Origin of the sequence: Extibacter sp. GGCC_0201, from assembly GCF_017566055.1 — a bacterium.
Lineage (GTDB): Bacteria > Bacillota > Clostridia > Lachnospirales > Lachnospiraceae > Extibacter.
On record NZ_JABFCH010000003.1, the window covers coordinates 57,672 to 115,342 of the forward strand.

The 57,671-nt window shown below is 49.1% G+C and carries 58 protein-coding genes (2 of these 58 cut by a window edge); 7 read left to right on the forward strand and 51 right to left on the reverse strand.

Translation table 11 applies throughout. The features are described from left to right. From HJV72_RS02795 to HJV72_RS02805, 3 genes are all read right to left on the reverse strand, one after another. Window positions 1-1,239: the 5' portion of an RsmF rRNA methyltransferase first C-terminal domain-containing protein gene (locus HJV72_RS02795; protein WP_208068491.1), read on the reverse strand. It extends 144 nt beyond the left edge of the window; only the first 1,239 of its 1,383 coding nucleotides appear in the window; it begins with the start codon at window positions 1,237-1,239; its stop codon lies off the left edge, out of view. A gap of 81 nt (window positions 1,240-1,320) precedes the next feature. Next, window positions 1,321-2,034, reverse strand: coding sequence for a M23 family metallopeptidase (locus HJV72_RS02800; RefSeq protein WP_208068492.1), 714 nt, complete (start codon window positions 2,032-2,034; stop codon window positions 1,321-1,323). A gap of 86 nt (window positions 2,035-2,120) precedes the next feature. Further along, window positions 2,121-3,569, reverse strand: a complete 1,449-nt coding sequence (locus HJV72_RS02805) for an aminoacyl-histidine dipeptidase (RefSeq protein ID WP_208068493.1) — start codon at window positions 3,567-3,569, stop codon at window positions 2,121-2,123. 121 nt (window positions 3,570-3,690) lie between these two features. Between HJV72_RS02805 and HJV72_RS02810 the strand changes: the two genes are divergently transcribed. Further along, window positions 3,691-4,620: a transporter gene (locus HJV72_RS02810; RefSeq protein ID WP_208068494.1), complete on the forward strand. Its 930-nt coding sequence runs from the start codon at window positions 3,691-3,693 to the stop codon at window positions 4,618-4,620. Here the strand turns inward: HJV72_RS02810 and HJV72_RS02815 are convergent. The 23 genes from HJV72_RS02815 to HJV72_RS02925 form a co-directional block, all read right to left on the reverse strand. Continuing rightward, window positions 4,612-5,244: an ATPase gene (locus HJV72_RS02815; protein ID WP_208068495.1), complete on the reverse strand. Its 633-nt coding sequence runs from the start codon at window positions 5,242-5,244 to the stop codon at window positions 4,612-4,614. The genes HJV72_RS02810 and HJV72_RS02815 overlap by 9 nt on opposite strands. A gap of 3 nt (window positions 5,245-5,247) precedes the next feature. Beyond that, the gene (coaD, locus tag HJV72_RS02820; protein ID WP_208068496.1) at window positions 5,248-5,736 is read right to left on the reverse strand and encodes a pantetheine-phosphate adenylyltransferase; all 489 of its coding nucleotides are present in this window, start codon (window positions 5,734-5,736) and stop codon (window positions 5,248-5,250) included. Beyond that, complete coding sequence (gene rsmD, locus HJV72_RS02825; RefSeq protein WP_208068497.1) at window positions 5,730-6,299, reverse strand: 16S rRNA (guanine(966)-N(2))-methyltransferase RsmD; 570 nt, start codon at window positions 6,297-6,299, stop codon at window positions 5,730-5,732. Before rsmD ends, coaD begins: the two co-directional genes overlap by 7 nt. Before the next feature lie 216 nt (window positions 6,300-6,515). Then, window positions 6,516-6,722, reverse strand: a complete 207-nt coding sequence (locus HJV72_RS02830) for an alpha/beta-type small acid-soluble spore protein (protein ID WP_040434586.1) — start codon at window positions 6,720-6,722, stop codon at window positions 6,516-6,518. Between the two features lie 99 nt (window positions 6,723-6,821). Continuing rightward, complete coding sequence (gene recG / locus HJV72_RS02835) at window positions 6,822-8,852, reverse strand: ATP-dependent DNA helicase RecG (protein WP_208068498.1); 2,031 nt, start codon at window positions 8,850-8,852, stop codon at window positions 6,822-6,824. An 82-nt stretch (window positions 8,853-8,934) separates the two neighbouring features. Continuing rightward, window positions 8,935-10,605: a DAK2 domain-containing protein gene (locus HJV72_RS02840; RefSeq protein WP_208068500.1), complete on the reverse strand. Its 1,671-nt coding sequence runs from the start codon at window positions 10,603-10,605 to the stop codon at window positions 8,935-8,937. A gap of 19 nt (window positions 10,606-10,624) precedes the next feature. Continuing rightward, window positions 10,625-10,984, reverse strand: coding sequence for an Asp23/Gls24 family envelope stress response protein (locus HJV72_RS02845; protein WP_208068501.1), 360 nt, complete (start codon window positions 10,982-10,984; stop codon window positions 10,625-10,627). A gap of 129 nt (window positions 10,985-11,113) precedes the next feature. Next, entirely contained in the window at window positions 11,114-11,302 is a 189-nt protein-coding gene (gene rpmB, locus HJV72_RS02850; protein WP_082912795.1) for a 50S ribosomal protein L28, read from the reverse strand. A 108-nt stretch (window positions 11,303-11,410) separates the two neighbouring features. Beyond that, window positions 11,411-12,670: a DUF4234 domain-containing protein gene (locus HJV72_RS02855; RefSeq protein WP_208068502.1), complete on the reverse strand. Its 1,260-nt coding sequence runs from the start codon at window positions 12,668-12,670 to the stop codon at window positions 11,411-11,413. Between the two features lie 5 nt (window positions 12,671-12,675). After that, window positions 12,676-13,083: a DUF2752 domain-containing protein gene (locus HJV72_RS02860; RefSeq protein ID WP_208068503.1), complete on the reverse strand. Its 408-nt coding sequence runs from the start codon at window positions 13,081-13,083 to the stop codon at window positions 12,676-12,678. A 2-nt stretch (window positions 13,084-13,085) separates the two neighbouring features. Next, the gene (locus tag HJV72_RS02865; RefSeq protein WP_208068504.1) at window positions 13,086-13,502 is read right to left on the reverse strand and encodes a zinc-ribbon domain-containing protein; all 417 of its coding nucleotides are present in this window, start codon (window positions 13,500-13,502) and stop codon (window positions 13,086-13,088) included. A gap of 90 nt (window positions 13,503-13,592) precedes the next feature. Continuing rightward, window positions 13,593-13,736 carry a hypothetical protein gene (locus HJV72_RS02870; protein ID WP_167482128.1) on the reverse strand — a complete coding sequence of 48 codons (144 nt, stop codon included), beginning with the start codon at window positions 13,734-13,736 and terminating at the stop codon, window positions 13,593-13,595. A gap of 60 nt (window positions 13,737-13,796) precedes the next feature. Continuing rightward, entirely contained in the window at window positions 13,797-14,204 is a 408-nt protein-coding gene (locus tag HJV72_RS02875) for a GerW family sporulation protein (protein ID WP_208068505.1), read from the reverse strand. A gap of 22 nt (window positions 14,205-14,226) precedes the next feature. Beyond that, window positions 14,227-15,189, reverse strand: a complete 963-nt coding sequence (locus HJV72_RS02880; protein ID WP_208068506.1) for a DUF2953 domain-containing protein — start codon at window positions 15,187-15,189, stop codon at window positions 14,227-14,229. Between the two features lies 1 nt (window position 15,190). Then, window positions 15,191-15,514: a hypothetical protein gene (locus HJV72_RS02885; protein ID WP_208068507.1), complete on the reverse strand. Its 324-nt coding sequence runs from the start codon at window positions 15,512-15,514 to the stop codon at window positions 15,191-15,193. Window positions 15,515-15,561: 47 nt separating this feature from the next. Continuing rightward, window positions 15,562-16,893 (reverse strand): peptidoglycan D,D-transpeptidase FtsI family protein, encoded by a 1,332-nt coding sequence (locus HJV72_RS02890; protein WP_208068698.1) that lies wholly within the window; start codon window positions 16,891-16,893, stop codon window positions 15,562-15,564. A 37-nt stretch (window positions 16,894-16,930) separates the two neighbouring features. Next, window positions 16,931-18,403 carry an FtsW/RodA/SpoVE family cell cycle protein gene (locus HJV72_RS02895; protein ID WP_208068508.1) on the reverse strand — a complete coding sequence of 491 codons (1,473 nt, stop codon included), beginning with the start codon at window positions 18,401-18,403 and terminating at the stop codon, window positions 16,931-16,933. Between the two features lie 8 nt (window positions 18,404-18,411). Continuing rightward, a complete protein-coding gene (locus HJV72_RS02900; protein ID WP_208068510.1) occupies window positions 18,412-20,562 on the reverse strand; it encodes a peptidase U32 family protein in 2,151 nt (716 codons plus the stop codon). A gap of 38 nt (window positions 20,563-20,600) precedes the next feature. Further along, window positions 20,601-21,014: a cell division protein ZapA gene (gene zapA / locus HJV72_RS02905; protein WP_006441481.1), complete on the reverse strand. Its 414-nt coding sequence runs from the start codon at window positions 21,012-21,014 to the stop codon at window positions 20,601-20,603. A 66-nt stretch (window positions 21,015-21,080) separates the two neighbouring features. Further along, on the reverse strand, window positions 21,081-22,088 hold the full coding sequence (gene ruvB, locus HJV72_RS02910; RefSeq protein ID WP_208068512.1) for a Holliday junction branch migration DNA helicase RuvB: 1,008 nt from the start codon (window positions 22,086-22,088) through the stop codon (window positions 21,081-21,083). Window positions 22,089-22,103: 15 nt separating this feature from the next. Next, window positions 22,104-22,721, reverse strand: coding sequence for a Holliday junction branch migration protein RuvA (gene ruvA, locus HJV72_RS02915; protein WP_208068514.1), 618 nt, complete (start codon window positions 22,719-22,721; stop codon window positions 22,104-22,106). Between the two features lie 8 nt (window positions 22,722-22,729). Further along, on the reverse strand, window positions 22,730-23,221 hold the full coding sequence (locus HJV72_RS02920) for a Gx transporter family protein (RefSeq protein ID WP_208068516.1): 492 nt from the start codon (window positions 23,219-23,221) through the stop codon (window positions 22,730-22,732). Window positions 23,222-23,233: 12 nt separating this feature from the next. After that, window positions 23,234-23,599 carry a NusG domain II-containing protein gene (locus HJV72_RS02925; protein WP_208068518.1) on the reverse strand — a complete coding sequence of 122 codons (366 nt, stop codon included), beginning with the start codon at window positions 23,597-23,599 and terminating at the stop codon, window positions 23,234-23,236. 200 nt (window positions 23,600-23,799) lie between these two features. Here HJV72_RS02925 and HJV72_RS02930 point away from each other — a divergent pair, with 200 nt between their 5' ends. Continuing rightward, window positions 23,800-24,783, forward strand: a complete 984-nt coding sequence (locus tag HJV72_RS02930; RefSeq protein WP_208068520.1) for an FAD:protein FMN transferase — start codon at window positions 23,800-23,802, stop codon at window positions 24,781-24,783. Between the two features lie 127 nt (window positions 24,784-24,910). Here the strand turns inward: HJV72_RS02930 and HJV72_RS02935 are convergent, their stop codons facing one another. The 10 genes from HJV72_RS02935 to cmk form a co-directional block, all read right to left on the reverse strand. Further along, window positions 24,911-25,381, reverse strand: coding sequence for a hypothetical protein (locus tag HJV72_RS02935; RefSeq protein WP_243765496.1), 471 nt, complete (start codon window positions 25,379-25,381; stop codon window positions 24,911-24,913). 156 nt (window positions 25,382-25,537) lie between these two features. Beyond that, window positions 25,538-26,329: an RnfABCDGE type electron transport complex subunit B gene (locus HJV72_RS02940; protein WP_208068522.1), complete on the reverse strand. Its 792-nt coding sequence runs from the start codon at window positions 26,327-26,329 to the stop codon at window positions 25,538-25,540. Between the two features lie 13 nt (window positions 26,330-26,342). After that, window positions 26,343-26,933, reverse strand: a complete 591-nt coding sequence (locus HJV72_RS02945) for an electron transport complex protein RnfA (RefSeq protein WP_208068524.1) — start codon at window positions 26,931-26,933, stop codon at window positions 26,343-26,345. 16 nt (window positions 26,934-26,949) lie between these two features. After that, complete coding sequence (gene rsxE, locus HJV72_RS02950; protein ID WP_208068526.1) at window positions 26,950-27,678, reverse strand: electron transport complex subunit RsxE; 729 nt, start codon at window positions 27,676-27,678, stop codon at window positions 26,950-26,952. 14 nt (window positions 27,679-27,692) lie between these two features. Beyond that, window positions 27,693-28,277: an RnfABCDGE type electron transport complex subunit G gene (locus tag HJV72_RS02955; protein WP_208068528.1), complete on the reverse strand. Its 585-nt coding sequence runs from the start codon at window positions 28,275-28,277 to the stop codon at window positions 27,693-27,695. Further along, a complete protein-coding gene (locus tag HJV72_RS02960; protein ID WP_208068699.1) occupies window positions 28,277-29,206 on the reverse strand; it encodes an RnfABCDGE type electron transport complex subunit D in 930 nt (309 codons plus the stop codon). The genes HJV72_RS02955 and HJV72_RS02960 overlap by 1 nt, the downstream gene beginning before the upstream one ends. Before the next feature lie 48 nt (window positions 29,207-29,254). Beyond that, complete coding sequence (gene rsxC / locus HJV72_RS02965) at window positions 29,255-30,574, reverse strand: electron transport complex subunit RsxC (RefSeq protein ID WP_066576506.1); 1,320 nt, start codon at window positions 30,572-30,574, stop codon at window positions 29,255-29,257. Between the two features lie 181 nt (window positions 30,575-30,755). Next, window positions 30,756-31,886, reverse strand: a complete 1,131-nt coding sequence (gene rpsA, locus HJV72_RS02970) for a 30S ribosomal protein S1 (RefSeq protein WP_208068530.1) — start codon at window positions 31,884-31,886, stop codon at window positions 30,756-30,758. Continuing rightward, the gene (ispH, locus tag HJV72_RS02975) at window positions 31,867-32,724 is read right to left on the reverse strand and encodes a 4-hydroxy-3-methylbut-2-enyl diphosphate reductase (protein ID WP_208068532.1); all 858 of its coding nucleotides are present in this window, start codon (window positions 32,722-32,724) and stop codon (window positions 31,867-31,869) included. Before ispH ends, rpsA begins: the two co-directional genes overlap by 20 nt. Window positions 32,725-32,742: 18 nt before the next feature. Further along, window positions 32,743-33,399 carry a (d)CMP kinase gene (cmk, locus tag HJV72_RS02980; RefSeq protein ID WP_208068533.1) on the reverse strand — a complete coding sequence of 219 codons (657 nt, stop codon included), beginning with the start codon at window positions 33,397-33,399 and terminating at the stop codon, window positions 32,743-32,745. A 237-nt stretch (window positions 33,400-33,636) separates the two neighbouring features. Here cmk and HJV72_RS02985 point away from each other — a divergent pair, with 237 nt between their 5' ends. Beyond that, window positions 33,637-34,344, forward strand: coding sequence for a DUF305 domain-containing protein (locus HJV72_RS02985; protein ID WP_208068535.1), 708 nt, complete (start codon window positions 33,637-33,639; stop codon window positions 34,342-34,344). Between the two features lie 11 nt (window positions 34,345-34,355). Here HJV72_RS02985 and HJV72_RS02990 read toward each other — a convergent pair whose 3' ends face one another. The 3 genes from HJV72_RS02990 to HJV72_RS03000 all read right to left on the reverse strand — a co-directional run bounded on the left by HJV72_RS02990 (window position 34,356) and on the right by HJV72_RS03000 (window position 37,247). After that, complete coding sequence (locus tag HJV72_RS02990) at window positions 34,356-35,588, reverse strand: NAD(P)/FAD-dependent oxidoreductase (RefSeq protein WP_208068537.1); 1,233 nt, start codon at window positions 35,586-35,588, stop codon at window positions 34,356-34,358. Then, a complete protein-coding gene (locus HJV72_RS02995; protein WP_208068539.1) occupies window positions 35,585-36,514 on the reverse strand; it encodes a MurR/RpiR family transcriptional regulator in 930 nt (309 codons plus the stop codon). The genes HJV72_RS02990 and HJV72_RS02995 overlap by 4 nt, the downstream gene beginning before the upstream one ends. Before the next feature lie 109 nt (window positions 36,515-36,623). After that, window positions 36,624-37,247: a VanZ family protein gene (locus HJV72_RS03000; protein ID WP_208068540.1), complete on the reverse strand. Its 624-nt coding sequence runs from the start codon at window positions 37,245-37,247 to the stop codon at window positions 36,624-36,626. 128 nt (window positions 37,248-37,375) lie between these two features. On the opposite strand from HJV72_RS03000, the gene HJV72_RS03005 reads away from it, so the two are divergent. After that, entirely contained in the window at window positions 37,376-37,648 is a 273-nt protein-coding gene (locus HJV72_RS03005; protein WP_208068541.1) for a hypothetical protein, read from the forward strand. A gap of 497 nt (window positions 37,649-38,145) precedes the next feature. Here the strand turns inward: HJV72_RS03005 and HJV72_RS03010 are convergent, their stop codons facing one another. From HJV72_RS03010 to HJV72_RS03060, 11 genes are all read right to left on the reverse strand, one after another. Then, a complete protein-coding gene (locus tag HJV72_RS03010; RefSeq protein ID WP_208068542.1) occupies window positions 38,146-39,561 on the reverse strand; it encodes an oxaloacetate decarboxylase subunit alpha in 1,416 nt (471 codons plus the stop codon). Between the two features lie 39 nt (window positions 39,562-39,600). Further along, the gene (locus tag HJV72_RS03015; RefSeq protein ID WP_208068543.1) at window positions 39,601-40,752 is read right to left on the reverse strand and encodes a sodium ion-translocating decarboxylase subunit beta; all 1,152 of its coding nucleotides are present in this window, start codon (window positions 40,750-40,752) and stop codon (window positions 39,601-39,603) included. A 49-nt stretch (window positions 40,753-40,801) separates the two neighbouring features. After that, the gene (locus tag HJV72_RS03020; protein ID WP_208068544.1) at window positions 40,802-41,179 is read right to left on the reverse strand and encodes a biotin/lipoyl-containing protein; all 378 of its coding nucleotides are present in this window, start codon (window positions 41,177-41,179) and stop codon (window positions 40,802-40,804) included. Window positions 41,180-41,207: 28 nt separating this feature from the next. After that, window positions 41,208-41,963, reverse strand: coding sequence for an OadG family transporter subunit (locus HJV72_RS03025; protein WP_208068700.1), 756 nt, complete (start codon window positions 41,961-41,963; stop codon window positions 41,208-41,210). Between the two features lie 44 nt (window positions 41,964-42,007). Beyond that, entirely contained in the window at window positions 42,008-43,447 is a 1,440-nt protein-coding gene (locus HJV72_RS03030; protein WP_208068546.1) for an acyl-CoA carboxylase subunit beta, read from the reverse strand. Window positions 43,448-43,610: 163 nt separating this feature from the next. Then, window positions 43,611-44,372 carry an ABC transporter ATP-binding protein gene (locus tag HJV72_RS03035; RefSeq protein ID WP_208068548.1) on the reverse strand — a complete coding sequence of 254 codons (762 nt, stop codon included), beginning with the start codon at window positions 44,370-44,372 and terminating at the stop codon, window positions 43,611-43,613. Further along, the gene (locus HJV72_RS03040; protein ID WP_208068550.1) at window positions 44,373-46,907 is read right to left on the reverse strand and encodes a hypothetical protein; all 2,535 of its coding nucleotides are present in this window, start codon (window positions 46,905-46,907) and stop codon (window positions 44,373-44,375) included. A gap of 209 nt (window positions 46,908-47,116) precedes the next feature. Beyond that, entirely contained in the window at window positions 47,117-47,848 is a 732-nt protein-coding gene (locus HJV72_RS03045; protein ID WP_208068552.1) for an ABC transporter ATP-binding protein, read from the reverse strand. Further along, window positions 47,833-50,490 carry an FtsX-like permease family protein gene (locus tag HJV72_RS03050; RefSeq protein ID WP_208068553.1) on the reverse strand — a complete coding sequence of 886 codons (2,658 nt, stop codon included), beginning with the start codon at window positions 50,488-50,490 and terminating at the stop codon, window positions 47,833-47,835. Before HJV72_RS03050 ends, HJV72_RS03045 begins: the two co-directional genes overlap by 16 nt. A 52-nt stretch (window positions 50,491-50,542) precedes the next feature. Further along, window positions 50,543-51,085, reverse strand: a complete 543-nt coding sequence (locus tag HJV72_RS03055) for a zf-HC2 domain-containing protein (RefSeq protein ID WP_208068555.1) — start codon at window positions 51,083-51,085, stop codon at window positions 50,543-50,545. Further along, a complete protein-coding gene (locus HJV72_RS03060; protein WP_208068557.1) occupies window positions 51,072-51,569 on the reverse strand; it encodes an RNA polymerase sigma factor in 498 nt (165 codons plus the stop codon). Before HJV72_RS03060 ends, HJV72_RS03055 begins: the two co-directional genes overlap by 14 nt. A 339-nt stretch (window positions 51,570-51,908) precedes the next feature. Between HJV72_RS03060 and HJV72_RS03065 the strand changes: the two genes are divergently transcribed. From HJV72_RS03065 to HJV72_RS03075, 3 genes are all read left to right on the forward strand, one after another. Beyond that, window positions 51,909-53,273, forward strand: a complete 1,365-nt coding sequence (locus tag HJV72_RS03065; RefSeq protein ID WP_208068559.1) for a peptide MFS transporter — start codon at window positions 51,909-51,911, stop codon at window positions 53,271-53,273. 183 nt (window positions 53,274-53,456) lie between these two features. Next, on the forward strand, window positions 53,457-55,244 hold the full coding sequence (locus HJV72_RS03070; protein WP_208068561.1) for an aminopeptidase P family protein: 1,788 nt from the start codon (window positions 53,457-53,459) through the stop codon (window positions 55,242-55,244). Between the two features lie 70 nt (window positions 55,245-55,314). Beyond that, a complete protein-coding gene (locus tag HJV72_RS03075) occupies window positions 55,315-56,553 on the forward strand; it encodes an amidohydrolase family protein (protein WP_208068562.1) in 1,239 nt (412 codons plus the stop codon). Window positions 56,554-57,369: 816 nt separating this feature from the next. Here HJV72_RS03075 and HJV72_RS03080 read toward each other — a convergent pair. Beyond that, window positions 57,370-57,671, reverse strand: partial view of a 2-isopropylmalate synthase gene (locus HJV72_RS03080; protein ID WP_208068563.1) — the final stretch only. It continues 1,687 nt past the right edge of the window; the window shows 302 of its 1,989 coding nt (coding positions 1,688-1,989); its start codon lies beyond the right edge, outside the window; its stop codon occupies window positions 57,370-57,372.

The following is a 57,671-nucleotide window of genomic DNA, read 5'->3' on the forward strand; positions in this document are numbered from 1 at the left end:
CCCTTTCAGATATCTGGAAACCCGCTCATCCTTTGCGGAAAGATCTATAGTATGCTCATAGTCTCCTTTTTTCATGTACATAGCCAGTGCCTGGCTTGGTTCGAAGCGATTCTTCTTAAGTTCGCCCATAAGCAGGCCCGTCCTCAGAAAGCGGATTCCTCTCAGGTCTGGAAGCCCTTCCGGCATGTAATAGATACGTTCTCCTCTTATATCTATCCTGGTCCGGTCCAGCTCCCACGATACGTTCTCCATGAACGCTTCCAATTCTGCAGGCAGTTTTATACGGCTTCTCTTGAGGGGTGAGAAGCAGTCCTCCCTGCAAATGCCTCCGTCCTTTCTAAGGAGCGCAAGGTAATGCCCCTCTCCTTTCATATGATGTGGAAAGATACGAACGGTTTTTGCTATTGCGGGATCCTTTGTCTCCGTCAGTTCCGGGCGTCCGGGACGAAACCCTTCATACTGCTCCATATCCACAATCTTGAATTCCGGGCGGTTCTTCAGCAGATATGCCACCGCCTGCTCATTCTCTCGTCCGTCAAACGTACAGGTAGAATACAGCAGCAGTCCTCCAGGTTTCAGCATATCGGCAGCCTGGACGATGATACTTTTCTGGATGCCGCTGAAATATTCCGGCCCGTGCTCTTCCCAAGCTTTAACCATTTTCTTGTCTTTACGGAACATACCTTCCCCGGAACATGGTGCATCGATGAGTATCTTATCAAAATACTCCGAAAAGTATCCGGACAGCTTGCCAGGCTCTTCGCTCAGTATAAGCATATTTCCGATTCCAAAGACTTCGATGTTCTTCAACAGGCCTTTCGCTCTTGAACTGCTGATATCGTTGGCGGCAAGCACGCCGGTATCCATAAGCTTTGCGCCAAGCTCTGTCGCTTTTCCTCCGGGCGCGGCACACAGATCCAGCACCTTGTCCCCCTGTTCTACGGGAAGCCGGCTGGCCGGCGTCATCGCACTTGGTTCCTGCAGGTAATACAAACCTGCAAAATAGTATGGGTGCCTTGACGGGGACACTGCCTCTCCGTCATAGTAGTATCCATTTGAAATCCACGGAATAGGCGTGATGTCAAACGGACATATCCTTTCAAATTCTTCTACCGTAATTTTATTCGTATTGACGCGAAGTCCATAGTATCTTGGCTCATCGTAGCATGCTATATAGTCAGGATACTCGTCTCCAAGCAGTCCCTTCATCTTATCTTCAAATGCACAAGGCAGATTCATGTCGTAATTCCTCCATATGTAGTTACAATTTAAATTATCTGTACATACATAGTTTAGTATAACATATTCGTTATCATAACTCTAGGAATATGAATATTTTAATTTCTTCTTTTCAAGCGACAGAAGGACATAGTATGGATTGACGCTGATCTCCTCGCCCGTCTCATAAGAGTAGATTCCAAAATGCAGGTGCACATCAAACTGTCCGGTCGTTCCTTCCTCACCATATCCGGAATCTCCCATATATCCGATGAACTGCCCCGCCTTTATCTTGTCGCCTTTCTGTATGTTGCCATAGGAGTCGAGATGCGCGTAGTAATAATATGTACCACTATCCGAGGTGATTCCGACGCGGTAACCCCCTTTCTCCAGCCATCCAAGGTTCGTAACCGTCCCGTCTGTCATGCTGAGTACCGGATAAAGTCCTCTCTCATTCTTTACAGCCATGATATCTGTGCCTTCGTGTCCGCTCGTTCCGTTATATTTCCGCTCTGCCATCCATGTGTCTACAAAGGATACGGTCAGCGACTTATCCACAGTGGATTCGGGAATCGGAAAATAACTCGCTTCGTTTTCCACATTTTCAAGCAGATTTCTGCATCCTTTGGAAAGCTTATCCTTATCCCTACGCATAGCGTCAGAGTAAAAATCAGCGCGGTATTCCAGGTTCGCTATCGTCTCTTTTTGCATCCTGTTGATGACTGCACGGTTATATATATGTCCGGTAAGAAGGACGGTAGAGAATGCCGTGATAAACAGGACCAGAAGCATCTTGCCAGGTCTCATACGTTTCATAAAATATCCTTTTTATTTTAATATATGAAAAAAGAGGCCGTCCCAAGACTAATTCTTTGGGACCGCCTCCTGACGCCTGTTCCTGTTTATTTACACTTTGCGAGCACTGCCTGCAGATATTTCCAGGTGCGGGCCGTGGACTCTATGCCGAGGTGCTCATTAAAGGAGTGTACATCCATGATATCCGGTCCGACTGATACACAGTCGAGATCCGGCTTCTTGCCAAGGAAAAGGCCGCATTCCAGTCCTGCGTGCACGGTTGTCACTTCCGGCGCTTTTCCAAACATGTCCTCATATACATCCTCCATGATGCGGCGGAGTTCTGAATCCGGGTTGAACTGCCATGCAGGATATTCGTTAAAGCTCTTCCCTTCGCCTCCTGCTGCTTTTGCACATGTTGCCAGCAGCTCTTTCATCTCCTGCTTTTTGCTCTCCACAGAGCTTCTGGCCAGATATACCGTCTTAACGTGATCGGCTGCCGTCTCTATGATGCCGATGTTCATCGACGTCTCTACAAGGCCTTTTAGCTTTCTGCTGTATCCCTGAACGCCGAACGGGCACATGACAAGATAGGATATGACACGTTCTGTACTGGCCTTGTCACATACGTCTACAGTGGAATCTGCGGATGCATCTGCTTTTACCGCAAGCCCCGGCTCATCTCCCATAAACTCATTATCCCAGACGGCTTTCATTTCTTCTGCCAACGCTTTTACTACAGCGGCATCTTTGTCTGCCACGAGGATTTCCGCAGTGGATTCCATGGCAATCACGTTGTCTTTGGAACCTCCGTTTATCTCTGCCAGAGCTATCTCTATCGTCTGTCCGATGCGGTTTAGAAGTCGTCCCATCATTTTGTGTGCATTGCCGCGCTGCTTATGTATCTCAATTCCTGAGTGTCCGCCCTGGAGGCCGTGGATTTTGAGTGTAATGACTGTACCTGTCTTCTTTTCCCTGTGGATTGGAATGACCGTCTCATAACGGAATCCACCGGCACATCCTGTCGTCAGTATCCCTTCTTCTTCCGAATCGATATTGATCAGCTTCCTCCCCTTCAGTACAGACAAGTCGATAGCCATGGCCCCACCCATGCCTACTTCTTCATCTGTAGTAAATACTGCTTCAATGGGAGGATGGGGTATATCGGTACTGTCCAGAACAGCCATCATCATCGCCACGGCGATACCATCGTCCCCACCTAATGTGGTATCTTTTGCCCTGACGTATCCGTCCTCTACATACAGTTCAAGCCCTTCCCTTGCAAAATCGTGGGAAGACTCCGGCCTTTTCTCACACACCATATCCAGGTGCCCCTGAAGGATGACAGGCTCGCTGTCTTCGTATCCTTTCGTACCTGGTTTTCTGATGATTACGTTGTTTGCATCGTCCTGAAAGACTTCAAGCCCACGCTCCCTGGCAAAGGCTGTACAGTGGTCGCTGATGCGTTTCGTGTCAAATGTGCCGTGCGGAATCTGGCACAGCTCTTCAAAAAATTGAAATACTTTCTTTGGTTCCAGCTGATCTAATACTGCCATATTACTTTAACCTCTCTTCATTAGACTTTTATTTCTATCTTACATTCTGTCACAGTCATCATAAAAAATCAACCATATCCATACAATAAAAAGAAAGATTCTTGAATGGATATCAACACGCATGAAACGTCGATTTTTTAAAGTTCTGATTATAGGTGTGTTCGGTCTGATGCTCGTGTTTCCAAAGCCTGTGTTCAAAGGTGCCAGTGCAGGGATTCTGCTCTGGTTTAACATAGTCCTTCCCACGCTGCTTCCCTTTATCATCCTGTCCAACCTGCTGATTGGAACGAATGCGGCGTCCCTCATTGCCCGTGTTACAGGTCCCCTTTTCTGCCGACTTTTCCGCGTATCCGGATACGGTTCTTATGCAGTGCTTACCGGCTTCATGTGTGGTTATCCGATGGGAAGCAAAGTGACTGCAGATCTGCTGAACGGCGGTTACATATCCAGAGAAGAAGGACGATACCTCCTCTCCTTCTGCAACAATACGAGCCCGATGTTCATTATAAGCTATGTCATCTGGCAGAATCTGAAAGAGGAGCCGCTCACGCTGCCCGCTATCCTCATACTCACGATCTCCCCATGTATCTGCAGCTTCCTGTTCAGACGTTATTACCATATTAGCGGGCATCCTGACGGCCAGGACTTTCATGTCCCTTCCCCGAAAGCATCTTCCGCAGGTGTCGTGGACGACAGTATCATGAACGGCTTTGTGACGATTACCAAGGTAGGCGGCTATATCATGCTGTTTTCCGTACTTATAGCACTTGCGGAACTGATTCCGCTCCATCATCCGGCACTTACGCTTTTTGCCCTTCCGTCGCTGGAAATCACGAACGGAATCCCTATGATTTGCAGAGCCTGTTCTGACCCAGGACTGTGCTTCATCCTCACTATGGGGCTTACTTCCTTCGGGGGATGGTGCTCTGTGGCCCAGACGCGGTGCATGGTGCAGGAAGCCGGGCTCCCCATATTTCCTTACATAATAGAAAAGCTGATTACCGCGGGGGTAACCAGCCTGTTGGCCTGTGGCTATGTCGTTCTATTGTAGCAAATCCTCATCATCCTCTATCTGGAGCTCCTCTACCGGTTCGTCCGGCGCTCCGTACTCTGCTTCCAGCGTCCGCGCAGACTGTTCCGGGACATCCAGCTCGGAGCGGTTGTTGCGTACCATATCGTAACACTCCTGCAGGGAATTGACAAGTCCGTCATATTTTGTCGTGTAGCTGTCCAGCGTATGGCCGATAATGCTCTCCGCATTTGCGAGCAGATCGTCTGTATACTGCATCGCTCCGATACGGATATCGTTGGCATCGCTCGTGGCGTTGTCGAGAATCTCCTGCGCCTGATCCGTGGCTGCAGTTACAATCTCATTCGCCTGTGCATAAGCCTGCTGCATAATCTCATGCTCGCTGACAAGCTCGTTCGTGTGTATCTGCGCCTCCTCAATCATGCTGTCCGCCTTCGCCTGTGCATCGGCAAGAATTGCATCCTTGTTCGCGATAATCTTCTGATACCGCTTAATCTCATCCGGCGTCTTCATGCGGAGTTCTCGCAGAAGCTCGTCCATCTGGTCTTTATTGACTATGATCTTGGACGTTGACAGCGGCTGGAACTTACAGCTGTCAATGTATTCTTCAATTTCTTCAATAATCTGTTCAATACGGCTGCTCATAATTTACACTCTCCTTCTGTTCATTTTCTCTCGCATCGTGTCTGCCACCAGATCCGGCACGAACTGAGAGATATCCCCTCCAAAAGCTGCCACTTCCTTTACGGTGGTAGAACTCAAATATGAATAATCGAGGCCTGTCGTCAGAAAGACGGTCTCTATCTCCGGTTCCAGCTTATGGTTCGTCTGGGACATCTGAAGCTCATATTCAAAATCAGTTATGGCACGCAAACCGCGGACTACCATCGTAGCCTCCATTCTGCGTGCAAATTCCACCAGTAAGCCATCAAACGGTATGATAGTTACATTTGGCATTCCTTTTGTTACTTCTTTTAACATTCTAACACGTTCTTCTGCGGAAAACAACGGGGTTTTTGCTTTATTGTTCAGGACTCCGATGATTAACTCGTCCACCAGTTTTGCGGAACGCTCGATAATATCCAGATGTCCATATGTAACCGGGTCAAAACTGCCCGGGTATACCGCTCTTAACATATCTCTTTCCTCCCTGCCGGTTCTATGAATACATGCTTGTTCGTCTTATATTCTTTCGTTTTAAGAAGCGTAAATCCAAGATCTTCCAGATAATCAAATTCCGTCTCCTTAGAAGCTTCCACGATAATCACGCCTTCATCCGCAAGCAGCTCCGATTCTGCAAGATATCCGAGCACCTTCTTTTCAAGCAGCTTGCCGTAGGGAGGATCCATGAAGATAAAATCAAACTGCTTGTCACCTTCCAGCTTATAAAGCGCCGTCATCACATCAGCGGACATCGTTGCTGCCTTGTGGGCAAGCTCCGTCCTCTTAAGGTTCTCCTTGACGCACGCCATGGCCTTCGGATTCTTCTCCACGAATACAGCCTCCATCGCGCCCCTGCTGAGCGCCTCGATGCCAATCCCTCCGCTTCCCGCAAACAGATCGAGAAAGATGCAGTCATACAGATAGGGAGCGATCATATTAAATAACGTCTCCTTGATCCGGTCCGTCGTAGGTCTCGTATCCATACCGTCGAGCGTCTTAAGTTGTAACCGCTTGGCACTGCCTGCAATGACTCTCATATACACAACCCCTTATACTCGTTATAACATTTCCTGTCTATTATAAAGATTCGACCGAAAAAAGTCAATTGGGGACAGGGATATTTTAATTGGGGACGGGGGAAATTCGAATTTCCCCCGTCCCCAATTAAAATATCCCTGTCCCCAAAGAAAAAAGCACCCAACAGGTGTTATTTCAACCTGTCAAGTGCTTTTTCTAATCATTTAATCTGGTTGTTATTTACCAGCCATCTGTTTTTCTTGCTGCTCGATCATTTTCTTAACCATATAACCACCAACAGAACCATTCTGTCTTGATGTCAGGTCTCCGTTGTAACCCTCTGTTAACGGTACTCCTAATTCGTTTGCAACCTCATATTTGAATTTGTCCAATGCACCCTTTGCTTCAGGTACGGCTGCTCTGTTAGATGAACGACTTGCCATTGTTATACTCCTCCTTTTCGTATCTTATCGAGCATTTGGATGCTCGATAATTGTTTGTAACTTTTTTGTTTTTTGTTACAACGATAGTATATGGAGGATTTATATTATTACACTAGAAGTTCCTTCATATTTTGGCATTTTTTTCATCCATTCATTTTTTGAATCCAAAAGCAGGTCCGCCGCTTCGTTTGCCTTCTGCAGCAGCTTCGCATCCTGGTATACGTCCCCGAGCCTGAAGTCCATCAGGCCGCTCTGGCGTATACCGAACAAGTCTCCCGGTCCGCGCAGCCTCAGGTCTTCGCTGGCAATCTTAAACCCGTCATTTGACTCGTTCAGTATTTCGAGACGCTCCTTCGTCTCCTTAGATCTGGAGGCGCTCATAAAGATACAGTAGGACTGGTGCTTCCCGCGCCCGACACGCCCGCGCAGCTGATGAAGCTGTGCCAGGCCGAAGCGTTCTGCATTTTCCACGAGCATGACAGTGGCATTCGGCACGTCGATTCCGACTTCGATGACCGTCGTGGATACGAGGACCTGAATCTCGTTACTGCCGAACCGTTCCATGATGTCATCTTTTTCCGCCTGTTTCATCTTGCCGTGGAGGCAGGAAACGGACACCTCTTCCCCAAGCTCATCCTGTAGCATCTGGGCATAATCCAGGACATTTTCCACCTCAAGATGTTCGCTCTCCTCCACCATCGGACAGATGACGTAGCACTGCCTCCCATCCTGCACCTGCTTCTTCATGAATGCATACGCCGTCTTACGGTAGCCGGTGTCTACGACGCAGTTCTTGATCGGCAGCCTGTTTGCAGGCAGTTCATCTATCACGGATATATCCAGATCCCCATATAAGATGATGGCAAGGGTTCTCGGTATCGGTGTGGCACTCATGACAAGGATATGCGGCACGCCGCCCTTTCGGGCGAATGCCTCCCGCTGCTTGACCCCGAACCTGTGCTGTTCATCTGTCACGACCAGTGCAAGATTCTTATAGTTCACCTTTTCCTGAATCAATGCATGCGTTCCTACGATAATCTGGACTTCGCCGCTCTCTATCCGTCCATACGCTGCACGTTTTTCTTTCGCGGTCATTGATCCGGTGAGAAGCTCCACGCTTATTGCAGCCCCGTACCGGTCAAATAATTTCGTGATGGATTCGTAGTGCTGCCTGGCGAGCACCTCCGTCGGCGCCATAAGCGCTCCCTGGCAGCCGGAAAAAGCAGTATCCATCAACGCCAGGACCGCCACTATAGTCTTGCCGGAACCCACATCTCCCTGCACGAGACGCGACATGGCCGTACTTCCCGCCATATCTGCCGCAATCTCATCCGCCACCTTCCTCTGCGCACCTGTCAGCTCATAGGGAAGCTGTGAGAGAAATGTCTCTGTCCCGAGAGCTTTCCTGACCGGATAGTGGTTCTGCTCTTTTTCGTTACTGTCTTTCAGCTTTCGCAGCGATAGGATAAATTCCAGAAACTCTTCAAATACGAGCCTTTCTCTTGCATGATAGAACACTTCTTTATCTTCAGGAAAATGTATGCCACGTATGGCATAATTGTACTCGGCAAGTCCATATTTCAGCCTAATCTCGCCCGGCAGCGTCTCTTTAGAGAGGTCCAGTTCCGTAAGTGCCTGCCGCACCGCCTTCATGACGCTGTTATTGGACAGCCCTGCGGTCAGCCCATAGACCGGCTGCAGCGTGTGGAGCTTCTCTTCGTACCTGGCACTCGGGTAGAAGATCTCAGGGTGTTCCATGACGATGCCGCTTTTCCGGTTTACAATCCTGCCCCTCAGCGTTATGACCCCTCCCTTTCCGAGGGTATTGCGCAGGAACGGCATGCGGAACCAGATGACCTTCAGCGTACCGGTGATGTCCTTGACGTAAATCGTCGTGATCTGCATATTCCGGCTGCCGGATACCTGCACCCTGCCAAATATCGCCCCTGTCACCGTCACGACACGCCCTTCTGAAGCCTCGCTGATCGGAATCGGCTCATCATAGACATCATATCCCCGGGGATAGTAGCGTATCAGATCTCCTACCGTAGCAATTCCAAGCCGTCCAAACAGCTTCTCCGTCTTTTCACCTATTCCTTTTAATTCGCTTATTTTTGTCAATTCAACCATAATTGCAATCCTTACTATGCTTTTAGACAGAAAAGAGACAGACCTCTGCATGCACAGGGCGTCTGTCCCCTCTTCCTCTATCTTATTCTACAGCCAGCACGTAATAATATATCGGCTGCCCGCCGAAGTGTGCATCCACATCTACATCCGGATATAATTCCTCTATCTCTTCGGTAAACCGTTCTGCATCTTCTCTCTTCACTTCCTCGCCATAGTAGAGGCTGATCAGTTCGGAATCGTCATCTACAAGCTTGACAAGCATCTCTCGGGTCGTCGCTTCCACTTCCTGGCCTACCGCCAGGATGCCGCCGTCTCCGATTCCCATGATGTCCCCTTCATGAATCTCCTTGTCATCAATGCGGGTATCACGTACGGCATACGTCACCTGCCCTGATTTGACGTTCTTAATCTCTTTCAGCATCGTCTCCTCATTGGCGGCCGCGTCTGCTTCAGGCATAAAGTTGATGACCGCGGTAATCCCCTGCGGAACCGTCTTTGTCGGTATCACTATGATATCTTTGTCCTCAACAAGAGCTTTCGCCTGGTTCGCGGCAAGTACGATATTTTTGTTATTCGGCAGTATGAATACCGTATCCGCGTTCACCTGTTCGATGGCGTTGAGCATATCCTCCGTACTCGGATTCATCGTCTGTCCGCCTTCGATAATATAATCGACGCCAAGCTCTCTGAAAATTTCATTCAGGCCCTCTCCAATGGAAACAGCGATAAAGCCCATCGGCTTCCTGGGCGCGGCATTCTTTTTCGCCGCCTCTTCCTTCTGCTGCTTTGCAAGATTCTCGGCATCCCGGATCAGCTTCTCCTGGTGCTCTTCCCTCATATTGTCTATCTTCATCCGAGACAGCTGTCCATAAGTAAGGGCACGCTGTATCGCCAGTCCCGGGTCATTCGTATGCACATGAATCTTGACGACATCATCGTCAGCCACGCAGACGATAGAATCTCCAATAGAAGACAGATATGTTTTGAACCCGTCCTCATCCTCTTCGGAAAACTCTTTTTCCGTCAGTATGATAAATTCCGTACAATAGCCAAATTTAATATCTTCCGCTTCCTGTGATACCTTTGGCGCAGTCACGGTCACCTTGCCGGGCTCGATAGTGCTGTAGTCGATCTCTTTGCCCTGGAATGCATCATAAGCGCCTCTGATTACCTCCAGAAGGCCTTGTCCGCCGGAATCCACCACGCCGGCCTCCTTTAGCACAGGAAGCATATCCGGCGTCTTCTCCAGCACCTCTTCCGCATGCCTGATCACTGCCGGTATAAAGATTTCCAGATCGTCGGTCTCCTCCGCCATCTCTGCCGCCTTGTCGGCAATACCGCTTGCGACCGTAAGGATGGTTCCCTCTTTTGGCTTCATGACCGCCTTATATGCCGTATCTCTCGCCCTTGCACATGCCGCGGCAAGTCCAAGCGCGTCTATTTCTTTTTCTTCACGGATAGACTTGGTAAACCCGCGCAGAAGCTGTGACAGGATGACACCTGAATTCCCTCTCGCCCCACGCAGGGAGCCGGAAGAGATTGCCTTAGCAAGGTCTGCCATATCTGGTTTCTCAAGTGCAGTCACTTCCCTCGCAGCAGACATGATCGTAAGGGACATGTTCGTCCCGGTGTCTCCGTCCGGTACCGGAAATACGTTCAGTTCATTGATATATTCTTTCTTCGCCTCAATATTCTGTGCTCCAGCCAGAAACATCCTGGCAAGCATATCCACATTAATAGTTTTTGTAGCCACTTCTTATGTTCCTCCTTAACTAATCGATGACTCTGACGCCTTCAATGTAGATATTGATCGTATCTACCGGCATTCCGGAAAACTCTTCCACCTTATATTTTACATTGCTGATAAGATTTTCCGTCACGGCTGAAATACTTACCCCATAAGCGACAATAATATGGAAGCTGAGCGTAATATGATTCTCTTCTGATATGCTCACCTGGATACCGTGTGTCAGGCTTTCCTTCTTCAGAAGATGGACAAAGCCATCTTTCATATTGACTGCAGCCATCCCTACGATTCCAAAACACTCCACAGCCACGGTCCCTGCATACTTCGCAAGCACTTCAGGATCGATGGTGATGATACCAAGATCCGTACTCATACATCCCTTCATATTAAAAACCTCCAATTCTCTAAATTGAAAATGCAATATACAAGCTTAACAAAAATATTATACTATTAATTCCCTTATTTTACAAATAAAAAACCCAGATTCCACAAGAAATCTGAGTTTTAACTTTCATTACGCACGTTCAACTCTGCCTGATTTCAAACAAGAAGTACAAACATACATTTTCTTTGTAGCTCCGTTTGCTGTTTTAACACGAACTGATTTCACGTTTGATTTCCACATCTTTGGTGATTTTCTATGAGAGTGGCTTACGTTGTTTCCAAAGTGAGCACCCTTTTCACAAATAGCACATTTTGCCATGACTGCACCTCCTAACGCTCATAATAAGTCCTTTTCCGAACTCGCAACACTGATTATTTTACCAGATGTATACAAGAAAAGCAAGTACTTATTTTGATTTTCTGCATATTATTTTTTCAATTTATCCAGCATCTGCGGATTGCGCTGCAGCACGTACAACAGCATCGGAAGCAGGCTCACGACAGAGACGAACAGCGTGAAGAAGCTGTATATCCCGGGGAAGCCCCAGTAACGGAACTGGGTAAACAAGGTAACCACTCCCGTCAGCAGCGTAATGCCGAATATGATGATGACTGCGGCAAGCAGTACGATATCGTACCGCTTTCCCGCAAGTTCCATAACGAGGCATCCAGCCGCGGCCAGTGCCGCAAGCGCCAGTATGACAGAACAGAAATTGTCAAATGCCGAATAATAATCCCATATCCAGGAATAGCTCGTATACGGCGTGATTCCGGACACACGTATGCCGGACAGGAACAGCAGGCCAAAATAGGGAATCAGAGGAACGATCTCGTACTGCCTGTATTCCCGCCTGTCCAGAAAGCATAATACGCCAAACACAGCGATACACAGAGCCGGAAGCATATATTCTATCATGGAGAACATGGTGAAGAATTCAGCACCGCTCCAGAGTCTGTCTATCACGAGCAGAACTACAGCCACAGCCGCCACGATTGCGGTCAGCCGCCCTCCGGGCAAGGAACCCAATATGTCGGCACCGGCCTGTCTGCCCCCCTGGGTGCTGCCGGCGTAAGCTGCTTGGCCGGAATAGGCCTGTGATCCGGCATGGCCGGCATCTGCCGCGCGTTCATTCCTAGCCCCGCACTGGGGACAGAACCGGTCCGTCACATACATCTTCTCCCCGCATCTTGCACAGAAGCAGCCAGTCTTGTCTTCTTTCTTGTTATCCACCGTGCCCGCAGACGCGCCGTATGGCGTCTCCTTATGGGCTGTCCCGCCGTACGGAGGAGGTGTTGGCCCGCCGTTCTGACGGTTATATGCATCAGCAATAAGATTGGCATTCTTGATAAGCACGTTGAACGATAGGAAGCTGCCCACGAAGCAGATCAGGCAGCCGACGAGATACCACATCAGGAATTCTCCTCCGCCTTCCGCTATTGCAACTCCATATCTCGGTCCTGCCTTTCTGAGACGGTTGGCCTGCTTATAGAACCAGTACAGCCCATATATGCCGCACGTGATGACGGACAGAAGAAGCACCAGTATATAGTTCATGCTCTCTTCCCCATCTCCCCGGCACATCGCATTGACATCTTCCGTATAGGAATACCAGAAGAATATGCTGTATATGCCACATGTCAAGAATGTCAAAATAATATATGTAGCCAGACTTCTTTGCTTTATCATATGTTTTACCCTCGTATTTCTCTCATTATTTTAAATATCAGCCCGTCATCCAGGTCTATCTTAATGATACCGTCCGCCTGAAAGGCGATGCGGTATACATATACCGCCAGCAGCAGAATGAGAAGCAGGCCTCCCAATACTCTGGCCGTCTTCTTTCCCATTCTGAACCGTTTTGGCAGCACATCCTTGTGAAGGATATACCAGATGGCGAATCCGGTCGGCAGAAGGAGCGGATGATAAGAGAAGGAAGCCCTGAAGTCAAGGCTCACCATGCTCTTGAACGCCCTTGTCATCCCACAGCACGGGCAGGGGATACCAAACAGATACTCCAGCGGACACCTCCAGACAAAAAGGAGGAGCACAAGCAGACCGCTGATTATTACAAGGTGACGGACAATAATCTTTCTCTTCATCACTACCGTACTTTCGTCCCGCACTGGTTGCAGAATACCATATCCTCCGACAATGTATTCCCGCACTTCGGACACTCATTATTGACAGGGGCAGGGGCATCGGCAATCCTGTTGTCTCTATACTTAAGTTCTTCCTTAAGCTGCGTTATGAGCGTTTCCTTTTCTTTCAGCTCCTGTTCCAGCGTATGTATGCGCGCTTCCTTCTCAGCCAGATCTTTTCGCTGCTTGTCCGTTTCGTTTTTTACATATGCCCGGATTCCGCCAAGCAGGCCTTCCAGCCCGTCCTTACACGCCGCGGCCTCTTCTGTCTGTACGCCTGCCCTTTCCACTTCCGGCAGACTGCCCATTTTTGCTCCGCAGTAGGTACAGAACACGGAACCTTCCCGCAGCTCGCTGCCACATTTTAAACATTTCATCATCTGCATTCCCTCCTGTTCATTCTTATGTATGTCAAGAAACATAAAAAGTGCAGTTTCTGCCATGACAGCATCGCCGCACTCTCTAAGACGCTATTCTTTGCCGCAAAACAATTCATACCCCACCAGCGCACATATTATGGCACATATCAACTCTATCAACGGATGCCTGACAAGTATTGTAAATATCATACCTACTGCCAGACACAGCAGGGCGAATCCCACTACTCGTTTCATTCACTAACCTCTGCACCAATTCTCACTATATTATATGCACGCTCTCAGGAAACGAGACTGTTAGCCGGCAATATCCTCAGCGTCCCCGGCACCATCCAGTATATCCTCCACATCCTTTTCCGTCATCTTATCTTCCCCTTTTGATCCAAACTTATCTATGACGTCAGGAATCATATCCAGTATCTTTGTCATCGTATCCTGGTTCTTGATGTTGACAAGCTTCGTATGTCCATTCTGGATGACGAGCACCGCGCATGGCGTCATCTTCCCGCCGATTCCGCCGGCCCCTCTTTCTTTCCTGTCACCGTTAAAAGCCCCGGCTCCCACCGCAAACGATACGTCAACAAGAGGCAGGATAATCGTGTCCCCTATGTGAATCGCATCGCCTACCACCGTTTTTGACGAGATTACCCCGTCCATTCCGCAAAATAGCGCTTCTACCGTTCCTTTAAAATTATTTTCAGCCATGTCCGTTTCCTCCTCAACAATACTATAATTCAAAACTTCTAATGTGCTTATACGTGGCGCGGACTTCCCTGCACCAGAACAGCCTCCATAACAGCAATACAAAATGCAGTACACGCACTTTGCCTTTGACGAACAGCGTGCCTTCCAGTATCTTCTGCTCAAAATCCGGAACAATCTCCGTGTCCCTTCCCATGAAAGGATATAGGACGCCAAGCCCCGCCAGAACTTGTCCGGTTCTGTACGGATCTTCAAACCCATAGTGTATTTTTGCTCTTACCGTCTTCGGCTTCAGCCGTCTCAGAAGACGGAATGCTTCCTTTTTCACTTTGGCAAATGCCGTCTTATGGATATCATCCAGAATAAACTCACTGAGCTTTTCCTTTTTCTCTGATAACGCCTTTATTTTATCACATAATCTTTGAATTGTACATTTTATCTTACGGAATGTCTGCCTGCATTTTTCATAGAGATTTTCAGATTTCCCATGCTTCTTGCCAGAACCGGTCTTTTCTTCCCGAGCATCTTCTGCAGTTTCTTCCCGCTTCGTCTCAACTCTTTCAGGTAATCCGGGTTCTTTTTCATCTTTTTTTTGAAGGCCAGGATGCTCTTTAGCACCGCGTCCACCTGTTTCTTCCGTCTCTTCCAATATCTCTTCGTATTCCGTTTCATCTGTTTCCACTTCCCCTTCAAACTTTTTTATGTCGTCTGCATCCGCCTGCTCTTCTCCTGCCATCTTCTTGAAAAATATGCGCAGATTCCAGTCAAACTTATTCCCGCGGTACGACGCCGTGAATCTGATCAGGTGCATAAGCCACGTACATGTCATATCTGCCTGAAGACTGTCGGACGTCCCGCCTGAAGCTGCCTCGATGCGGTATCTGAAGGGCACAAAAAGCACAATGCAAACCAACAATACAAGTATCCCCAGTATTGCGGCTATTATGATTCCTATGATCTTCAAGATAAGCAGTATAATATGTAGCATCTTAATCTTCCTGTTCTTTTTCTAATATATAGGAACGGATATCCGTCCCTTCCGTCTCATGATATACCTCTTCTGTTATTTTTTCCACCAGTTCCAGTGCATCATCATAACTTTTCGCGATTCCGACGACAAGATAGTCTTCTTTCGGATAATCCGGCTGCAGAAGAAGGATGGAATTAATAATCTCCAGATGATTTTTTTCATTCCCGGACAGCACGATCAGGTGAATGCTCACCTGGAATTTATTGCTTTCCAGCTTTTTTATTATTTTATCCTTCTTCTTTTTAAGCCCTTCCGTAAGGTAGATATGCCGGTAATATTTCATCTTTCTGTACCTCTCTTTGCCGCTTATGCCCCTGCCCGATAAGCATATTAATTATAATAGGCGTCGAACACCTGCTTCGCGACATTGACTGCTTTGGCCGAACCGTCGGAAGCTTCTATGATTACGCTGATCACAAGATCCGGATTGTCTACATTCGTCATGCCGATGAACCAGGAATGGTCTTTTTCTTTGTCCGAGCTATATTCCGCAGTCCCTGTCTTTCCGGCCGCCGTATAGCCCTGTCCGCTCAGCACGGACGCCGTTCCGTACTGTACCACATCCGTCATGTATTCCTTTAGCTTCGACGCCTCCCCAGCGGTCATCAGCGTTCCTGCCTTCTCTGGTTTGTTTTCATCCACGACAGACCCTGAATAATTGGTGACCGCTTCCACCAGATAAGGTTTCATGAGCGTGCCTCCGTTCGCTATCGCAGAAGTAATCAGAGCCATATGGTATGGACTCACCTGCGTCTGCCCCTGCCCCATGGCTGTCATCATCTTCTCTCCGTCGGAAGCACCTTTCTTCAGCGTGAACTTGCTCTCGCTGTACGGAAGATCGGAAGGCAGCTTGGAGTCAAAGAGCAGCTCTTTCGCCGTAGCCCGGAACTTGCCTACGTCCAGTGACAGTCCCATATTAGAAAATGACGCGTTGCAGGAATATGCGATAGAATCTGCAAAGTCCACCTGCCCGTGTACATGATTATTAAAACAGTGGATGGTGAGTCCGCCGTGTTCTATGGCACCGGTACAGTTGTAACTGTAATTCGCATAATCAGAGTGTTCCCTCATATATTCAAGGGCAGTTACCACTTTAAACGTCGATCCCGGCGCGTACTGTCCCTGGGTCGCCCGGTTCAGCAGTACGCTGTCTTCACTGGAGTTCAGGGATTCCCAGTTGTCCGCTACTGTATTAGGGTCAAAATCCGGCTTGGACACCATGGCAAGAACCTTTCCCGTACTCGGCTCTATTGCCACGACCGCTCCCTTATAGCTTCCGAGCGCATCGTAAGCAGCCTCCTGCAGCCCCGCGTCCAGCGTAGTGACAACATTGTCCCCCATATTCTTCTTGTCCTGGAATTCATTTTTCAGCTTTTCCAGGAAAAATGCATTCGAAGTAAGAAGTTCAAAATTCTCTAACGATTCCAGCCCTGATTTGCCCTGTACGCTGTAGCCGACCACATGGGCGAACATGCTTCCATACGGATACTCCCTCGTCTCGCTGCCGTCTTCTGCCACATTCGTCTGTGCGAGCACATTACCGTTCTTATCCAGAATCTTGCCCCGGACTACCCGCTTGGCATAGGAGTCCTGCCTGGCATTATATGGGCTGCGTATGATATCCCTGCTCTTCACTACATTGAAATATGCGATATATCCCATCAGAACAAGGAACAGACCTACGAATACATAGGTGACTCTAGCGAACTCTTTGTTTCGGGCGCGCTTTGCCTTTTTCCGGCGCTTGTCTGCCTTGTTGGCCTCTTTGCGGTCTTTGCGGGACATCTGCCGTTTTTCTTCGCTTCTTTTTAACTTCTTGTCCGCTTCTCTTTGCTCGTAGCCTTTCCTTTTTCTTTCTTTCAATATCTTCTTCCTCATCTTCTCTTAATATATACAGCCCCTGGATGATTGCAAACATAATCATCGTGCTAAGTAAAGAGCTCCCTCCGTAGCTGACCAGCGGCAGCGTGACACCTGTAGACGGTATGAACTTTGTCACGCCTCCGATGGTCAGGAATACCTGGAATATGTAGCACGTCCCAAGTCCAAGGGCCACCAGCTTATAAAACATGTTGTGAAGCTGCATTGCGATATTCAGAAACATCACGTAGCAGCTGACGCAGATCAGGATAATGCAGAGGGCAAATATGATTCCCATCTCTTCTGATATGACGGAAAAGATAAAGTCCGAATCGGCAACCGGAATCAAGTCCGGTTCCCCCTGACACAGGCCAAGCCCGAACCAGCTCCCCGTGCCGATGGCGAACAGAGACTGCGCCACCTGATATCCGCCATTGTCGTAAGCTGCAAAAGGATCCCTCCAGACGATGACACGTGTCCGTACATGGCCAAACAGATAATATGCTCCCACCGATGCCACGCTTCCGGCCCCAAGCCCCGCCAGTATATAAAGCGGCTGCCTCGTCGCCACATAGAGCATGACGAGATATACGATAAATATGATAAGCGCTGCTCCAAGGTCCTTGGATACGACAAGTATAAGCACATGGAACGCGGCCAGTGCCGTGGTGATGACGATATTCTTAAATTCCAGCGACATCTTGAAGCTGGAAGCCACGAAAAACACGAATATGATCTTGACCAGTTCTGACGGCTGTATATTGATTCCCGCTATCGTAAAGCCCAGTTTGGCTCCGTACGATACCTGCCCGACGACCGCCACGATACCGAGAGATACGATACCCGCTATGGCATAGACCTTCCTCCACTCTGCCAGCTTCTTGAACTTCCGTATGATTACCGGTACAGCCAGGCTGATTGCAATCGCTCCTGCCGCGATGACGAACTGCTTCACCGCATTTGTATAGTTAAGCCTCGTGAGCATGATAAGACCGATACTGAGCAGCATGCACAGATTGTTGACGACAAGCCGTGACACCTTCGGATACAGGATGGTATACAGCAGTATCGTCGCGCCAAACAGCACCACCTGCATCAGATAAAAAGCCAGCAGCTTGATGTCTTCCGTCTCCAGATACATGACGAGAAAGGCAATGATATGGACCATATACATGAGTACGTTCTGCCTGCGCAGCATGCTCTTCTTCCGGTCCGGATCTTGATATCCAAATATGCTGAAGCAGAGATACGTATACATGGTTATGAGTATGATCATCAGATATTTGGACAGCTCAACAATAATATTTACCAAAACTTCACCTACTTCACTCCCCGTTTGAAATGTCCTTTTGTAAAATCCATTTCCGGGGTTCTAATATCTTTCCGTCTTACAAAGGCATCGGTATACAGTGCCGTTATCCTCCGCGTCTCCTGTGCATCTTCTGTCGTAAAGTCGAGGCGCAGGGCCGAAGGTGCAAGAGCTTCCACCTCTTCCCGCTGGTTCAAAAGGACAAGCGGCGAAGTGTTATAAATTATATTATAACAGTATGCACAGCAATTTTTAACCGCGAATTTCTTCTGGTATCTGTCGCTGATATAGGACAGGCCGTCCGAACCGGAACACCGGTCTGCCGTCTTCTGTATGCAGCCCGCCGTTACCATCACAGGCTGATAGCCGTACGCAACGAAGGTCCCGTCGCTTATGCCAAGCACTTTAAGCTCCTTTGCATTCAGTTCCGCCGGAGCCGTGTAAGAATCGATACGCGTCCTGCTCAGAAATTGTTTCGCGTACCGGTTGAATACATAAATATTAGAATCAGAAATCACCTTTTTAGGGTATCCCTTCTTTTCCAGCCATCTTAAGCTTTCCCAGTTACGAATCAGCACGCCGTCGAACAGATCTTGGATGACAGGATATCGGCTCTCAAATAATGCAGCCGTATCCTCCCGGAAGATGTAGGGCAGAGCCACATACATCTCCTTCCCTGCAGCCTGTCCACGGCGTACGAGCCTGCATATGGACTCGCCCGTCCCGTCAAGCAGCAGGGAGCTGTCGGCATAGATGGCTTTGATTCCTTCTGCATTGACTGCCGTCTCAAGCTGCATCTCATCCGAGACGGATACCGTGATGTCTATCGGGCCTCTGCCGCCATCTGTCTTAAGCGTTCCACCCGCAGGGGTCTCTTCCTTAGGCCGGAGCGCTTCTGACTTTCGCCGGTACGACTTCAGCAGCGCCTCTTCAAGCAGACGTATGCCGTCTCTCCTCAGTTCATTTAATGCCTGCATCGGAAGAAATATGCTCTCGTCCATATGAACTGCAAGCCTGTCAAATGCAAACTGCGTCCCGCCGGTCTTTCTCATCTGCTTATCTACCCGCTCTGGGCTGAGCGGCTGCTTTACCGCCTGTTCAACTGCCGCTCCTTCGCAGGCAGCCGTATGACCATTATATTCAAGCTCCAGTTTAGCACGTTTTCCTTCGGAAAGTATTAATTTCCCATTAATTTTTTCTTTTATTCCGAACGCAGGATACGATGTATCGCCTTCCACGCCTTTTAGCCTGGAATAGGAAATCATATCCCTGCCATTGTGCCGCTTATAGTACCCGTTACAGTATCCCCGCCTTCTGTAAGCCGCATACAGACGTTCTCTGTCCCCATCGTCTACGGCATACCGCTCTTTTCCTCGTTCATAGTAGAGGTCCGTATATTTCCGATACATGCTTACTACCGTATATACATAATCCGGCTGCTTCATACGGCCTTCTATCTTAAAAGAATCGATTCCGGCCCCTGCAAGTTCCGGTATCATATCTATCGTGCACAGATCCTTGAGGCTCAGCAGTCCGGCAGGTTTCCCGCCGTGGACGCTGTAGGGCAGCCGACATGGCTGCGCACACTGGCCTCTGTTGCCGCTTCTGCCTCCGAGCAGACTGCTGAGGAGGCATTGTCCCGAGTAGCAGTAACAGAGCGCCCCGTGTACGAAGCACTCTACTTCCATGTCCGTCTCTTGCTTTATCTTCCTTATCTCTGCAAGAGACAGTTCCCTGGCCGGTACGACACGCGACACGCCCTGCTCCTTCATAAGCGCGGCACCCGGCGCTCCGGTGATTGTCATCTGTGTGCTTGCATGAAGGGGAAGACCTGGAAAATACGCCCTGATATACTCTGCTACTCCGATATCCTGCACGATGACTCCGTCAAGCCCCTGCCTGTAATACGGATTCAGATAACGGTACAGATCGTCTATCTCCGAATCCTTCAGCAGGGTATTCACCGTAAGGTATATTTTTCTTCCGTGTATATGCACATGATCGATGGCCCGAAGCAGCTCTTCTTCCTCCGGATTATCCGCATATGCCCGCGCCCCGAAACGGGGGCCTCCCATATACACCGCATCTGCACCTGCAGCAACTGCGGCATTCAGGCTGTCCACCGATCCGGCGGGAGCCAATATTTCCACTTTATTATTCATTGATATGCGCCCTTTAAAAAAGGCTGTCCGCCGACAGCCTATTTCTTATGATTATTTTTCATTTCCGTCTCCAGCTGAACAATCTTCATCTGAAGCTCCTTGTTCTCCTCTTTCAGCTTGTCCATCGTCTTTTCTGCATTTTCCAGCTTGATCTGGACTGAAATCAGTTCATGTTTCAAATCGTACATCTCTTTGTCTTTTGCTTCGATATCGCTTTCCAGCGTACCGCCTTGTTTCTTAGCCTTAAAATAATCATCGGCTATGTTAAGGGCCAGCAGGACGCTTCTAGTCTCCGCACTCTGTTTACGGTATCCTTCGCTGCTGCTGCACTCCTCGATCTTATGATTCAGATAGGTGGAAACCTTCTGCAGATACTCCTCACTCTCGAAGCCGCTCAAAGTAAACACCTTGCCCCCTATTAAAACTTCCGTAAAATTTTTAGATGATGCCATAGAAGCCTCCTCTGCCTTTCATTCATACTCTGGTAATATTATAAACTAATCTCTCACAAAAACCAACTATTTTTCGTTATTTTCCCTCGAAATTCCAAGATGGAGGTAAGCAGCCTCTGTGACGACCCTTCCTCTCGGGGTCCTCTGGATAAATCCGTTTTTCAGCAGATATGGTTCGTAGACATCTTCGATTGTGCCGGCATCTTCCCCGACTGCCGCAGCCAGAGTGTCAAGCCCTACGGGACCTCCCTGGAACTTATCTATCATAGTAAGAAGAAGCTCCCGGTCCGTCTGATCCAGCCCTTCCTTGTCCACATCGAGCAGATCAAGTGCGTAATTGGCCACTTCTTCCGTAATATATCCGTCATATTTCACCTGTGCGAAGTCACGCACCCTCTTAAGCAGCCGGTTGGCAAGCCGCGGTGTGCCGCGGGAACGCCTTGCCAGCGCATATGCGCCCTTTTCGTCTATGCCGACGTCCAGCACCTGTGCCGAACGAAGTATAATCGTCTTCAGTTCATCCACCGTGTAGAATTCCAGCCGGTTGACCACGCCGAACCGGTCCCGGAGAGGCGCCGTCAGCATACCTGCACGGGTCGTCGCGCCGACCAGGGTGAACTTCGGCAGATCAAGGCGTATCGACCGTGCTGTCGCACCCTTGCCGATCATAATATCTATGGCATAGTCCTCCATTGCAGGATACAGCACTTCCTCCACCTGCCTGTTCAGCCTGTGGATCTCATCTACGAAGAGCACGTCGCCCTCCTGGAGGTTGTTGAGTATCGCTGCCATCTCTCCCGGCTTTTCGATTGCCGGACCTGACGTTATCTTCATATTCACATCCATCTCGTTGGCGATGATACCTGCAAGCGTTGTCTTTCCAAGCCCGGGCGGCCCGTAGAACAGCACATGGTCCAGTGATTCCCCTCTCTCCTTAGCAGCTTCGATATATATCTTCAGCGTCTCTTTTGCTTTTTCCTGCCCAATGTAATCCGTAAGAAGCTGCGGACGCAGGTTATTTTCTATCTTGATATCTTCTTCCAGATTCTCTGTGGTGATTATTCTCCTGCTCATGATTCTCCCCTTATGCTAATACATCATATACTTCAATGCACCCTTCAGCACTTCTCCTACTTCCATATCCTCGGTGATATCTACCTGTTTTACCGCTTTGAGCGACTCGGTGCTGCCATATCCGAGCGCCACGAGTGCCTGGACTGCCTCACTCTGCACTTCATTCGCCCCGCCTGCAGCGTAAGCCGCAGGCTGACTGTCCCCATGAGCTGCGTGTTCCAGAACGTCCTCAATGCTCAGCTTGTCCTTCAGCTCCAGGATGAGCTTCTCCGCTGTCTTCTTCCCGATTCCGGGGGCTGCCTGTATCGCTTTGACGTCATTAGATATCACCGCAAATCTCAAATCATCCGGGGACAGGGCCGACAGTATGCCAAGCCCGCCTTTTGGCCCGATGCCGTTGACACCGATGAGAAGCCTGAATATGTCCAGATCGTCCTTGGTCAGGAAGCCGAACAGCTGCATCGCGTCCTCCTTGACGTTCAGATAGGTATGTATCTTCACTTCCTCACCTGCCGCGGGAAGCAGGCTCATCGCCTGCCCTGACATATAGATTCCGTATCCCACTCCGCCTACATCCACGATAACCTTGTCCGCCTCGACAGCGGCAAGTTCTCCTCTTATATATGATATCATAGCTCCTCCTAGAAATTGATATTGACAAGCCTCTTCAGCATCCCGTCCGCCGCGATTCCGATCAGAAGCCCTGTGGCAAGCCCTGCGATGAGCAGCACAGGTATATAGTATATGACACTGAACGTCTCCACCACGACCATGGCAATAGCAAGCTGGCCGATATTGTGGCACACGCCGCCCGCTATACTGATTCCAAGAATGCTGAAGCCGCCTCTCTTCCTGAGCAGGGCCATGACGGTCAGGCTCAGAAGCCCTCCGGCGAGACTGTATATGATGCTGAAATAGTTTCCAAAAATAAATCCTGAAAGCACGACTCTCACGACAGACAAGAGATAAGTCTCCTTCAGGCTCATCTTATATAATGCAATTACGATAATCAGATTGGCCAGTCCCAGCTTGACTCCCGGAACGCCTATATGAAATGGAATCAGCGTCTCCACATAGCTGAAGATGAGAGCCAGCGCAGTAAAGACACCGAAATAAGCCACCCTGTTCTTCACCCCGGTATCCTCCTAATTGGTCACAGCGTCAAATTCACTTTCTTCGCTGCTCTCCACCTCGACTACGACTTTGTTCGGGAGGCAGATGATGTTCTCATGATTCATAGAAACCGCTTTCTGATGCACACAGAGCTGGTCGGGGCAATCAGCGCTTATCATGCTCGCTTTGCCGTTCTTGATCTGAAGTATGTTCGTCCCGCCGTTGATGCTCACTTCCCTGTCCTCAGACAGGCTGTATGTCCCTTCAATCTCTCCATTCACCTTCACCGTGACACAATTGGCCCCTCTGCCCCCGACGACCTGATGAAGCAGAAAAGCGCCTCCGGCGACACATACGATAATAAGGATAAGAATCCAGTCTTTTTTCTTCAACTTCATTTTCAATATACCTGCCTTTTCTCTCTAAAAACTATTCTAGCACAAGAAATCCCGCCCTGCAACCACATGTTCGATTGCATAAGTCTTTATTTTATTGTATTCTAATGTGAGTGCAGCAAACAGCAAGAATGCTGCTTGCAGACATTGGAGGATGTTCTATATAATAATAATTAGAAATAAGTATAAATATGAGGTGTTTTATGAAATATAAGAAATTTGTCTCTATCATCACTGCAGCCATGCTGCTTGCGACCGGCTGTTCCGGTCTCCCGAAAGAACGGGAGAGCCAGACCTATACCGACACGTTATTTGACACGGTCATCTCGGTCCAGATCCTGGATTCTGTGGACGAAGATGTACTGAAGGGCTGTGAGACGCTCTGCAGGAAATATGACGCCATGTTCTCCCGCACCAACGAGGACAGCGACATCTCCCGCATCAATCGGGCAGGTGGCGCTCCTGTGGAAGTGTCCGACGAGACAGTGAAGCTCATTAAAAAAGGAATCTATTACAGCGAGATGTCTGGCGGCGCCTTCGATATCACGATTGCTCCTGTCGTCAGCCTGTGGGACTTCCAGGCAGAGGAGGCGTCTCCCCCGTCACCGGAAGATGCGGCCGCGGCGGCCAGCCATGTCAGCTATAAGAACATTGTCATATCAGACAATAAGGTCTCGCTGTCAGATCCCGGGGCCGGAATCGACCTTGGAGCCGTCGCAAAGGGATATATTGCAGACCGCCTGAAAGATTACCTCGAAAAACAGGGGGTAAAGCATGCCCTCATCAATCTGGGTGGGAACGTGCTTGCCATAGGAACGAAGCTGGACGGTACGGATTATAATATCGGCATACAGAAGCCATTTGACGAAAGCGGCAATCCTGTTACTTCCGTCAAGATTGCAGACCAGTCCGTCGTCACGTCAGGCATCTACCAGCGGTATTTTAAAAAGGACGGCAAGATATACCATCACATACTGGATCCCCGTACGGGATACCCGTGTGACAATAATCTGTACAGTGTCACGATCATAACCGATTCATCCCTGACCGCCGATGCCCTGAGCACCACATGCTTCCTGCTCGGCTATGACAGAGGCATGAAGCTCATCGATCAGCTTGACAATGTGGATGCCGTATTCATTACGGATGACAACGAGATACACTATTCCAAGAACTTTCAGAAATAAGACGAAGCAAAAAGGCCGGAGTCCGCGTACATATGCACGCAAGACTCCGGCCTGCTTTTTGTCCGTAATCTATAAGCCTATGGCCTGCCGGAACGCTCGGTACGTGATGAAGCATTCACAGCCTCCTCTAATAGTACCTGTAGGAACCGATAGCTGCCACTCCAAATATGACGAGGAAGATAATTGCAAGGATGATTGCGATGCCCATGATTATCAGGTATGCACGACAGTAGTTCCTCCTGTTGATATTACCGTTCTTTCCAAATGCCCATACAAAGTAGAGGATAATTCCCACACAGGGAATGAAAGTCATAATCAGAATGGTAAGCAGCCAGTCCCCCATCGTCATCGGGCTCTGGTCCATGCCCGTGCCGTAGTTCGTATTGTATCCTTCATTATTACCGACGTTATAATTATAATTGTCCTGATAGCTGCTCTGGCCGCCCTGGCTGTAACTTCCGCTATATCCTGCATTTGGATCCGTGTATGTATACTGGGCGCTCTTTGGTTCCGTATCCTGCCCTGCGGCACTCTCATCATTCCGGGAAGCCGTCTCTTCCTTCGTATTCTCAGGCGTGTTGTCTAAGTTGTTATCCATTGTGATGTCCTCCTAACTCATATTATCAATATTCTATCATGGAGGTTATATAAATGCAAGAAGAGCCGGAGCCCGGCGGAAGGAATGCTCCTTCACGCAGGGAACCGGCTTTTCTTGCCGTATCACGGAGACGTACACCTTATTGCACCATGATACCTACAGAATAATCTTCTTTGGACATTTTGCCGCGCAGGCGCCGCAGTTCGTACATTTCTCAGAATCTATGTATGCGATGTTGTCTACGACCTTGACCGCGTCAAACTGGCATACCTTCTCACACATCTTACAGCCGATACAGCCGACGGAACAAGCTTTCATGACATCCTTGCCCTTATCTTTCGAGCTGCACTGTACCAGATGCTTCTGCTCATATGGAACAAGCTCGATCAGATGCTTCGGGCAGGCAGCGATACACTTGCCGCAGGCTTTACAAGCCTCTTTGTCTACGACGGCAATGCCATCTACTATATGAACCGCGTCAAACGGACATGCCTTCACACAGCTTCCTTCGCCGAGGCATCCATAATTACAGGACTTCGGCCCGCCATTCTGCATCATGTTCACCATAACACAGTCATTGATGCCGTGATACTCGTAATCCTGCTTTGCCTTCTCGCACGTACCGGCACATTTTACAAACGCGACCTGGCGCACCTGTTCTCCGGCCTCCTGCCCCATGATCTCGCCGATCTTGGCGGCCACCGGGGCACCTCCTACCGGGCAGGCTCCTACTTCGGCTTCCCCTTTTACGATTGCAGCGGCAAGGCCCGAGCACCCTGCATAGCCACAGCCGCCGCAGTTGTTGCCGGGAAGGACTCCCATGATGGCTTCCTCGCGCTCATCTACCTCTACTGCAAATTTCTTTCCTGCAATCCCAAGGAACACACCAATGAATAATCCGGTGCCGCCTACGATTACAGCAGCCATTATAATACCTGTTACACTCATCGTTAGCTCCCTCCTATATAAGTCCGGAGAATCCGAAGAACGCAATCGCCATAAGGCTCGCGGTAATCAATACAATCGGAGTTCCCTGGAAAGATTCTGATACGTCATTATACTCAATTTTCTCCCGGATACCTGCCATTATGACAATGGCAAGGGCAAAACCTAATGCAGTTCCGACTCCGTTAATTACACCCTGCAGAACAGAATATTCCTTCTGTACATTTGTAAGCGCAACACCGAGGACCGCACAGTTTGTCGTAATGAGCGGAAGATATACGCCGAGCGCCCGGTACAGGGACGGAACGGATTTTTTAAGGAACATCTCCACGAACTGTACAAGACAGGCGATAACAAGGATAAAAACGATAGTCTGCAGATACACCAGCTTTCCGCCCATTATCGCCTTATTGGACAGAATGAACTTGTATATCAGGCTCGTTACGAACGATGCAATCGTAATAACAAAGACAACCGCTCCGCCCATCCCGGCAGCGGTCTCTACCTTCTTGGAAACTCCAATGAACGGACAGATTCCCAGGAACTGGCTGAGTACAACGTTATTAACAAGTGCTGAACCAATCGCTATAATAAGTAATTCTCTCATGATCTATGTACTCCTCCTATTCTTTCTCATTTCCTGCCGGGAAAACTTTTCCGCCACATGCACCGTTCGTACATGATGCGCAGCCTTCTCCACAAGTTGCCGCTTCAACTTCTTTCCTGCCCTTCTTCGCCGCGTTCCGCTTAATTTTGTTCTGGAGAGCAGTCAGCCCTGCAAGCACAAGGAAAGCGCCCGGTGCAAGGATAAATATCGTAACCGGTACATAACCTGCTTTGCCGGTAGCGCTGTCGGCCAGCGGAATCAGCTGGAATCCGAACGCTTTGCCGGATCCGATGATTTCACGGACGACGCCGATTGCGGCAAGCCCTACCGTGAATCCAAGCCCCATACCTATTCCATCGAAAATAGACGGAAGCACCGGATTTTTGGACGCGTAGCTTTCTGCACGGCCAAGGATGATACAGTTGACTACGATCAGAGGTATATAGATGCCAAGCGCGTCATAAAGGCTTGGAACAAAGCCCTCAAGCAGGAACTGTACGATAGTTACAAATGACGCCACGACCACGATAAACGCCGGGACTCTGACAGAATCCGGAATAATCTTTCGCAGCATAGCTATCAACATATTGGAAAGCACAAGTACGACTGTCGTAGACAGGCCCATACCTACACCGTTTATTGCGGATGTTGTTACCGCAAGGGTTGGACACATACCTAACATCAGGACGAAGGTAGGATTTTCTTTGACCAAACCGTTAAACACTCTTTCGGTACATTTATTCATCTCACACTACCTCCTTAAAATGCATTCTGGTAATACCCGAGAGCAGCGTTGACAGCTCCGGTTACCGCTCTTGATGTAATAGTTGCTCCGCTCAATGCATCGATAGGCTCGCCGTCACCGCCATCCTTGGACACGACGAATCTGTCTGTCTGTTTTCCTTCATACTGCTCATAGAATACAGGCTCCGTCGCTTTCATTCCAAGTCCCGCGGTCTCACTGATAGAAAGGATCGAGATACCGCTCACTGTCCCATCGCTGGTGATGCCGACCGTTATCTTGATATCACCGCCATAGCCTTCCTTGTCCGTCGCCGTGACGATATATCCGGCTTCTCCGCCCTTGACCTCACAGACTTCATCAATCTCAGCCTTCACGCCCAGATCTTTGATAGCCTTCTCGGCCGCTTTCGCATCCACATCTATCTCCTCAAAGTCGCTGGATGACGCTTCCGGGAACACTTCCTGCCATGCCTCTTTTTTCGCAGCGTCCTGAGCCTGGGCAATCGGCTCTTTTGTGATTTCATATACGAAACCAAGGCCGACTCCTGAGACAAGAGTAATCAATGTAAGGATAATTGCATTTTTAACAATTTTATTCATTATTTTTCTCCTCCTTTACCGAACGGTTTTGGAAGAGTAACCTTCTCAATCAACGGAACAAAAAGGTTACTGATGATAATCGCGTAAGAAACACCCTCTGCAGAGCCGCCGAACAGACGGAACAGCCCGGTCAGTATTCCAAGCAGAGCGCCGTATACGAGCTGCCCTTTCTTGGTGATTGGTGACGTGACATAATCGGTCGCCATGAACCATGCGCCGAGCATGAGGCCGCCGCCGCACAGATGGGCAGTAATGTACTGCACATCAAACAATCCGACATTTGCATTGCTGAATTGTCCGAATATGCCGATAAAGATTACAAATGTGACAATATATGTACCAGGAATACGAAGGTCGATTGCTCCAATCAGTATCAGGAAGATAGCCCCGATTATAATTGCAATCACGGAAGTCTCACCTATCGTCCCGGGTATCGTGCCGACAAGCATCTTCATGGAATCGACAGACTGGCCGTCTTTGAGCATCGCCAGCGGTGTCGGCCCCGTCACGCCGTCATAGATGTATGTAGTCATCTGCCCGGTAAAGGATATCAGCAGGAAACATCTTGCTCCAAGTGCAGGGTTCATGAAGTTCTGTCCGAGCCCTCCAAAGAGCTGCTTTACTACCAGGATACCGAACACGCTTCCGAGCGCCCCCATCCACCACGGAGCAGACGCAGGCATGTTAAGCCCGAGCAGAAGCCCTGTTACGACAGCACTGAAGTCATTGACCGTGACTTTCCTGTGCATTAACTTTTCGTAAATGTACTCTGTCAAGACTGCCGACACCGTCGTGCTCAAAAGCATGATAAACGCAGGCAGCCCGAAGTTCCATACGCCGAACGCTGACGCAGGCAGCAGAGCGATTGTCACACACAGCATAATATTGGCTGAAGTGACTCTGGAACGTATGTGTGGTGAAGATGACATTTTTATATTGTTCTCCACGTTAGTTCACCTCTTCCTCTCATTTCTAGTTTATTTTTTCTTGCGGTTAGCCATCGCAATTTTTCTCATAGAACCAATGGACTGCTTCAGCGGACGTTTTGCCGGACATACATAACTGCATGAACCGCATTCCATACACTCAAGCCCTTCCTGTTTCGTAAATGCCTCTTCATCGTGATGCTCCGCATAATCAGCCAGCCTTGAAGGAATCAGCCTGCTTGGACAGGCGTCCACGCAGCGGCCGCAGTTGATGCATGCAGTCGGTTCATACTTGGCAACCTCATCCTTTGTAAGGCAGAGTATCGATGAATTCGTCTTCGTAACCGGCACATCCAGCGTAAACATCGAGAATCCCATCATAGGTCCACCTGATATCACTTTCTCAGGCTCTTCCTTGAATCCGCCTGCCGCTTCAATAAGCTCAGCCTGGTTCGTACCGAACAGGACTTTAAAATTGCCCGGCTCGTTTACAGCATCTCCGCTCACGGTTACGACACGGTCAATCGACGGCCTGCCTTCGGCTACTGCCTGATAGATGTTGATCATCGTCTCCACATTATCCACCACGCATCCCGCGTCTGCCGGGAGCATAGCTGAATTGATGGCTCTCCCTGTCGTCGCATAGATGAGCTGACGCTCACCTCCCTGTGGGTACTTCGTCTTCAGCGCCATCACTTCCATCCTCGGCTCATCTTTAGTCAGCTCCCTGAGCTTCTCTATGCAATCCGGCTTATTGTCCTCCACGCCGAAGATTCCCTTCGCGTTATCAAACAGCTTAAGGACCATCTTCATGCCTCCGACAATCTTCTCCGGGGTTTCTATCATACGTCTGTAGTCCGCAGTTATGTAAGGCTCACATTCCGCGCAGTTTGCAATAATATAATCAATCTTGTCCGGCTCCTTCGGCGACAGCTTTACTCTTGTAGGGAATCCTGCACCTCCCATTCCGACGACTCCTGCTTCTCCGATTGCGTTTAATATGTCTTCTTTTGCCATCTCTTCCAGAGGCTTTGCAGGCTTATACACAACTTCTTCATACTCGCCGTCATTCTCAACCACGATACAATTCACCGTTGCTCCTGTCGGATTCAGATGCGGCTCTATCGCCTTGACTGTTCCGGACACAGAAGAATAGACCGGTGCGGACACAAATCCTCCGGCTTCCGCTATCTTCTGCCCTTTCAATACACGTTCACCCACCTCGACAATCGGACTGGCAGGCGCTCCGATATGTTGGGAAACCGGATAAACCAGATCACCTTTCGGATTTACTTCGACAATTGCCTTATCTTTCGCCAGGCTTTTGCCGTCATCCGGGTGTACGCCACCCTTAAATGTTAACAATGCCATCCCTTTTTTCCTTCCTTCCTATTTTCTCTTTATATACTATACAAGAAAATGCCCGCTTAATCCAGTGAATACAGGCAATTCTTTGTATATTTCCAAGAACATCTTGTCGAAATTTTAACATATAAAAGATAGAGACTATACAGTCTCTATCTCCTTATTTCGACATGGATCATATGCCGCATTATTCTTCAGTAGTCGTCTCCTCGTATGTCTCTGGCGCATCTTCCACAACTTCTTCTACACTTTCCTGTACTGGCGTGTCCGGTTCCAACGCTTTCATGCTGAGGCTGATCTTCTTTTCCGCCTCGTTCAAATCCACGATTTTGGCTGTAATCTCCTGTCCGACAGACAGTACATCCGACGGTTTGTCTACGTGCGCTCTGGATATCTGTGATACATGAAGCAGTGCATCCACGCCCGGCGCAAGTTCTACGAACGCACCAAAGTCAGTCATCCTGGCTACTCTTCCTGTAATACTCGTTCCGACCGCATAATCCTCAGATGCATTGGCCCATGGGTTTGTCTCCGGGAACTTAAGGCTCAGCGCAATCTTCGTATCGTTGATATCCTTAATCAATACCTTGACCGTATCTCCCACCTGGAATACTCTCTTCGGATTCTCTACGCGTCCCCATGACATCTCTGATATGTGAAGAAGCCCGTCAACACCGCCTAAATCGATAAACGCCCCGAAGTCTGTCACATTTTTAACAGTTCCTTCGACCGTATCGCCGATCTGAAGCTTCTCAAACAGCTCTTTCTGCTTTTCTGCCCTCGCAGCGACAAGAAGCTGTCTCCTGTCACCGATGACTCTGTTTCTTCTCGGATTGAATTCACTGATGACAAACTCAATCTCCTGATCCTGATATTTGCTTAAGTCTTTCTCATAAGTATCTGATACAAGGCTCGCAGGGATAAAGACTCTTGCCTCTTCAATTACGACACTTAAGCCGCCGCCGAGAATCTGTGCAACAGGCGCTTTCAGAACTTCTTTGTTCTCATAAGCCTCTTTCAGTCTTTCATTGCCTTTTTCGGCCGCCAGCCTCTTATATGTCAGCAGCACTTGACCTTCACCGTCATTTACCTTTAAGACTTTGGCCGTCATCTCATCGCCGACAGAAACCATAGTAGTAAGATCGACGTTCGGTTCATTCGTATACTCGCTTCTTGTTATGATGCCATCCGCCTTGTAACCTATATTCAAGATAATTTCATCCGGCTTCACATCGATGACCGTACCATCTACTACCTCACCGTTTCTGATTGTCTTAAAAGACTCGTCTAACATTTGTTCAAAAGTTAATTCCGACATTATTTTGAACCTCCTCAATTATTTTATTGGGCGTGGATGCCCCTGCTGTAATACCTACTGTTTCCACGGACCTTAATTGATTCATATCCAAATCGTCAAGTGTCTGTATATAGTACGTATCCTTACATGCATCGCTGCAGATTTCAAATAGCTTCTGAGTATTGGAACTGCGCCTGTCACCGATGACAAGCATCGCCTCTACTCTGTCTGCAATGTCCCGCGCTTCTTCCTGGCGCTCCTTGGTTGCATTGCAAATCGTATTTAAAACAATTATATCATACCCCTTTTTTACGATAATTTCAACTAAATCTTTGAATTTATTGTAATTAAATGTCGTCTGCGCCACAACGCAGATCCTGCACTCTCTTTCTTCTATAATAAAGTCTTCCGCTTCCTGTGCATTTTCGATGACCGTGACGTTATCTCCCGCCCATCCTCTGATGCCTTCCACCTCCGGGTGCGCGCTGTTTCCTATGATGACGATGTGCGCTCCTTTGCTGCTTTCTTCCGTTACTATATTATGGATCTTCTTCACAAAGGGACAGGTCGCGTCCACATAGGCAATTCCTTTTTGGTCAAGCCTGTCGCAGACCGACTTCGGCACGCCATGGGACCGGATGATTATGATTCCCTCATCGATGCGGTCCAGCTCTTCTTCCGTCTCCAGCACTTCCACGCCATGCCGCCTCATATCTTTGATGACTTCTTCGTTGTGGATGATGGGGCCATACGTATATATCTTCTCTCCTTTATGCAGCCGGATCTGTTCATACACCGTTTCCACCGCCCGCTTTACGCCAAAGCAGAAGCCTGCAGTTTTCGCCAGTTCTATTTTCATATGTTCCTTCCTCTTCTCTTAACGGCACAGTCGGATAATCGCCTCGACAACTTCCGGTATCGTCATGTCCGAGCTGTCGACGAGAACCGCATCTTCTGCCTGTTTGAGCGGTGCCGTCTCGCGCGTCATGTCGCGCCTGTCTCTCTCTTCTATGTCCGCGGCTATCTCGGAGTACACACAGCCGACGCCCTTCGCCTTCAGCTCCTCATAGCGCCGCTTCGCCCTCGTCTCCACACTCGCCGTAAGATACACCTTCACATCCGCATCCGGCAGCACACATGTCCCGATGTCTCTTCCGTCCATGACAACATCTTGCTCTGCCGCCAGATTACGCTGCAGCTTAAGCAGCTTCGTCCGCACTTCCGGCACGGCCGAGCTCACGGAAGCCATATTGCCTGCTTCTTCCGTACGAAGTCTGGACGTAATATTTTTCCCGTTCAGATATACCTGCTGTACCCCTTCTTCATACCGGATGGTCACATCCGCGTCTTCACATGCTTCTATAATATTTTCCCTGTTGGAAGGGTCAATCCCTCTGTCCAGAAAATGTACTGCCAGCCCCCGGTACAGTGCGCCGGTATCCACGTAGATATATCCCATCTTTTTCGCCACCAGCTTGGCTATCGTACTCTTTCCGGCGCCTGCCGGTCCGTCAATCGCTATGTTATATCCCATCTTAACTCCTCGCCTGTTCATACTTCCATTTTTATATGGGCTTTCCTATATACTATCCATCGGATTACTTATAAATATGATATGTCTGACCCAATGCATTCAGTATATCGTACTATCTTACGATGGACAAGTATTTTTTACGGATAGCCGCATGATCCGTTCCTTTCGTATACGGCTTTCATCCTATTCTACATACTTGCGGTATATTTGGGCATGTTAATCATATGGAGGTTGGTTATGAATAAAAAGACAATTTACTGGACAAGCGGTATTATCGCTATACTTATCATCATCCTGCTGATCGTCTGGGCCGCTTTCGGCAGAGACAGCAGCACGCGCTCGAACGACGACATCCCCCGGGGACCGGCCGCAGAGCAGGCCCTCTCCAGCTATCTGGAAGATCAGGACATCCTTATGGATAAAATGATGGAAGATATGGAGCATGTGCAGCCGTCCGGCAACGCTGCCCTGGACTTCCTGAACGGGATGATTCCCCATCATGAGGCCGCCGTATCGATGTCTGAAAGTTACCTGGAGTATGGTGGCGCGGATAAGGAGCTGAAAGAGCTGGCCAAATATATCGTCCGCATACAGAAGGAAGAGATTGCGCAGATGCAGTCCTACATTGATGAATTGGAAACAGACGGGACCGAGGATCCTGAGCAGGAACAGGCTTATCTCGAAGCATATGAGACGATGCTCTCTTCCCACCACTCTGCCCATTCCTCACACGGTACCTCTGCCAATGTAGAAGCCGCGTTCGCAGAAGGAATGATCATGCACCATCAGATGGCGGTAGAAATGGCACAGGCTGTCGTAGGTAACACGGACAGCGAAAAGGTGACCACGCTTGCAGAAAACATCATACAAGCACAACAGAATGAAATCACTCAGATACAGGAAATTATGAAAAGGCTGTCGGACGGCACACACAGCCATCACTAGCTGGTCTGGAGTTAAACAGGTATGCCTTTCCCCGCCGCATAGCCGGTGGACCAGGCAATCTGCAGATTAAAGCCGCCGGTCAGCGCATCCAGATCCAGCACCTCCCCGGCAAAATAAAGCCCCTTTACAAGCTTCGATTCCATCGTGCCCGGGTCGATTTCTTTCGTCCGGACGCCCCCCTTCGTGATGACCGCTTCCCGATAGTCACGAAGCCCGGTGAGCGTGACCGGCAGATGCTTTATGAGGGATACGAATCTGAGACGCTCTTCTTTCGTGATTACATTGACCTTCTTGTCAGGATCGATGCCGCTCAATCTTATCATTACCGGAATAAGCTTTGCAGGAAATAATCTTCCGACTGCATTTTTAAACTGCCGGTTCAGATTCTCTTCAAAGTCTCTGCACACACGCTGGTCCAGCTGCTCCTTTGACAGCGCCGGCTTCAGGTCTATCTGAAGCTGCAGTTCCCTGCCTTTAAGCTTCTTTCCCACATAGCTGCTGGCCGTAAGCATGAGCGGGCCGCTCACTCCATAGTGGGTGAACAGCATCTCCCCAAAGTCTTCATACAGCTTTTTCTTCCCGTCATAAATGGATGCGCTTACATTGCGCAGAGAAAGCCCCTGAAGCTCTCCTATCCATTCTTCTTTGCACTCCATCGGTACGAGGGACGGCATACATTCTGATACCGTATGCGCAAGACTTCTGGCAAACCGGAATCCGTCTCCGTCCGAACCGGTAGACTGGTATGACAGGCCGCCTGTCGCGACGATGCAGGCATCCCCTGCGGCTTTTGTCCCGTCTTCCAGCACAATCTCTTTAAAATGTCCTTCTTGCGCCTCTATATGCTTCACCGCCGTCCTGAGATGCACGTGTGCCCCAAGCCGCGCCAGTTCCCTCTCAAGTCCGCGGATGACGTCAGAGGAACGGTCAGAGGCCGGAAACACCCTGTCTCCTCTTTCCACCTTCGTCCTCACGCCGATCCTCTCAAAAAATGCTATCACATCTTGATTTGTACAGCCGTAAAAGCTGCTGTATAGGAACTTGGAATTACTTACGACCGCGTCAAACAGCCCGTCCATATCACAGGCATTCGTAATGTTGCATCTTCCCTTTCCCGTGATGAACAGCTTCTTTCCAGACCTGTCATTCTTCTCATATATGTGGACTTCATGCCCGTTTTCCGCGGCCGCGATACCTGCATACATGCCTGCCGCACCACCGCCTGCTATCAATACCTTGCTCATTGCTGTCCCTTGCCCATCTCCTCCGAACCATTCAGTTCCACTTTATTCTTTACCATATTCAGCTCGTCCTTGCTGTACACCTGATACTCGTCCCATATCTCTTCCAGCGTTTCAAGCGTCGTTATCACCTCGTTCTGCTTCTTCATGCAGAGGGCGACAACCAGGGCATTGACTACGCTTAAGGGGGCGACAAGCGAATCAACGATGGATGCCATATCGCTTCTTGCAATCAGATTGCAGGAAGAGTACAGGTTCATCGGAGAATGGATGCTGTCTGTCAGCGTAATCACCTTAGCCTTGCGGTTGCTGGCAAATTCCAGTGCCTTCAGCGTCCGCATGGAATACCTCGGAAAGCTGATGCCGATAATAACATCCTCTTCACTGATACGTATAAGCTGTTCGAATATCTCGCTGGAGCTGTTCGTGTTCACCGCTTTGACGTCAGGGCAGATCAGATTCAGATAAAAGCTCAGGAAACTGGCCAGCGGCGCACAGCTCCGTATACCGATGACATAGATACGCCTGGCATTCAATATCGTATCCACTGCCATCTCAAATGTCTCGTGGTCTATCGCCCCCATCGTCAGCTTTATCTTCTCAATATCTGACTGGAGCACCGTATTCAGTATCTCTCCCTGGCTGATTCTCCCATAGGTCACTTCCATCCTCTGGATAGAATTGAGCTTCGTACGCACCAGCTCCCCAAGCGCCTTCTGAAATCCCGGATATCCTTCATATCCAAGAGCAGTGGCAAACCGGACGACCGTGGACTCGCTGACGCCCACTTCTTCTCCCATCCTGGCCGCCGTGAGAAATGCGGCCTTGTCATATTCCTCACGGATGAATTCAGCCAGTTTCTTTTGGCCCTTGCTGAATTTCGCATATTTTTCATCTATCTTCTGCAACAGCTCATTTTTGCTTCCCATGTCACATATTCCTTTTCTCCAATATTTCGTAACAATTAATTATATACCAGTTTACCATTTTCTTCAATATGTTTGACAAGCGGGATTGTTGCATGATTGATATTCCTGTTTAGTACCACTGTAGCAGCACTCTCCAATTATAGAGGAGAAAACGGCCGAGCAGAGCCAATACAAGGTATATTTCCATCTCATTATGAGCCAGCGCCACTGTTCTTGTGCTCTGCTTCTCTCTGTTTTTCTCACCTGTTATCCTGCAAAGCGCCGCCCATACTGCATAACCGGCAATCGTCCCCAGCGTATTCATGATTACATCCTCTACATCTGTCACCCTTCGATTAAAAAGCTGGCAGAGCTCGATTGCCGTCGACAGGCATGCCCCGACAGCCACTACCCTTAAGAGACTGCGCCGCTCTGTCCATATAAACGGTACGAGGAATCCAAAAGGCATGAACATGAACGCATTCATAACCTGTCCAAAGCCGACCCCGCCGGCGAACGGAATCAGATTGATTTCATCCGCCCGGATCAGATTGCCGAACGCTCCAAAATCCCAGATGCTTCCGCTGCCGGTTACTGAAAATACCATAGAGATATAGATAAGAAAAATATATGTCCAAATCAAGTGGGCCGGCCGAACTCTGGATCCGCCTTTCTTCGCCATATATATCTGGCAGAGCATACATGGTACGAGAACACATACATAGGGATAGGCCGTACTAAAAAAATAAAACATCTTCTTCATCCTTTCAAGATAGGTATTGCCGCAGCAAGCTGCGGATGTCTAAAAGTATATCTTAAAAACATGAAGATACTGCTTGGAATTTCTTAATATTTCTTGAAATCCCTCCAAATGGGGGTTTAGTGAAGTGGACGCCGCTGGGGAGGTATGGGGCAGATGCTCCGATGCGTCCGGGAACTGCGACTATCACACAGATTCCTAAGCCTGTGGGGTGTTCGCCGATGGCGGCTCTCACCCCACAAGCCAAGGAATCTGGTGAGGATTCTCCGTCCCTTCCGCTTATACCTTCGCATCTGTCCCATACCTCCCCATCGGCTATCTACTTTACTGGCATGGGCGGGGGCGGCAGTGTGGCGTTGCTGGCTGATGGAAAGGGCTTTGGTGAGTCAGCATAGTGATAGAGGGCTTAGCAAGCTAAAGCCCTTTGCCGAAAAGAAATCCTAATATAAGAAGAGCCGGAATCAGGTACGGGGATGTTGAGATGACATCCCCTGCCTGGTTCCGGCTCTTCTTGCAGCAACGGCGTGCTCGCCTCGCTGCATACACTTAATAACGACTAAATTGTTCTCTATGCTGCATATGTTAAGCTTGTTAAATCTAATCATTCATCTCACGCAGCCAGCGTTCATCCGCTGGCCAGTAACGCCACACAGCCGCACTCGCCCTTGTTAAGTGAAGTAGATAGCGGGCGGGGAGCCGGGTGGGAGATGCGCAGGTGCAAGCGGAAGAGGCGGAGAATCCTTTCCGTAGCCCTTATCCTGCGGGATGCAAGCCGCAATCGGCGCGCATTACGCAGGGTTAGGGATACGTGAAATAGTCGGAGCCTCGGACGCATCGGAGCAGATGCCACCCGGCTCCCAGTCCGCAGCCACTTTACTTAAACTCACATTTACTACACCGGATAGCTTCCGTTCTCCGTATCTGCTACCGTCTGGTCCACTTTCGTCTGCTGTGCTTCTCTGTATTTGAAGAAATCAGTAGCGACCTGCGGGAACAGTGCATAGGTGAGAACGTCTTCATCCTGCTGGCTCCACTGTGCCATCTCGCTGCGCAGCGTATCCAGTTCATCCGGAATGAGATCAGCCGGACGGCAGGTAATAATCTCGGCATCTTCTCCAAGGACTTTCTTCTTCACCTCTTCGTTGAACGGTTTTACGGTAGCCCCGTATTTGCCGCTCAATACATCCTTTGTCTCTTTCGTCGCCATCTTATAGCGCTCACCCATCAGCACGTTGAATACAGCCTGCGTACCGACAATCTGTGAGGATGGTGTTACAAGCGGAGGCTCACCCAAATCTTTTCTTACTCTTGGAACCTCTTCCAGCACATCGTAATACTTGTCTTCTGCCCCCTGTTCCTTCAGCTGTGATGTCAAGTTGGAAAGCATGCCGCCCGGAACCTGATACAGAAGCGTCTTGATATTGACGCCCATGTTCTTCGGATTCAGCAGACCGCTTGCCAATGCCTCATCTCTGATTGGACGGAAATAATCCGCAATCTCAGCCAGGAGATTCTGGTCGAATCCTGTATCATACGGAGTTCCTTTAAAAGTCTCAACCATGACCTCCGTAGCAGGCTGGGATGTTCCAAGTGCAAAGGGTGACATCGCCGTATCAATCACATCGACACCTGCCTCGACTGCCTTCAGATAAGTCATGGACGCAACGCCTGACGTATAATGCGTATGCAGCTGGATTGGCAGGTCTACTGCTTCTTTCAGCGCTCCGATGAGCTCTGTCGCCTTGTACGGTACGAGCAGGCCGGCCATATCTTTGATACAGATTGAATTGGCTCCCATCTCTTCAATCTTTTTGGCTATATCCACCCAATACTCAAGCGTATAGGCATCTCCGAGCGTGTAGGAGAGCGCCACCTGCGCCTCTGCCTTTTCCTTGTTGGCAGCCGTAACCGCCGTCTGAAGATTACGAAGGTCATTCAGACAGTCAAAGATTCGGATGACATCGATACCGTTTGACACGGACTTCTGTACAAAATATTCTACGACATCATCTGCATACGGACGGTAGCCGAGGATATTCTGTCCGCGGAACAGCATCTGGAGCTTGGTGTTCTTAAAACCGTCGCGGAATTTGCGCAGTCTGTCCCATGGATCTTCCTTCAGGAAACGCAGTGACGCGTCAAATGTCGCACCGCCCCAGCACTCTACAGAATGATACCCTACCTTATCCATCTTATCCACGATGGGAAGCATCTGTTCTGTCGTCATACGTGTGGCAATCAATGACTGGTGCGCATCACGCAGAATAGTTTCCGTAATTTTAATTGGTTTCTTTTCTATATCTGCCATTCTTTCTTCCTCCATCTTAATTATTATATCGCTCTTATGCTACATGACGCCGAAGATTGCCATAAACGTACCGGCAGCCACGGCCGTACCGATGACACCTGCCACGTTCGGTCCCATGGCGTGCATAAGCAGGAAATTCGTAGGATCCGCTTCTGCTCCAACCTTCTGTGACACTCTGGCCGCCATAGGGACAGCGGATACGCCCGCAGAACCTATCAGAGGGTTGACCTTGCCATGCGTTGCCAGGCACATGAGTTTGCCGAACAGTACACCGGCTGCCGTTCCAAACATGAACGCTACCAGCCCGAGGATGACAATCTTAATCGTATCCCAGTTCAGGAATGCCTCCGCGCTTGTCGTCGCTCCTACAGAAGTTCCAAGCAGGATGACTACGATATACATGAGCGCATTGCTGGCTGTCTCTGTCAATTGGCGGACCACTCCTGATTCACGGAACAGGTTGCCGAGCATAAGCATGCCGACAAGCGGAGCCGTCGTAGGCAGAATAGAGCATACGACAATGGTGACGATAATCGGGAACAGGATACGCTCCAGTTTGGATACCGGTCTTAGCTGTTCCATCTTTATCTGCCGTTCCTTTTTCGTCGTGAGCAGCTTCATAATCGGCGGCTGTATGATTGGTACAAGTGACATATATGAATATGCCGCTACTGCAATCGGGCCCATTATGGCTGTCTGCTGCAGCTTCCCGGCCAAAAAGATAGACGTCGGTCCGTCCGCCCCACCGATAATAGAGACTGCCGCCGCTGCCTTATCAGAGAATCCAAGAGCCATGGCGCCGAGATAAGCTGCAAATATACCAAACTGAGCAGCAGCTCCGAGAAGGAAGCTCTTCGGATTGGCAATCAAAGGTCCAAAGTCCGTCATCGCACCTACGCCGAGGAAAATAAGCGAAGGCAAGATCGCCCATTCGTCCAGAAGGTAGAAATAGTAGAGCAATCCTCCTGTCCCGTTGGCTGCGTCTTCCGCATGCAGCATGATATCCGGGTAGATATTCACGAGCAGCATACCGAAGGCGATGGGTACCAGGAGCAGAGGTTCGAACCCATGTCGTATTGCTAAGTATAGGAAAGCACATGCCACAGCAATCATGATCACGTTGCCCCATGAAAGACTGAAAAATGCTGTCTGATGCACGAGGTTTCCTAATGTCGTTGTTATATAATCCATTTTTTAACCTCCAGTCGTGTTTCAAACATAATAGAATGTATTATGTTTCTTAGTTTAATGTAGCTAATACTGCCCCGGCTTCCACTGCATCTCCTACAGCAGCATCGATGCTTGCTACAGTTCCGTCTTCCGGCGCTACGACTGGAATCTCCATCTTCATTGCCTCGATGATGACTACCGCATCACCTTTCTTTACACTCTGTCCGACATTGGCTTCTATCTTGAATACTTTTCCTGCTGCTCCCGCCTTCACCTGGATAGAACCGGCTCCCGCTGCTGCTTTTGGAGCTGCCTTCGGCGCGGAGGCCGGTGCCGTCTTGGGTGCCACAGCTGGCGCTGCCGGTGCCGCCGGTGCCGCTCCTGCACCTTTTTCTTCTACTGTCACATCATATACATTGCCATTTACTGTAATCGTATAATTCTTCATCTTCTATATCCTCCTTGATTTCCCTCTATTAATTCCATTTGTTCGACGGTCTTCTTCTTATGCTTCTCACGACAAAACCATCGGTGGTTGTTCCTTCCGCCGCTGCAATCGCTGCGGAGATAACTGCTATGAGTTCTGTGTCATCTGCCTCTTCCACAAGCTCCACAGCCGCGGGTATGCTGTCAGCTGGCGCCGGCGCTACAGCCGCCTCTTCCTGCTTCCGGCTGAATGCCTTCTGCAATTTCGGTATGAAACGGAATAAGGATATGATCAGTGAAATGAATATGAGTACGACAAACACTGTTCCCATTCCAAGAATCGTATTCAACCCTGCTTTTTCAAGAATTTCTCCTCTTGTATACTCTCCGGCCACAGTCATGCTGTCCAGATTCAGATTGCCTCTTGTGTCCGCTTTGAATAATACTGTAATTTCTGCATCGCGTTTCTCAAACTCTGCTTTTGTAACTACTTTCAATTCCGTTCTGGATGCCGTATATTTGTAATCGCCATGGCTTATATAGCTGCCACATTCATCGACTCCTGCTTTCCAGGCATTGATAGCCCCCAGAAAGCTCTCAGGCTCAAACGGAAGTCCAGCGCTCACGAACTGCTGCTCCATCGCGAATTCTGACATACTGTTCCACTGTTCTGTAGTGGCTTCATCCGCGCTTGCACAATAGTCGATGAGAAAATCTGTCACCTGCTCTATAGTGGCTTTGTCGTAATCGACATCGGTATTCTGCTTGCTGCCACACCCGGTAAAGCAGAGGACGGCCGCCAGCATGCAGAGTAATATGCTAATTTTTTTCTTCACTTTGCTCCACCTCTCTAGACCGTTCCGTGTTTTTTAGACGGGCGGTCTTCTCTCTTTGTGAATAACATCTCGAATGCTCCGATCACATATTTCCTCGTATCTTCTGGTGCGATGATCGTATCCACATAGCCTCTTCTTGCCGCCGCCAGTGGGCTTGACTGGATTTCTCTATATTCAGAAGCTTTCTCCTTGATTACTTCCGCATCAGCGCCCGCATACATGATCTTAGCTGCAAGAGCGGCCTCCATCATCCCGATTTCGGCATCCTGCCAAGCATATACCATATCTGCACCGATCGCTTTGCTGTTCATGGTCACGTACGCACTTCCGTAAGCTTTACCAACAATGACATTTACTTTCGGTACCGTCGCATTTGCAAATGCGTACGTAAGCTTTGCTGCTTCTCTTGCAAGATTCTTTTCGGCACACTTGCTTGCCTCAAAGCCGGATACATTGGTAAGTGAAAGGACCGGTATGTTGAACGCGTCGCAGAATGCTACAAATTCTGCCGCTTTCTTAGCTCCGTCTGCCGAGAGGGAACCATCATACTCGGCTGTGGCCTCTCCTTCTGAATCATATACTTTCGAACGGTTTGCCACTGCTCCTACGGTCATTCCGTTCAGACGTATGAAGCCGGTCACCATATCTTTTGCATAATGCTTCTTCGTCTCAAAGAAGATATTGTTGTCTGATATCTGGACGAGGGCTATCGCCGTATCTTCTGACGCGTTTTCTATACCTGCGCATACACGGTTCAGATCATCCGTGCACGCATCATAAGAGGAATCTTCCTCATTATTGCATGGCAGCATACATACCAAAGAACGGATGCTTCCCAGAATCTCTTCCTCCGTTCCGATGTCATCAACGAGGCCGGCGCTTTCGCTCTGGAACTGCGCAGATGATGTATCGCATTTAGATATTTCATTCCCTGGAATTGCATTTGGAGAATTGATGAATAATTTCCCTTTCTTACTTTCCATAAAAGTAAAATCGGTAAGTGCCGGAACAACGGCCAGCCCTCCGCCGCATGTCCCGAATACAGCAGTAATCTGAGGAATGACGCCTGATGCCATCGTCTGTTTCAGATACAGGCTGCCAAATGCTTCCAGAGCATCTGTCGCCTCCTGAAGCCTCAATCCTGCACAGTCCACAAGGCCGATGACCGGTGCGCCCATCTTCATTGCCATATCGTAGATGTTAGCAATCTTTCTGGCATGCATCTCACCGATAGCCCCGTTCAGAACGGATGCATCCTGACTGTATACATAAACCAGATTCCCGTCAATCACTCCATATCCGGTAATGACACCGTCCGCCGGAGTTTCTTTTTCCTGCATGTTGAAATCAGTAGATCTGGCTGTAACCGCCCCACCTATTTCAACAAAGCTTCCTGCGTCAAGCAAAGATTCTATTCTATTGCCCGCTGCACTTCCTGTTGCCAAGTTGTCCATAGTCTAGCCCTCCATTTTCTTACATATTCTAAATCAGGTCCTTTAGTATGAAAAATCTAAAAGTAAAACCAAATTTTTGCCAATTATATTGTATAATAACGAATTGAAAATAGCAATCCTTTTTGTAGTAAAATTGATATTTATTTCACATACTGTATCCTGTCTATAATTCGGTAGTTTTGTCAAGTATCTGGTGATAGAAGTCTTCCCGGCTGTCCTTCCTCTCAATCGTATCTACAATCTCACCGTCTTTGAGCAGGATGATTTTTTTACAGTAGCTGGCGAGACGGGAGTCATGTGTCACCATCACGACCGTCTTGCCCAGCTCATCGTTGATCTTGCAAAGTGCGTCTATGACGACCTGACCGGACTTGGAGTCCAGATTCCCCGTGGGCTCGTCGGCCAGGACTATCTCCGGATCGTTGATCAGCGCCCTGCATATGGCAGTCCTCTGCTTCTCCCCTCCGGAGAGCTCGTAAGGCGCCTTGTACAGCAAGTCGGCGATGCCGAACTGCTCCGACAGCTTTTCCACCTTCTTCTTCATCACCTCTGGATCTGCTTTGTCCAGTATCATCGGCAGTTTGATATTGTCCATTACAGACAGGCTGTCCATCAGGTAAAAGTCCTGGAACACGAAACCGATCTGGCGTCTCCTTATGTCTGCCAGCTCATCCTTCCACAGCTCCTCTGTATCCATGCCCTGAAAGATAACGGTCCCTCCTGCAGGCCTTTCCAGCATTCCCAGAAGCTTGAGGAATGTGGTCTTGCCACAGCCAGATTTGCCCATGACGCCGACGAATTCCCCTTTTTCCACGGCAAAGTCAATCCCCTTCAGGACCTGTATCTTATTAATCTCTACGCTTCGTCTCGTCTCCACTTTATAATTGTGGACTAGTTCCTTTGTCTCTATAATCTTCTCATTCATCTACGCTTCCTGCCTCCCTACATTTATCCTGCTTCTCTTTATTCTGCGCTCCATCTGGTGCACCAGCCATGCCATCCAGGCTGCCTGTATGATAAGATATGCTGCGGCCATCGTCCCTCCTGTCTTCATGTAATCCATGATCTGGGAAGGTTCATATGTCCTGATGACAAATACAAAGGCCGTATATATGGCCGCAGTCACGGCGCTTACCAGAACCGGCACTATGGCAAAGGGCCACATCTCTTTTCTGATTGTCTTCATCTGTTCCCGCTCATGCATGCCCATACAGTCATAAAACCCATACCGGCGACAGATATCGTCTGCCTCGAAGGAGAATTTGATATAGGTCAGAAAGCAGGCACAGGCGGCAAGCATCAAGATGACAAAGGCATAGACTACCTCATTTGTGTACCGCTCAGAGACGATATCTTTGACGGTCTGCCGGCTTTCATAATACACCCGGATATCATAGTCATAGGATTCATCCGTGATATGCTTCTCGCGGAGAACCTTCAGCTCCTTGTCCACATCTGCGTAATGCTCCTCTGGGACTCTTAGCAGGCAGAGGTTTTTGATATCTTCCTGGGTACTGGCATATGCACTATTGAAATAATCATCAGAAAACACCACCAGATTCTCCTGCGATCCCCGCAGCAGCATGCCGGTCAGAATCTTGCACTCATAATCTTTGACTTTCCACTGTTCATACCCGCCGGCTCCCTGCGGCTGTCCCAGCTTCAGATATGGAGCCTTAAGGCCTGTCCCGGGCGATGTGTCGATTGGCCGGACCTTATAGGAGCTGTCCTGCTGAAAGACGATGTGAATCTCGTCGTCCTTTAAGCCAAGCGGGGATGGCTCCGGCAGTCCCTGCGCCTCGTAAAGCTTCCGGTAAGTAGCCTCCGAGATGCCGATGTTCTGCCCCGGAGGGGAAAACATAATGAGCGTTGCCATAAAGTCAAAAGAATTGCCCGTCGGCGTCGTAACCCGCAGCATAGGATAGACATCTGCCCTGGCATCATATTTCTGCTCTATGCCTGCCACGGTCTCTTCGTCCTCCTCATGCATAGTCAGTACAAAATCATATGGACATAGCTTTTCGGCCGGCTCTGCAATCAGATTGCCGCAGAACTGTATAAGGAACAGCCCAAGTGCAAGGAGATGGACGGTTGTCAGCATGACCAGATATCTGCAGTTTTTCTTATAGCGGTAATAAAAAGGAATCTTTTCCAGGAGATGCCGATAATAATGCCGCTCCGACTTGTCCATCCACTTCATCAGAAGCGCCTTTCCGTATGTAACCGTGAGGTATAGGCCCAGTGTGAAATAGATTACGGTCCACAAGCTCGTGTCCGCATAATCAGAGATGCTGGACCGGATGAACTCTAATCCCAGCAGGGTGGCAAGTATCAGGTATCTTCCCGGAATCTTTTCCCCCACCACATCATTTACTGCGGCAAAAGAATCTCGCACCCGGAGATAGGACTCATAATTGATGGCAGTGGCTATCATCAGCACGATGATATAGCCAATCAGAGCAAATAGATAGATGACCGGGCTGATGCTGGATACGATCACTTCCGTGCCAAGCTTCTTTACAAGAAGATGTCTCATATACAGCAGTATCCCTGTCCCGGCGGACACACCTGCGGCAAAGGAGATAAAAAGGCTTCCGGCATACTCTGCCATCATGATGACAGACAATGTCCTGCTTCGGATGCCGAGGACCGTAAACATTCGGTAATCAGACATCCTGCTTTTAATATAATAAGAAAATACAAATGCAGTCAGGAATATGGTAAGAAACATGATAAGACCGATTGCGCGTATCAGAATCTGCTGCAGTCCGGTTCCGAGAACGATGTCTTCTATGGAGTGGACTTTTCGGAGAATATAGTTCATCCCTATCGCCACAGTCAGAAATGTGGCGGAAAGTACGCCGCTTAAGATAAAAAGTACATAATTTTTCCATTTATATTTGAAATTGTCCCAGATAACGGAATAGAATTCGCGTGGATATCTCCCCGGGAAATGCAGGCGGCGTCTCCGTTCTTCCTTCTCTTCCCGCTCCCGTTTCTTCATCAGCCGGTAATTTTCATTGATTTCTTTACTCTGTTCCAGGTATAGTACCACGAGGAACTCTAACCCTATAACAGCCACAAACGCAAAAAGCGCCGGACCAGCGTCATATCCCCCGAATATCGTATACCCGGTAAAATAGACAAAGGTACAGCTATACATTGCCGTATTCAGAACTCTGTTTCTTTTGTTGAACAGAAGAAGCACTACATGGACCGCTACAAGAAGCACTCCTGCAAGCGCCAGATAAGTCACCACGTATGACGCGTATATATTTCCACCATCCGGCGCATATTCCGCAATCCCTCCCGCAGCATATACCGCCCGGAAGAATCCATATAGCGTATACTTTTCTGCCCCCGTATCAGCCCATGGCAGAAAGAAGGTGGCTGCCACCGCCAGAAGGCAGGCTATGGCAGAAAAGTATTTTCCCTCAATCTCTTCCCTATGTTTTTTCATGCAGACCTTTCCCCCGTTTCTTCATAGAACACGTTTTAAATCAATACCTGCTTTCACGTCAAAGAATATACGAAATTCCAGGCGGCGATTTATAAGCACACTCTACTCCATATTCCTCCGTTTGGCAAGTCTGCCTTTCTGTCCTACCCTCTTGCCGCAGTGGTCAGTCTGCATGTTCCTGACTTAGGGTCCGTCCTGCGTGACAGCGCTCACAGTCCGGCGGTATGTTCAAGTATATCCTGATAAAATGTATCCTCCCTTTCCCGGACCAGCTCTTTGATCAGCCTCCCGTCCTTGAGCAGCAGCACCTTCCTGCATCTGCAGGCAATTTTCGGGTCGTGGGTAACGATGATCACGGTCTTGTGCCACTCCTCATTCAGCCGCTTGAGCCACTGAATCACCTCTTCGCCCATGACGGAATCCAGGTTGCCGGTAGGCTCGTCGGCAAGAATCAGGTCGGGATCATTCATGAGGGCGCGGCAGAGAGCGGTCCTCTGTCTCTCTCCGCCGGATATCTGGAACGGATATTTCTCCGTATGGCCGCTGATTTGAAACTGTGCCGTCAGCTGTTCCATCTTCGCTTTCCTTCGTCCAGGTTCCATCTTATCCAGTATAGCCGGAAGCATGATATTTTCTTCCACCGTCAGGCTGTCCATCAGATTGTAATCCTGAAACACAAATCCCATGCCTTTCCTTCGGATGTCAGAAATCTCCTCCTCCCAAAGCGCTGCCGTTTCCCGGCCTTTCACATAGACTTTTCCCTCTGTAGGTTCATCCATCAGGCCGAGTATCTTTAGCAGCGTCGTCTTTCCGCAGCCGGAACGACCCATCACCGCAATGAAGTCTTCTTCCTCTACCGAGAGACTGATGCCCTTAAGTACCGGCCCCTGCTGTATGTTGTATGTCTTTACCAGCTCTTCTGCCTTTAAGATTGTCCCCATAACTGCCTCCTTTGCTTTTTCCTGTCTCCAAGGACCGCCCTCATATAATATTTCCCAAGCGCTGCCGTGACGGCTGCGTATAGTGATGAATAACACAAGAACAATAAGCCAAGAGACTTCAGATACACTGCCAGCTCCGCAGACGTATACATTCTTTTTACCGCCACTGCACATATAAATGGAATGGACAGCAGGACTGCCGGCACAAAGCTTCCACACACGATCTTCATCATTTCCCCTCTTAGGAGACGGCGGCAATCCTTCTGCGGCATGCCGAGGCATTTGAGCTGGCTGAACTTCTGCTCCAGCTCCTCCTGCTCCAGCCCGTACTTGATAAAAAAGAGAAAGAAGCTCCCCATCAGAAGTACGGCAAGCACTGCCATGCAGGCAGCTTTCTTAAAATGATGTTCCGCTTCTGTCTCTGCCAGCGCCGTCTGCTTTGCATAGTACGGCTGTATCCTGTCGTCCCAGGATGCATCGCTTTTGTGCTTCTCTGCAAATGCCCCCAGTTCCTGTTCCACCTTTTCATAGTTTTCCCCGCTGCAGCGAATCAGCTTCAGCCGCGTAGGTCCTTCCTTTTCCGTTCCGACATAGAAATATCCATTAAATGCCTCGTCGGAAAGCACTACGATATTCTCCTGCCTGCCCTGCTGGAACATTCCGGTCAGGATGCTTCGTTCGCTGCTCTTCATATGGTATGCCGGGAACAGGATTTCCCTTTCCATAAAGTTATAGCTCCTTATCGGCTGCCCGATACGAAGCCTGGGCTCCTTGTCACCTATATACCATTCCAGCGGATGGCTCTTGACCGAAGCGTCCTGCTGGAATACGACATGAATCTCGTTCTCCTGCAGACCAGGCCTGTCTTCTATCTGCTCCCCCACAGCTTTCTTAAGCTCCCGATAGGATGTCTCCGACACTGCGATATGCTGTCCCTGGGGCCACATGACACCCATATACTGATTGGCGGCGGCCTGCTCCCAGGTGTACGGCGCGCCGAGAGGTGTCGTACATCTGAGCATCGGCCATGTATGGATATCAGCAGCGTAAGTGTCAGACAGTTCTGCGAAGTAGTCATCGTCCTCATCATAGGACATGCAGACGAAGTCATACGGATAGAGCTTGTCTGTATCTCCGGACGCCTCTACAGCGGCATATTCCGGAATATAGATCATGCCCGAAAGAAGATGGAATGCAAAGAGCAGATACCAGAACCGGTAATTTGTCTTAAACCGGTACCGCCACGGCAAGATGGACAGAAGCTTATCCCCGCGGGCTGCCGACCGCCCTGCGTGGGCTTCAGCTATCCTGGCATACAGAAAGCAAAACAGCACAAAGGAGCCTGCAAGCGTCCACACATTTGCAGAGAACTTCTCCGTCTCAGGAGGCAGCCAGTACCGTACCGCCGATACTACAGTGGCCGCCAGTCCGGCCACGATACCGGGAAGAAGAAACCGATGTGGTATCTTCTCCGGCTCCTGCCTTCTGGTAGATATCTGAAACAGGCTTTTATGTCCGAACAGATGGTAGTTGACGAGAGAAGACACGGCGACCGCAGCTATATAGATTCCCGCGGCAGCACCGGATGTCTTCACTCCCTGCATCGGCCGGCCTACGGACTCTGCTATATCAGAAAACACGGTCTTCCCTGCCAGGATAAGCAGCCCATCAGACAGAAGCAGCCCTGCGGCCAGTGCAATCATGACACAGGCGGCATACTCCAGGACGATTATGAGGACCAGCGTATGCTTCCTTATGCCGAGGCTGTAGAAGATACTGTAATTCTGCATCCGTGTCCTGAGGTAATGCGTGATGATAAGGGCTAGAATCAAGATGGAAAAGCATGCTGCTACCGGAAGGATCTCCTCCAGTATACGCTGCATCCCATTGTCATATCCGGTGCCGATTCCGGTACCGCTCGATTTAAGCCCGCTCTGTACGCCGAGCAGAGTGTGAAGCACCGTGACAATCCCGCCGGCGCCTGCGATAAACAGAAGATAGCTCTTCCGGTTATGGACAAAGTTTCTCCAGACGATATGGTAGAAACCGCGGTCGTACTTGCCGGGGAAATATGTCCTGCGCTTTCTCTCTTCTTTCTCTTTGGCTTCTTCACGTCTCAGTATCTCTGCCTCTCTTTGCATCTGCCTCCTCTGTTCCAGATATATTCCGCCCAGGCAGTCGATTCCGACAGCGATAACGCAGAGAATCAGCCCGACATCCGGCAGATACCCGCCGAAGGTCAACAGCACGAGAAATACCATCAGCACCATGCCATAGATCGTATACCTCAGGAACCGGGGATTTCTGCGGAAGGCAAGCAGCACTATTCTTATCACGCTTAAGAGCGCAGCCGCCGCAATCAGGTACAGAAGATAATAGGACGGCAGCAGCTCTGCATATGCCCCTTCATTTGACACGGTCTTAAGGGCGGTCTTAGTCACAAGGCTATAATACTCCTGCAGGCCGCCGCTTTCCTGCACCGCTTTGAGAAACAGGGGCAGCGTGTACCTCTTCCCTTCGAAAGTCAGCCATTTCAAAAACAAGGCGGAACATACAAATACCGCCGACATGGCTATGCCAAGCAGCCGTCCTGCGCCGCACGGCGAACCGCCCTTTTTCCCTTTTCTATTCTCTTTTTCCATCGCTGTCCCTCCCTAATTATAAAGCTGCATTTCATAGCCGCATGAAGGTACATCATATGCCCGCGACCAGAATCGCGATGCCTATGATGCCGGCGATTACGAGGCAGGCGGCTTTTAGTAAGATTGAGGCGGCAGCCATCATCTGTGATACAAAGGTCTCTTTATTAGTTCTGTCCCTTACAAGAAATACATACTCCGCTACGAGAAACATGATGAGAACGGCGGGCAGCAATGGGCCATAAGAAAACATGTATTCCATCAAAAGTCCTTCCCCCGCTATTTTCCGTATATACATGGCGGTAAGGACAATGCTCAGGATGTTAAGAACGACATCCACATAAGCCGCTTTTACGAGAATATCTTTTTTTGCTTTCTGTTCAATATACTTCTTCCCTTCCTCCAGCAGCTTCTCTTCTTTCAGATTTTGTGCCATGAAGTCTTCCTCAAATTCTATCCCCTGCTCCATCATCATTTTCTGCTTTCTGCATATGGCGCACTGCGCGAGATGTTCCTCCACAAGCTCCCTGCTCTCCTTGCTGCAGGCATCGTCCAGATAAAGCGGCAGCAGATCTTGTATTATGTTACAGTTCGTCATCTCCGTCTCCTCCTAACCTTTCCTGAATCATACGCTTTGCCCTGTAGCAGGTGACCCTTACCCAGGATTCCGACTTGCCAAAGAGCCGGCTGATATCCCGGCACGACAGCTCACCCATCACCCGCAGGGTAAACACTTCCTTATATGGCTCCGCAAGACCGTGCAGTATCTCATGAATCCGCCTTCTCTGGTCCGCATCTACCACCGCTGCCTCTACATTGTCCCTGCTCATATATCCTTCCAGACTCTCCTCCGGTGCCAGAGCCTTGTTCTTTTGGCACCACGCATAATAAGAATGCTTGGCAATCTGACAGAGCCAGACCGATATCTTGCATGTACCCCGGAACTGGTCCAGATGTTCAAATGCAAGACAGAATGTCTCCTGTGTCAGCTCTTCCGCAAGATCCGGACTGCCGCTGAGCTTAAGCAGAAAACGGTATACACTTTTCAGATTCCTTGTATAGATCTCTTCGAATTCATCCATCTGCCCTGCCTCCTTATATATAAGAGTGCGCAATCCTTGTTTTGTTACAAATTATTTTCCTGTTTTGGACGTAATATATTCCAGATTAAAGTATAGCACATGCCTCCATAAATAGAGTGTTAATTATTTACCATTTGCCTTTAGCATGCTAATACAGCGCCAAATCACCTTGCCAAAACTCCAATAAATTCCTAAAATAATTATTAACTTTTTCTTAAAAACGAGTTGTACTATAGTCTGATTTGTGCTATCATCTATCTCGATAAAGTTTTAAATATTGCTGGTGGGGTTCCAGATATTTAAAACAAAATAATAACCTAATATTGGGAGGTAATAAGTATGGAAACAGCAGTAAAGAAACGTAGACCGTTTGGCTTCTATGTTTGTGCTCTCGGATTTACATTCGAGCGTCTGGCATTCTACACAGTGAAATACCTGTTGGCCATCTGGATTGCAACTGAGGCTGCCAAAGGTGGACTTGGTCTTACCGATGTAGAAGGTGCTGCCATGTCTGCTTCCTTCGTAGCATGGACGTACATCACGCCTATGTTCGGCGGATACATAGCGGACCACTGGTTAAGCCCGAGAATTTGCGTCGCTGCAGGTATGATTTTGATGGGGATTGGATACCTGTGTACATGGCAGGCCCACTCTATGGGTCTTGTGTGGGCAATGATTGTTCTCGTATCAATTGGTACCGGGCTGTTCAAAGGGAACTTATCCGGTGTCAACGGACTGTTATTCCACGATAAGGATGAATTGAACTCAGCTTTCTCAATTCAGTATTCTTTCGTTAATATCGGTTCCTTCATCGGTACGACGTTCCTTGCCATCACAGCAACGACAGGACTTGGCGGACTTAAGTTAAGCTTCAACACAGTATTCTTAGTATGTGCTATCTTCTTATTTATCGATGCTGCATGGTTCATCTTCAACGGCAGAGCTCTTGGCGACGCCGGCAAGAAACCATTCAAGCATGACCAGAGAGAGTTCGTAGCTAAGGACAAGAAAGATGCTGAAGAGTCCAAGCCGCTTACATCCGGCGACTGGAAACGTATTATCGCCGTTATCCTTGTAACGCTGTTCTCCGCCGTGTTCTGGATGGTATGGTACATGGCCTACATGCCTGCGTACTATTATTTCGGTTATGGCGACGGTGCTTCCTTCCTGAACCATGCGAACTGGTATATCGGCAACTTCCAGATACCTACATCATGGTTCGACTCCATCAACGCTCTCGTATGTATCATCTTAGGGCCGGCACTCGCTGTGCTTTGGGCTAAGATGGCGAAGCGTCCGAAGGGTGACATGAGTATGTTCAAGAAGACTGCTCTTGGCACGATGCTTGTAGGTGTATCCTATATCGTAATGGTTATCGCTGATATTATCAGAGGTGAAGGTCAGGCTTCTGTCTTATGGTTAGCCCTTGTTTGCCTGCTGATGTCAGTCGGAGAAATGGTATTCTCCCCTCTGGGGAACTCCTTCATCTCCAAGATTGCGCCTGCGAAGGTACTTGGTCTTCTGTTAGGCTTCTGGCCAATCGCGGTATTTATCGCACAGTATGCTTATCCGCCTGTATATGCATGGTTAAAGACCATCGCATTCGCAAAAGGATATGGCGGACTTGCAGTTGTCGTAATTGCGCTTGGCTTAATCCTTTGGATTTTCAGCGGCAAGCTTGATAAGCTGGAACAATCCGAATAATCAACTGAATATGGATGAAAGCAGAGCTCATGCCGGGACTCCGGCTCATGAGTTCTGTTTTTTTGCCTTTCCTTAAGCTGCATCATTTATAATTTCACATTTTTAATACTTCGGTTTGTACTTTAGTCTGTTTTGTGGTACATTTATGATATAAAAAGAGGTTTTTTCAAGGAGGTATATCGAATGAACGTATCAGAAAGAATTTCCAGGCTGCGCGCTCTGATGGCTGAAAAGAAGATTGACGCATATGTCGTTCCCACCGCCGATTTCCACCAGAGCGAATATGTCGGAGAACATTTTAAAGCAAGAAAATTTATTACAGGCTTCAGCGGCTCCTACGGGACGGCTGTCATCACGATGGATGATGCGGGCCTCTGGACCGATGGCAGATACTTCTTCCAGGCCACCAATGAATTAAAAGGCAGTGGTGTCCGCCTGATGAAGATGTTCGTCGGGGACACTCCGTCGGTGACGGAATATCTGACCGATGTGGTTCCTGAAGGCGGGACGGTCGCATTTGACGGTCGTGTACTGTCCATGGAGGAGGGATGCGAATATGAGGAAGCCCTCACCCCTAAGGGCATTCGTCTCGATTATTCGGAAGACATGATTGATACGGTCTGGGCGGACAGGCCGCCGCTCTCCGATAAGCCGGCTTTCTTCCTGGAAGAGAAATACTCCGGGGAAAGTGCCGTGTCCAAGCTCTCACGTGTCCGTGAAGTCATGAAGGATAACGGGGCGACGCTGCATGCTGTCGCATCTCTGGATGATGTATGCTGGCTTCTGAACCTGCGGGGTGATGATATTGATTTCTTCCCGCTTCTGCTCTCCTACGCCGTCGTCAGGATGGATGGGGTTGATCTGTACGTGGACGACAGCAAGCTGGATGACCGGATCCACGAAGAATTGGATAAAGTTAATGTAACTATCCACCCATATAACGATATCTACAGCGATATTAAAGAACTGGATACATGCGAGACCATCCTGATCGACCCGATGAAGATGAACTATGCTCTTTTCAAGAGCATTCCGTGCAATATCGTGACCGCCCCCAATCCTACGATTCTTATGAAAGCCATGAAGAATCCGGTAGAGCTTGAGAATATCAAGGCCGCACATATCAAAGACGGCGTAGCTGTCACGAAGTTCATGCACTGGGTGAAGACCCGTTATGACAAGGAGACCATCACTGAGCTCAGCTCAGCCGAGAAGCTGACACAGTTCCGCGCCGAGCAGGAAGGCTACATAAGAGACAGCTTCGAACCTCTCTGCGCCTATGCAGACCACGCGGCCATGATGCACTACTCTCCGAGCGAAGAGACGGATGTCAAGCTGAAGGCCGGGGCGTTATTCCTAAACGATACGGGCGGCGGATATTATGAAGGCTCCACCGATATAACAAGAACCTTTGTCCTCGGCTCTGTAGACGCACAGTTGAAGAAATACTTTACTGCCGTCGTGCGCGCCATGATGAATCTCTCCCGCGCCAAATTCCTGTACGGCTGCTATGGATACAATCTTGATGTACTTGCAAGAGGGCCTATCTGGGATCTGGATCTTGACTTCCAGTGCGGTACCGGACATGGCGTCGGCTACCTTGCCAATGTCCACGAGCCTCCGACAGGATTCCGCTGGTACGTCGTTCCGAGCAAGAACGAGCACCATCAGCTGGAAGAAGGCATGGTAATCACAGATGAGCCTGGCATCTATGAGGATGGCCAGTTTGGCATCCGCATTGAAAATGAGTTTATCGTGCGTAAAGGCGTTCAGAACAAGTATGGCCAATTCATGCATTTTGAGACGATTACCTTTGCTCCAATCGACCTGGATGGAATCGACCCGGAAGAGATGAGCAGGTCCGAACGGGAGTGGCTGAACCATTATCATAAAGATGTATATGAGAAGATAGGCCCGCATCTGAATGATGAAGAACGAGAATGGCTGAAGGAATATACACGCGCAGTTTAAATTGAGACTGAACCGGCACTTTTACCCAATGCCGGTTCTAGATTGTAAGCGAAATAAGGAGGTTTTGACAATGATTATTGCAGCAAGATATCTGATGACAGGCGATGGCAAGTCTGTCCTTGAAAACAAAGCAGTTCTTACCGGGGCTGACGGTAAGATCAAAAGAATCGGGGCTAAGGAAATACTTATGAAAGAGTTCCCGGAGGAAGAATATAAGGATTATGGAGATGCCACTCTTCTTCCAGGCCTGTTTGATATGCATGTCCACCTTGCTTACTGGTATTCTCAGCCGGACAGCTTCAATTATGGATCCCAGCTTGTCATGCTCTATGCGCTGCAGCACGCGCAGTCTGCTTTTGAGCGTGGAATCACTTCTGTCCGCGATATGTCTTCTGCCCACGGGGTATGCAAGAATCTGAAGCTGGCGGCCGAGAAAGGGTTTGTAACCATTCCTCATATAACCCATACGGATACAGGCATGTGCATGTCCGGAGGACACGGATGGGAAGAAGTCGCACAGGTTGACGGTCCGTGGGAAGTCCGCAGGGAAATCCGCAGGCAGGTCCGTGACGGCGCCGAATGGGTAAAGATACTGACTACCCACCGTTCTCATATCCCGGAGTATACCCAGGAGGAATTAGACGCCGCGGTAGATGAATGCCACAGACGTGGAATCAAATGTGGTGTCCATGCCGGGACAAATCCAGGCATACAGATGTGTATCGATGCAGGTTTCGACACCATTGAGCATGCCACGTTCATGACCCTTGACCACGCAAAGCAGATGGCGGAAAAGGGCATCGCGTGGACACCGACAATCATGGCTTATACACTCCTTTACGATATCTGCAAGGAGAACCTGGAAAAGAATGCAGGTGCCCCGGTCAATGATCCGGTTATGCAGAAAGAGATGAAAGATTACCAGTATTTTGAACCGGCATACAAAGCTTATAAAGAACATTTCAAAGAATTCTACGACACAGGAATAACCGTAATCGCAGGAACAGATATGGTCATGTACCAGTCCCCTCTTCTGCCGCTTCCCCGTGAGCTGCAGTATATGGTTGAATACGGCATCACTCCGGTACAGGCGATTCAGACAGCGACTTATAATCCCGCGAAGGTACTTGGCGTGGAGGACGAACGCGGTCTTGTAAAAGAGGGACTGGATGCAGATCTCCTCGTCGTAGGCGGCGACCTGAGCAAGGACATCACCTGTCTGAACGACGTAAAGCTCGTTACACTCGGCGGCAGGAAAGTATTTGAAAATGGAATACGATATGTAGGAACCGGCAATATGTTCATGTAATGTGAGTTTAGTAAAGTGGCTGCGGACTGGGAGCCGGGTGGCATCTGCTCCGATGCGTCCGAGGCTCCGACTATTTCACGTATCCCTAACCCTGCGTAATGCGCGCCGATTGCGGCTTGCATCCCGCAGGATAAGGGCTACGGAAAGGATTCTCCGCCTCTTCCGCTTGCACCTGCGCATCTCCCACCCGGCTCCCCGCCCGCTATCTACTTCACTTAACAAGGGCGAGTGCGGTTGTGTGACGTTACTGGCCAGCGGATGAACGCTGGCTGCGTTAGTTGAGTGATAAAATATCACAAGCTTAATGTGAATAACACAAAGAGCAGATGAATGATAAGAGTTTTGCAAGTCTATATGAATCAGGCTGGCGAATCTGTTCGTTGTGAATCAATTGCAGCGAGGCGAGCACGCCGTTGCTGCAAGAAGAGCCGGAATCAGGCAAGGGATGTCATCTCATAAACATCCTCGTACCTGATTCCGGCTCTTCTTCATATTAGAATTTCTTTTCGGCAAAGGGCTTAGCCCTTTATCACTATGCTGACACAACCAAATCCCTTCCATCAGCCAATAGTGTCACACAACCGCCCCGCCCATGCCAGTAAAGTAGATAGCCGATGGGGAGGTATGGGACAGATGCGAAGGTATAAGCGGGAGGGACGGAGAATCCTCACCAGATTCCTTGGCTTGTGGGATGAGAGCCGCAATCGGCGAACATTCCACAGGCTTAGGAATCTGTGTGATAGTCGCAGTTCCCGGACGCATCGGAGCAGATGCCCCATACCTCCCCAGCGGCGCCCTACTTCACTAAACCCACATTTACTTCTGATTCCTGAACTGCATTGGTGTCATATTATATGCTTTTTTAAAAAGCCGGTTGAAGTGCTCTACGTTCTGGTAGCCGACGGAGAGCGCTATGTTTTCTACCGTCATATTACTGCTTTTCAGCAATGCCCTTGCTTTCTTCATCCGAATTTTCTTTACCAGATCTCCGAATGTCATCCCTGACTTCTCTTTAATGTATTTCGAGAGATATGGTTTTGACAGAAAGAACTTTTCTGATAAATCATCCAGTGTTATATCGATATAATTTGCCTGGATATAGTTCAGTATTTCGATCA

Coding starts and splice junctions, on each gene's coding strand:
- HJV72_RS02855 (WP_208068502.1), bottom strand. CDS start 12,670: ATGATAAAGCAAAGAAGTCTGGCTACATATATTATTTTGACATTCTTG.
- ispH (WP_208068532.1), bottom strand. CDS start 32,724: ATGAAAATAGAACTGGCGAAAACTGCAGGCTTCTGCTTTGGCGTAAAG.
- rpmB (WP_082912795.1), bottom strand. CDS start 11,302: ATGGCAAAATGTGCTATTTGTGAAAAGGGTGCTCACTTTGGAAACAAC.
- HJV72_RS02845 (WP_208068501.1), bottom strand. CDS start 10,984: ATGAAGGGATGTATGAGTACGGATCTTGGTATCATCACCATCGATCCT.
- HJV72_RS02960 (WP_208068699.1), bottom strand. CDS start 29,206: ATGTCATCTTCACCACACATACGTTCCAGAGTCACTTCAGCCAATATT.
- HJV72_RS02890 (WP_208068698.1), bottom strand. CDS start 16,893: ATGGGATATATCGCATATTTCAATGTAGTGAAGAGCAGGGATATCATA.
- HJV72_RS03020 (WP_208068544.1), bottom strand. CDS start 41,179: ATGAAGAATTATACGATTACAGTAAATGGCAATGTATATGATGTGACA.
- HJV72_RS02830 (WP_040434586.1), bottom strand. CDS start 6,722: ATGGCAAGTCGTTCATCTAACAGAGCAGCCGTACCTGAAGCAAAGGGT.
- HJV72_RS03065 (WP_208068559.1), top strand. CDS start 51,909: ATGGAAACAGCAGTAAAGAAACGTAGACCGTTTGGCTTCTATGTTTGT.
- HJV72_RS03015 (WP_208068543.1), bottom strand. CDS start 40,752: ATGGATTATATAACAACGACATTAGGAAACCTCGTGCATCAGACAGCA.
- HJV72_RS02815 (WP_208068495.1), bottom strand. CDS start 5,244: ATGAGCAGCCGTATTGAACAGATTATTGAAGAAATTGAAGAATACATT.
- HJV72_RS02810 (WP_208068494.1), top strand. CDS start 3,691: ATGAAACGTCGATTTTTTAAAGTTCTGATTATAGGTGTGTTCGGTCTG.
- HJV72_RS02935 (WP_243765496.1), bottom strand. CDS start 25,381: ATGGATAACAACTTAGACAACACGCCTGAGAATACGAAGGAAGAGACG.
- rsxC (WP_066576506.1), bottom strand. CDS start 30,574: ATGGCATTGTTAACATTTAAGGGTGGCGTACACCCGGATGACGGCAAA.
- rpsA (WP_208068530.1), bottom strand. CDS start 31,886: ATGTCGGAATTAACTTTTGAACAAATGTTAGACGAGTCTTTTAAGACA.
- HJV72_RS02955 (WP_208068528.1), bottom strand. CDS start 28,277: ATGAATAAAATTGTTAAAAATGCAATTATCCTTACATTGATTACTCTT.
- HJV72_RS03030 (WP_208068546.1), bottom strand. CDS start 43,447: ATGGACAACTTGGCAACAGGAAGTGCAGCGGGCAATAGAATAGAATCT.
- HJV72_RS03035 (WP_208068548.1), bottom strand. CDS start 44,372: ATGAATGAGAAGATTATAGAGACAAAGGAACTAGTCCACAATTATAAA.
- HJV72_RS02800 (WP_208068492.1), bottom strand. CDS start 2,034: ATGAAACGTATGAGACCTGGCAAGATGCTTCTGGTCCTGTTTATCACG.
- HJV72_RS02880 (WP_208068506.1), bottom strand. CDS start 15,189: ATGCTACATATTATACTGCTTATCTTGAAGATCATAGGAATCATAATA.
- HJV72_RS02930 (WP_208068520.1), top strand. CDS start 23,800: ATGAAATATAAGAAATTTGTCTCTATCATCACTGCAGCCATGCTGCTT.
- HJV72_RS02995 (WP_208068539.1), bottom strand. CDS start 36,514: ATGGGAAGCAAAAATGAGCTGTTGCAGAAGATAGATGAAAAATATGCG.
- rsmD (WP_208068497.1), bottom strand. CDS start 6,299: ATGAGAGTCATTGCAGGCAGTGCCAAGCGGTTACAACTTAAGACGCTC.
- ruvB (WP_208068512.1), bottom strand. CDS start 22,088: ATGAGCAGGAGAATAATCACCACAGAGAATCTGGAAGAAGATATCAAG.
- HJV72_RS02925 (WP_208068518.1), bottom strand. CDS start 23,599: ATGAAGTTGAAGAAAAAAGACTGGATTCTTATCCTTATTATCGTATGT.
- HJV72_RS03050 (WP_208068553.1), bottom strand. CDS start 50,490: ATGGAAAAAGAGAATAGAAAAGGGAAAAAGGGCGGTTCGCCGTGCGGC.
- HJV72_RS02940 (WP_208068522.1), bottom strand. CDS start 26,329: ATGAGTGTAACAGGTATTATAATGGCTGCTGTAATCGTAGGCGGCACC.
- HJV72_RS03025 (WP_208068700.1), bottom strand. CDS start 41,963: ATGCTGGCGGCCGTCCTCTGCTTTACCGGGTGTGGCAGCAAGCAGAAT.
- HJV72_RS03000 (WP_208068540.1), bottom strand. CDS start 37,247: ATGTTTTATTTTTTTAGTACGGCCTATCCCTATGTATGTGTTCTCGTA.
- HJV72_RS03060 (WP_208068557.1), bottom strand. CDS start 51,569: ATGGATGAATTCGAAGAGATCTATACAAGGAATCTGAAAAGTGTATAC.
- HJV72_RS02875 (WP_208068505.1), bottom strand. CDS start 14,204: ATGGCTGAAAATAATTTTAAAGGAACGGTAGAAGCGCTATTTTGCGGA.
- HJV72_RS02860 (WP_208068503.1), bottom strand. CDS start 13,083: ATGAAGAGAAAGATTATTGTCCGTCACCTTGTAATAATCAGCGGTCTG.
- HJV72_RS02985 (WP_208068535.1), top strand. CDS start 33,637: ATGAATAAAAAGACAATTTACTGGACAAGCGGTATTATCGCTATACTT.
- HJV72_RS03040 (WP_208068550.1), bottom strand. CDS start 46,907: ATGAAAAAACATAGGGAAGAGATTGAGGGAAAATACTTTTCTGCCATA.
- zapA (WP_006441481.1), bottom strand. CDS start 21,014: ATGGCATCATCTAAAAATTTTACGGAAGTTTTAATAGGGGGCAAGGTG.
- HJV72_RS03070 (WP_208068561.1), top strand. CDS start 53,457: ATGAACGTATCAGAAAGAATTTCCAGGCTGCGCGCTCTGATGGCTGAA.
- HJV72_RS03045 (WP_208068552.1), bottom strand. CDS start 47,848: ATGGGGACAATCTTAAAGGCAGAAGAGCTGGTAAAGACATACAACATA.
- HJV72_RS02805 (WP_208068493.1), bottom strand. CDS start 3,569: ATGGCAGTATTAGATCAGCTGGAACCAAAGAAAGTATTTCAATTTTTT.
- HJV72_RS03010 (WP_208068542.1), bottom strand. CDS start 39,561: ATGGCAGATATAGAAAAGAAACCAATTAAAATTACGGAAACTATTCTG.
- HJV72_RS03055 (WP_208068555.1), bottom strand. CDS start 51,085: ATGACGAACTGTAACATAATACAAGATCTGCTGCCGCTTTATCTGGAC.
- HJV72_RS02990 (WP_208068537.1), bottom strand. CDS start 35,588: ATGAGCAAGGTATTGATAGCAGGCGGTGGTGCGGCAGGCATGTATGCA.
- HJV72_RS02870 (WP_167482128.1), bottom strand. CDS start 13,736: ATGAAACGAGTAGTGGGATTCGCCCTGCTGTGTCTGGCAGTAGGTATG.
- HJV72_RS03075 (WP_208068562.1), top strand. CDS start 55,315: ATGATTATTGCAGCAAGATATCTGATGACAGGCGATGGCAAGTCTGTC.
- coaD (WP_208068496.1), bottom strand. CDS start 5,736: ATGTTAAGAGCGGTATACCCGGGCAGTTTTGACCCGGTTACATATGGA.
- rsxE (WP_208068526.1), bottom strand. CDS start 27,678: ATGAATAAATGTACCGAAAGAGTGTTTAACGGTTTGGTCAAAGAAAAT.
- ruvA (WP_208068514.1), bottom strand. CDS start 22,721: ATGATATCATATATAAGAGGAGAACTTGCCGCTGTCGAGGCGGACAAG.
- recG (WP_208068498.1), bottom strand. CDS start 8,852: ATGGTTGAATTGACAAAAATAAGCGAATTAAAAGGAATAGGTGAAAAG.
- HJV72_RS02865 (WP_208068504.1), bottom strand. CDS start 13,502: ATGATGAAATGTTTAAAATGTGGCAGCGAGCTGCGGGAAGGTTCCGTG.
- cmk (WP_208068533.1), bottom strand. CDS start 33,399: ATGGGATATAACATAGCGATTGACGGACCGGCAGGCGCCGGAAAGAGT.
- HJV72_RS02945 (WP_208068524.1), bottom strand. CDS start 26,933: ATGAGAGAATTACTTATTATAGCGATTGGTTCAGCACTTGTTAATAAC.
- HJV72_RS02885 (WP_208068507.1), bottom strand. CDS start 15,514: ATGAAATATTACCGGCATATCTACCTTACGGAAGGGCTTAAAAAGAAG.
- HJV72_RS02900 (WP_208068510.1), bottom strand. CDS start 20,562: ATGAATAATAAAGTGGAAATATTGGCTCCCGCCGGATCGGTGGACAGC.